Genomic DNA, 57,131 nt, shown 5'->3' on the forward strand with positions numbered 1-57,131 from the left:
CTCGAGGCGCTGATCGAACGCCGCAACGGCGCGCATGACTTCCTGCTGCGCGGCGGCGACGTGGTCTACGTGCCGGACCGCCTGTCCAGCCGCATCTTCGTGCTCGGCGAGGTGGCGCGCCCGCAGTCGCTGCTGATGAACAAGGGACGGCTGTCGCTGGCCGACGCGCTGGCAGGCGTGAACAGCATCGACGTGAAGGCGGCCGACCCGCGCCAGATCTTCGTGATCCGTGGCATGCGCGACAAGCCGCAGACGCCCGACGTGTACCGGCTGGACATGACCCAGGTGGACGCGATGCTGCTGTCCACGCAGTTCCGGCTCGAGCCACTTGATGTGGTCTACGTCGGCACCTCGGACGCCGTGCGCTTCAACCGCGTGCTCGACCAGATCACCCCCACCATCCAGACCCTGTTCTTCACAGTGGAACTGGCTCGCTAGCATCGTCAGGACGGAGCCGACATGAATACCCCTTTCCAGCGTCCCTACGGTACGCCACTGCCCCTGGAGGACGACGAGTTCATCCTGCGCGATCTGGTGCGCATGGTGCGCCAGCAGCTTGGCTGGGTGATCGGCATCACGGCCGTGGTGGCCGCGGTGGCCACGCTCTACGCCTACTCGCTGCCGGCGATCTACGCGGCGGATGCGCTGCTCCAGGTGCAGGCGAAGAACTCGGACAGCCCGCTGTCGCGTGCCTCGCAGGTGATGGGCGGCACCTCGCAGCTGGGGACCGAGACCGAGATCGAGATCATCCGCAGCCGCTCGGTGCTTGAGCCGGTGGTGAACGCGTTCCGACTCAACGTCTCGGTGTCGCCGGTGGTGATGCCCTATCTCGGCAACCTGGCGCGGCGCTTCGCCAAGTCGGGCGAGCCGGCGCCGGCCTGGTTCGGCCTGTCGCGCTACGCCTGGGGCGGCGAGCAGATCGACCTGGAACTGCTCGGCGTGCCGGCGGCGCTGGAAGGGGTGCCGCTGACGCTGCGCGCGCTCGGCAACGACAGCTTCGCGCTGTACGACCCCGAAGGGGTGAAGCTGCTGACCGGGCAGGTGGGCGAGATTGCCGACGACGGTCCGCTGCAGATCCGCATCGGCAAGCTCGTGGCGCGGCCCGGCACCGAGTTCACGGTCACGCGCTCGAACCAGCTTGCCGCCATCGGCGGGCTGGCCAAGTCGCTGCTGGTGCTGGAGCAGGGCAAGCAGACCGGCATCGTGCAGATTTCGATGGAGAGCAGCGACCGCGTGCGCGCCATGCAGATCGCCAACGCGGTGGTGCAGTCCTACGTGCGGCAGAACCTGGAGCGGCATCAGGAGGAAACCGCCCGCACGCTCGACTTCCTGAACGCCGAGGTGCCGCGCGTGCGCGCCGACCTGGAGAAGGCCGAAGACGCGCTGGCCGCGCTGCAACAGCGCCAGGGCGCGGTGAAGCCGACGTCGGAAGCCCAGTCCTACCTCGCGGGCGGGCTGGAGCTGGATCGCCAGATCGCCCAGCTGAACCTGCAGCGCACGCAGCTGCTGCAACGCTTCATGCCGGGCCATCCGCAGGTGCAGACCATCGACACGCAGCTCGGGCAGCTGCGCGCGCTGCAACAGAAGCTGGAATCGCGCTTCCACGACATGCCCGCGTCCGAGAAGGCCGGCGTGCGCATGGAGCGCGACGTGAAGATCGCCCAGGAGATCTACATCTCGCTGCAGAACAAGACGCAGGAGCTGATGATCAACCGCGCCGGCATGGTCGGCAATGTGCATGTGCTGGACGAGGCGCTGGTGCCGTCGTCGCCGGTCAAGCCCAAGCGGGCGCTGATCATCGCGGCCGGGCTGATCCTCGGACTGGTGCTGGCCGTGCTGACGGTGTTCATGCGCCGCGCGGTGTTTGGCCGCATGCACGAGATGGAGGAGATCGAACGCCGCCTGGCGCTGCCGATGTTCGGCGAGATTCCGTTCAGCCCGGCGCAGAGCTGGCTGGAGGACTACTCGCGGCTCGAGGCCACGGCCCCGCCCGAGCTGCCGCTGCCGGTGGAACTGGCCGGCGCCGAGCACGTGCCGGTGACGCCCGAGCGCGCCGAGGAATGGCTGCCCGCCGCCACCCGTCCGGTGCTGGCGGAGAGCCGGCCGCACGACGAGGCCATCGAGGCGCTGTGCGGCATCTGCACCCAGTTCCAGTTCACGCTGGAGCAGATGGGCCACCGCGTGGTGGCGATGGTCGGGGCCACCTCCGGGGTCGGCAAGAGCTTCGTCACGTCGAACCTCGGCACGCTGCTGGCCAAGTCGAACCGCCGCGTGCTGCTGATCGATGGCGACCTGCGCCGCCAGCGCCTGTCCGGCTACTTCAACCGGGCCGCCGGCATGGGCCTCTCGGAAATGCTGGGCGGCCGCATCGACGCCAACCAGGCCGTGGTGCCCACGGGCGTGTCGAACCTCTGGATCGTGCCCGCCGGCAACTTCGGCGCCACGCCGGCCGAGCTGCTGATGAACACCCGCTTCCGCCAGGCGCTGGACACCTACTCGCGCACCTACGACCTCGTCATCATCGACACCCCGCCGGTGCTGGACCACAACGATGCGATGGCCGTCTCCGCGCTGGCTGGCGCCACCGTGATGGTGCTGCGCACGGGCGCCCATACCGAGGAACAGATCGTCGATGCGGTCAAGCGGCTCAAGCGCGCTGGCGGCAACGTGGTGGGGGGCATCCTCAACACCGTGGTCGGCGAGGCCGTGCCGCAGTCCGACAGCCTGAGCGACACGCTCGCGCGCGCGTCCGGGCAGCCCGCCTGATGCGCCGCCCCGCACGTCACGCACACCACGCACCCCTCCCGGGAGCCCGCCCGTGATGACCCTCGCCCTCGACGGCCCCCGCCGCGCCAACCGCCAGCTCCACCCGGCGCTGGTGCCGGGGCTGTTCTTCGCCTTCGTGCTGGTGCTGATCCTGCTCAGGCTGGGCCGCGTGGTGGAGCTGGCGTACCCGGTGGGCGCCGTGCTGGTGGGGCTGATGTGCTACCGGCGCAACCCGGCCGAGTACGTGTCCTTCATGTGCTGGCTCTACTTCCTCTCGCCCGAGGTGCGCCGCATCGCCGATTTCTTCAACGGCGCCTACAACCCGATCAGCCCGATCCAGATGGCGCCGGTGCTGGTGGCCATCCTCAGCGGCCTGACCGTGCTCACCCACTACCGCGTGGTGGCGACCAAGCGCGCCTTCCCGTCGCTGCTGATCGTGCTGGCGATGACGTACGCGCTGGTGGTGGGATGCATCCGCAACTCGGTGCCGTCCGCGCTGTTCTCGTTCGGCTACGCCATCATCCCGGTCTTCGTCGGCTTCCATGTGCTGGCCACCTGGAAGCACTTCCCGGTCTATTCGCGCGTGCTGGTCTCCACGTTCAGCTGGGGCATGTTCGTGATCGGCATCTACGGGGTGATCCAGTACGTGCTGATGCCGCCGTGGGACGCCATGTGGATGCTGAAGTCCGGCATTGGCTCGGTGGGCGAGCCGCTGCCGTTCAGCTTCCGCGTGTTCAGCACGCTCAACTCGCCGGGGCCGCTCGCCACGGTGCTGATGGGTGGCCTGCTGTTCATGCTGGCCGGGCGCGGCAAGGTGGTCTGGGTGGGCGCGGTGTCCGGGCTGGTGGTGCTGATGCTCACCGCCGTGCGTTCGGCCTGGGGCGGGCTGATCATCGGCGGGATCTACGCGCTGGCCTGCATCGACGCCCGCACGCGTGCCCGGGTGATCCTCGCCATCCTGATCGTGTCCGCGCTGTCCGTGCCGATGTTCGCCGTCGAGGAGTTCGCCAAGCCGGTGCTGGACCGCATGGAGAGCGTCACCTCGATCAAGGACGACCGCAGCTTCCAGATCCGCATGCGCTTCTACGAGTCCTTCCTGGCCGCGGCGACCAGCGACATCGCCGGGGCGGGCATGGGTTCGGTCGGCATCGGCACCAAGCTCGATTCCGCCACCAGCCAGCTCGGCAAGTTCGGCGTGTTCGACAGCGGGCTGATGGAGATTCCGTTCGTGATGGGCTGGCCCGGCACGCTGCTCTACCTCACCGGGCTGCTGTGGATGATTGGCCGGGCGATGAAGCGCGGGCTGGCGATGAAGTCCAACCGGCTGCTTGCCGCCGCCGTGGGGACGTCGATCGCGCTGGTGTCGATGCTGGTGTTCAGCAACACGCTGAACGCGTTCGACGGCATCCTGTTCCAGCTCGGCGTGACGCTGCCCGTGATCGGCCATCGCTACGCGCGCATGCTGGCCGCATCGGGCGGGGCCACGCCATGATGCCGGCATCCGCCACAGGGGCCTCGGCAGTGTCGGCCGTGCCGCCGCTGCGTGTCGCCATCGTCACGCACGTGGTGGACCGCAACGACGGGCAGGGCCGCGTGAACCACGAGATCGTGGCGGCGGCGCTGGCGGCGGGCTGCGAGGTGACGCTCGTGGCCAGCCAGGTGGCGGCGATGTGGCGCGAGCATCCGCGCGTGCGCTGGCACGCCGTGCCCGAGGCGCGGCTGCCCACGGCGCTGCTGCGCTACCAGGCCTTCGCCGTGGCGAGTGGCTGGTGGCTGGCGCGGCACCGCCGGCAGTTCGACATCGTCCACGTGAACGGCTTCATCACCTGGGCCCATGCCGATGTGAACACGGCGCACTTCGTGCACCACGGCTGGCTCCATTCCGGCTACTACCCCTACCGCCTGCGCGACGGCGCGCGCGCCGCCTACCAATGGGCCTACACGCGGCTCAACGCCCGGCTGGAGCGCATGGCGTTCCGCCGCGCGCGGGCGGTGGTGGCGGTGTCGCCGCGCATCGTGGCGGAACTGCGGGCGACCGGCGTGCCGGTGGATGGCATCGAGGTCATCCCGAACGGCGTGGATACCGCCGAGTTCGCCCCGGGCAAGGTCTGCCGCGCGCGCTTCCGGCTGCCGGTGGGCGTGCCGCTGCTGCTGTTCGCGGGCGACCTGCGCACGCCGCGCAAGAACCTGGATACCGTGCTGGCGGCGCTCGCCCAAGTGCCGGAGCCCGTGGCGCTGGCCGTGGCCGGCAACGCCGAAGGCAGCCCCTATCCGCAGCGCGCCCGCGAACTCGGGCTGGCTGACCGCGTGCACTTCCTCGGCCATGTGGCCGACATGCCCACGCTGATGCGCAGCTGCGACGCGCTGGTGTTTCCGTCGCGCTACGAGCCGATGGGGCTTGTGGTGCTCGAGGCCATGGCCAGCGGCATGGCGGTGCTGACCGCGCGCTCCACGGGCGCGGCCGGACTGGTGCCGGACGGCGCCGGCATCGTGATCGACGACCCCGACGACGCCGTGGCGCTGGCCGCCGCGATCCGCCACTTCACGGCCGACCCCGGTGCGCTGCGGCGCATGGGGCAGGTCGGCCGCGCCGCGATGCTGGCGCAGGGCTGGGACGCGATGGGCCAGCACTACCTGCAGCTCTACCGCCGCCTGGCCGTGCGGCCCGTACCCATCCGATCGCAGGAATCCGACATGACGCTGAAGGGAGAGACCCGATGACCGCACGACTGGCGATTGGCGACCTGACTGCACCGCATCATCCCCCTGGCGCGCTGCGCGTGCAGCCGGGCGCGAACGACGCCGGCCCCGAGACGCTGGCGGCACAACTCGCGCAAGCCGCGCGCCCGCCGCTGTCCGCGTTCCAGATCGGCATGCACTGGTTTCCCGAGCGCGCGGGCGGGCTGGACCGCATGTACCACGCGCTGACCGGCGCGCTGCCGGCAGCCGGGGTGGAGGTGCGCGGCATGCTGGCCGGCTCCGGCGCGGCGGCGGCCGACACCCACGGCGCCATCAAGGCGTTCGCGCCGGCCGACGCGAGCGTGCCGATGCGGCTGCTGCGTGCGCGCCGGACGCTGCGCGCGATGCTGGCGCAGGAGAAGCCCGATGTCATCGCCTCGCATTTCGCCCTCTACACCTTGCCCGGGCTGGACCTGATCCGCGATTACCCGACCGTGATGCATTTCCACGGCCCCTGGGCCGCCGAGAACCAGGCCGAGGGCGTGGCGGACGCGGCCAGCCGCATCCAGCATCGCGTGGAGGCCGCCGTCTATGCGCGCTGCCGGCTCCATATCGTGCTGTCGATGGCCTTCGGCCGCGTGCTGCAAACGCGCTACGGCGTGGACCCGGCGCGGATCCGCATCGTGCCGGGCTGTGTCGATGCGGCGCGCTTCAACGTGCCGATGGACCGCCGCGCCGCGCGCCAGGCGCTGAACCTGCCGACCGATCGCCCGATTGTGCTGACGCTGCGCCGGCTGGTGCGGCGCATGGGGCTGGAGGATCTGATCGATGCGATGGCGAGCGTGCGCCGGAGCGTGCCGGATGCGCTGCTGCTGATCGTCGGGCGCGGCACGCTCGATACCGAACTGCGCGAGCGCGTCGCCGCCATCGGCCTGCAGGATCACGTGCGGCTGCTTGGCGCGCTGCCGGATGCCCAGTTGCCGCTGATCTACCGCGCGGCGGACGTGAGCGTGGTGCCCACGCTCTCGCTGGAGGGATTCGGGCTGACCACGGTGGAATCGCTGGCGGCCGGCACGCCGGTGCTGGTAACGCCCGTGGGCGGGCTGCCCGAGGCCGTGCGCGACCTGTCCGAGGCGCTGGTGCTGCCGTCCAGCGGCATGAGCGCGCTGGCGGCCGGCCTGACCGATGCGCTGCGCGGCAACCTGCGGCTGCCGGACGCCTACGCGTGCCGCCGCTACGTGCGCGAGCGCTTCGACGTGCCGGTCATCGCGGCGAAGGTGGCCCAGGTGTACCGCGAGGCGGTCAATCAATGCGAATGAACAGGCCAGCAGGATCGAGGGAGTAAAGATGAAAGTTGCAGTGGTCCATGACTGGCTGGTGGCCTACGCCGGCGCCGAACGGGTGCTCGAGCAGATCCTGCGCTGCTATCCCGAGGCGGACGTGTTCAGCCTGATCGACTTCGCCGAGGAACGCGCCTTCCTGCAGGGGCGGCCCGTCACCACCTCGTTCATCCAGCGGCTGCCGTTCGCGCGCACGCGCTATCGCGGCTATCTGCCGCTGATGCCACTCGCCATCGAGCAGCTCGACGTGTCCGGCTACGACCTGGTGATCTCCAGCTCGCACGCGGTGGCCAAGGGCGTGCTGACCGGCCCCGACCAGCTCCATATCAGCTACGTCCACACGCCGATCCGCTATGCGTGGGACCTCCAGCATCAGTACCTGCGCGAGAGCAACCTCCAATACGGGCTGCGCTCGGTGCTGGCGCGGCTGCTGCTGCACTACATCCGCAACTGGGACGCCCGCACGCGCGATGGCGTGGACCACTACATCGCCAACTCCGCGTTCGTGGCGCGGCGCATCCGCAAGATCTACGGCCGCCATGCCAGCGTGATCCATCCGCCCGTGGACGTGGAAGCCTTCGTTCCCGGCGGCCCGCGCGAGGACTACTACGTCACGGTGTCGCGGCTGGTGCCGTACAAGCGCGTGCCGCTGATCGCCGAGGCCTTCGCGAAGATGCCGGACCGCAAGCTGATCATCGTCGGCACCGGCCCGGAGCTGGACAAGGTGCGCCAGGCGGCTGGGCCCAATGTGCAGGTGATGGGCCACCTGCCGTTCGAGGCCATGCGCCGCACCATGCAGCACGCCCGGGCCTTCCTGTTCGCGGCCGAGGAGGACTTCGGCATCTCGGTGGTGGAGGCGCAGGCCTGCGGCACGCCGGTCATCGCCTATGGCCGGGGCGGCGCGCTGGAGACGGTGCGCGACGAGAAAAGCGCCATGCCCACCGGGCTGTTCTTTGCCGAACAGACCGTGCCGGCGATTATCGACGCCGTGGAGCGCTTCGAGCGCCAGCCCGAACTGTTCCGCCCCGAGTACTGCCGGCTCAACGCCGAGCAGTTCTCGGCCGACCAGTTCCGCGAGGCGCTGCTGGGCTTCGTGGCGCGGGCGCGGGCCATCGCCGCCGGGGGGAAGTCGTCCGGCGGGGGCGACGATGCCTCCCAGCCCGTGCGCGATGACCAGCTCGACGGCTTTGCGGGGTGGCGCGATGGCTGATGCGCACCGGGTGCCGCCCGCGTGCGTGCCCCGGCCAGGCCAGACGCGTTTCGGTCCCTGTCTCGGTTCCTTCCTCGCCACGCTGGGGCTGATCGTCCTGCTGCTGCTGTGCACACCAGTGGGCGCGGCGGGGCTCGACTACCGCACGTCCTGGGTCGGCAATACGCTGGGGTTCGGCAATGGCCGCTGGGTGCCCAACGCCGTGGAGGACATCGCCGTCACGCCGGAGGGTGTGGTGGTGACCAACACCGAGTGGGACGAGGCCGGCGGCGAGATCACGCTCATCCGCGACGGCAAGGTCGATGGCGTGGGCGACCACACCCACGGCTGGGGCAACTTCGGCGGCGACGCGATCGCCGTGGGCGACGGCTACGCCTTTACGGCGGCGCGCATCGAGAATGCCGGCGGCAAGCTGGCCAACCGGCCCGGCTATCCCGAGAAGAACACGGTCTGGTTCGGCCTGATGCGGCGCGAACTCGACCACCTGTCGCGCGGCGCGCCGTTCGAGGGCGGGGTGGGCAATGCCGACGACGTGAACCCGAGCCCGGTGCTGAACAGCTTCCTGCGTATCACCGCCGTGCGCGAGGGCGAGGACGCCGCCGTGCGCGGGCTGGCGGTGCAGAACAACGTGCTCTACGCGGCCACGCCGCTGCGCAACCGCATCGACCGCTTCGACACGCGCACCATGCGCCGGCTGGGCACCTGGGAGGCCGAGCAGCCGGGCAAGATGGCGCCGGACGGCGCCGGCAACCTGTGGGTGATCCTGCGCACGGCGGGCACGCAGGGCCGGCAGGTGGTGCGTTTCGACGCCGACGGCAAGCGCACCGCGCAGGTGCCGCTGCCGGCCGGCACCCTGCCGGTGGACATCGCCGTGGGCGTGGACGGCCGCCTGCTGATCGCCGACAACGGCCCGAACCAGAACCTGCTCTGGTTCCAGGTGGAGGGCAACACCGTGACCCCGGCGGGCGAGCTGGGCGAGCGCGGCGGCGCCTACAGCACCCGCAACGGCGCGCGCGCGGGCAGCGTGGGACCGCTGCGCTTCCAGGGCCTGACCAGCGTGGGCCTGGATCGCAAGGGCAATATCTACGTGGCGATGAGCGGCATGGGCCCGCGCCCGGTGGGCCATCGCCCCTACCATTTCGGCGCCGTGCTCGAAAGCTACACGCCGGACGCCAAGCCGCGCTGGCGGTTGGAGGGCCTGCTGTTCCTCGACACCGTGCATGTCGATCCGGGCGACCCCGGCTGGGCCTACACCGGCACCCGGCGCTTCCGGCTCGACTTCGACCACATGGACCCCGGCAGCGAGTGGCGCTACACCGGCATCACGCAGGACCCGTTCCGCTACCCGCAGGACGCCGCCTTCGCGGCGGGCCCCGAGGGGCGCGGCTTTCCGCTGATGCGGCGCATCCAGGGCCGGCTGTTCGGCTTCTTCACGGACCGCCACGCCAAGTACCTCAAGATCTATCGCTTCGATCCGGCCCGCTCGGAACTGGCCGTGCCGGCGGGGTTCATCTCGACCCGGCGCATCGAAGGCAACTGGCCGCCGTTCCAGCCGCCATCGGGCGAATGGATCTGGCACGACGACAACGGCGATTCCCGCTTCCAGGCCAACGAGTTCGAGCGCAACAGCGGCCGCGACGCCCCCGCCATGCAGGCCTGGTGGGTGGACGACCGGGGCGACGTCTGGGCCGGCTCCTACGACCAGGGCATCCGCCGCTTCCGCCTGCGCGGGCTGGACCGCCAGGGCAATCCCGACTACAGCTTCGACACCGTGGAGCGCGAGCCGATGCCGGCGCCGTTCACCAAGGTGCAGCGCCTGCAATATTTCCCGGAGACCGACACCATGTACCTGACCGGCGCCACGGCCGCCAAGCCCTATGACCCCGGCCAGTGGGACTCGATCGGGCGCGTGGTGGCGCGCTACGACAACTGGCGCGGCACCAGCCGCAACACCGTGCGCAAGCCGCGCTATGTGGTGGAGCTGGACAGCCTGCCGGGCCGCCGCCCGACGCAGGGCATCGAGGGCATCGCCGTGGCCGGCGACTACATGTTCCTGGTCGAGGCCGAAAAGGCCCATGTGCGGGTGCTGGAGAACCGCACCGGCCGGCATATCGGCGTGATGACGCCGGGCGGCGAGGTCGGCAACGAGAGCGGCTGGGTCGATGTGCCGATGGGCATCACCGCGCTGCGTCGCCCCAATGGCGAGTATGTGGTCTTCGTCGAGGAAGACGCGCGCGGCAAGAACCTGATGTACCGGTGGCGCCCGGCGGCGGTGGCGGCGGCATCGGCCGGGGAGGCGAAACGGCCATGATGGACGTCACCCTGCGGCGCAACCTGCTGATCAACCTGACCGGGCTCGCCCTGCCGACGCTGGTGTCGCTGGTCACCGTGCCGCTCTATATCAAGGTGCTGGGCGTGGACCGCTTCGGCGTGATGACGCTGGTCTGGGTGCTGGTGGGCTATTTCACGCTGTGCGACTTCGGCATCAGCCTGGCCGGCGAGAAGCGCATCGCCCGCGCGCTGGCCGTCGCCGACCGCACCGACATCGCCCTGACGTTCTGGAGCGCGCTCTGGACCAGCCTGGTCACCGGGCTGATCGGCGCGGTGATCCTGTGGGGCGTGGCCGGCGCCTATTTCCACTGGGCCACGCACGCGCCCGAGGCGCTGCTGAACGAGGTGACGCGGGCGCTGCCGTGGATCGCGCTGTCGATCCCGGTCGGCAACGTGGCGCTGGTGTTCGCCGGGGCCATCAGCGCAGCAGAGCGCTTCTCGGTCTTCAACATCAACCAGACCATCGGCACGGTGATGTTCCAGGTGCTGCCGGTGACGGCGGCCTTCGTGTTCGCGCCAACCCTGCAGGTGGCGCTGTGCACGGCGGTGATCGCCCGGGCCATCAGTGCGCTGATGCTGGGCGTGGCGGCGGTGCGGGTGCTGGAGATCGACACCGTCCAGCGGGCCCAGCGCGCCTGCGTGCGCGCGCTGTTCGGCTACGGCCGCTGGCTGCAGCTGACCGTGGCGGCCAACATGATCGGCGAGTCGCTGGACCGCGTGGTGGTCGGCGCGCTCCAGCCGCCGCGCTTCGTCACGTACTACGCGGTGCCGCAGAACCTGGTGTCCCGGCTGAACCTGCTCTCGGGTGCGCTCTCGCGCACGCTGTTCCCGCGCCTGGCCGCCGCCCCGCGCGAGGAGGCGGTGGAGATCGCCCATCACGCGCTCGGCTTTCTCCAGACGTTGCTCACGCCGGTGACGATTGGCGCGCTGTTCGTGCTGGAGCCGTTCCTGCGCTCGTGGGTGGGGCAGGAGCTGTCGTCCAGCTCGGGCGAGATCGGCCGGATCATGATCCTGGGTGTGTGGCTTGGCGGACAGACGACCGTGGCGCGCAACCTCATGCTGGCCCAAGGCAAGGAGGCGGGTGTGGCGCACGTGTCGCTGCTGCTGCTGCCGGCGTTTGCGCTGCTGCTGTGGGGCGGGGTCTACGTGTTCGGCATCCAGGGTGCGGTGATGGCGGTGCTGGTGCGCGGGGTGGCCGAGTATGCGGCGCTGCTGCGGCTCTGCGGCATGCGCGCAAGGCCGCTGGTGCATGAGATGGCGCCGCACCTGGTGTTCGTGGCGCTGGCGCTGCTGCTGGCATCGCACGTGGACGGCTGGCTCCCTTGCCTGGCGGCGGGCACGGCGCTCGCCCTTTGCAACATGGGATGGTCGCTGCACAGCTCGGCTACGTTCCGGGATGTGGCGAAGTCGGCCTGGCGGCGCGTGTCGCCGCGCCCCACGCCCGATGGCGCGGCACCGGATGTCGCCGCGCCCGCTAACCACGAAGGGAAGACATGAGGATCCTTCACCTGGCCAACCACGCCCGCGATGTCGGCAACGGCATCGTGAACGTCATGGTGGACCTGGCGGTGGCGCAGGCCGCGGCCGGGCACGCGGTCACCATCGCCTCCGCTGAATGCGGGTTTGGCGAACTGCTGGCCGGCTCGGGCGTGCGGCACGTGACGCTGGCGCAGCGCAAGCCGCTCGCGCTGCCGCTGGCGGTGCGCGAACTGCGCCGTCTGACGCGGGAGACCACGCCGGACATCGTCCACGCGCATATGGTGTCCGGGGCGCTGGTCGGCGCGCTGGCGCGCCGCGCGGGCGGCGGGCGCTACGCGCTGGTGACCACGGTCCATAACGAATTCCAGCGCAGCTCGGACCTGATGCGCCTGGGCGACCGCGTGGTGGCCGTCAGCGGCGCCGTGGCGGCGTCGATGATCGGGCGCGGCATTCCGGCGGACAAGATTCGCGTGGTGCGCAACGGCACCATCGGCTCGGCCCGGCTGGCGCGCCTGCCGGCGGCACGAAAGACGCTGGCGGGGCCGTCGATCGTCACGGTATCCGGCCTCTACGCGCGCAAGGGCGTGCTCGATCTGATCGATGCCTTCGCCGATGTGCACCGCGCCGTGCCGGGCGCGCAGCTCTATCTGGTCGGCAACGGCCCGGACCGCGCCGCCTGCGTGCAGCTGGCGGAGGATCTGGGCGTCAGCGACGCCGTGCACCTGCCCGGCTTCGCGCGCGACCCCCGGCCGTGGATGCGGGCCGCCGACGTATTCGTGCTGGCCTCGCACTCGGAGTCGTTCCCGCTGGTGCTGAGCGAAGCCCGCGAGGCGGGCTGCGCCATCGTCGCCACGGCGGTGGGTGGCGTGCCCGAGGCGCTCGGCTACGGCGCGGCGGGCCTGATCGTGCCGGCCCAGCGGCCCCGCCTGCTGGGCGAGGCGCTGTCGAGCCTGCTGCGCGACCGCGACACGCTCGACGGCTGGCGCGCGCGCGCCGCACAGGACATCGACTGGCTGCGCGTGGACCGCGTGGAGCGCGACTACGGCGCCATCTACACCGAATTGCTGGCCGAGCAGTTGGCGGGGGCGCGACCGCCCCAGCACGTCCCCCATGCCCCCCTTCCCGTCGCCGGCGTGACCGAGCCCGCCAAGGAGCTTGCGCGCCATGGCTGAACAGGACCCCCCACGTATGCTGCACGTAGACCTGCTGGCCCATGGCGCCAGGACGGGCAACCATCAGCCGTCGCCTGCACGGCGCGTGCTGTTCGTCGACCAGAGCGGCGAGATCGGCGGTGCGCAGCTCAGCCTGCTCGACATCGCGCGGCATCGCCGGCATGACAGCGAGGTGGTGCTGCTCGCCGACGGCCCGTTCCGCGAGCGCCTGGCCGCGCAGGGCGTGGTGGTGCGCGTGGAGGCGAGCGACGCCGTGGCGGCGCTGCGCCAGCGCGGATTCGGCGCGAGCGCGCTGCGCGGCCTGCTGGCGCTGCCCTCGCTGGTGCGGCGCGTGGCCCGGCGTGCGGCTGGCGCGGACGTGGTCTACGCCAACACGCAGCGCGCCATGGCGGTCTGCGTGCTCGGCAAGTGGCTGCACCGCCGCCCGGTGGTCTGGCACCTGCGCGATATCGTCGATGACAGCTTTTTCGGCGGCACGCAGTTACTGGCGATCCGCTGGCTGTCGCGCGGGCTCTCGCGCGTGGTGGCCAACTCGCAGGCCAGCGCGGACGCGTTCCGCAGGCTGGCCGGCGAAGGCGTGCCGGTGGACGTGGTGCATAACGGCATCGATCCCGCGCCGTTCGACGCCGCGCTGCAGCGCGACCGCATGGCGCTGCGCGTGGCGAACGGCCTGCCCGCCCGGGGCCTGGTGGTCGGCCTGTTCGGCCGGCTGACGTCCTGGAAGGGCCATCGCGTGCTGATGGATGCGGTGTCGCGCATGCCCGACACCACCATGGTCGTGGTGGGCGGGGCGCTGTTCGGCGAGCACGCCTACGAGGCGTCGCTGCGCGAGCGCGCGGCGCAGCCGGACCTGGCGGGGCGCGTCCATTTCACCGGCTTCCGGGCCGATGTGGCCGAACTCATGCACTGCATGGACGTGGTGGTGCATGCCTCGACCCGCGCCGAGCCATTCGGCCGTGTGGTGGTGGAGGGCATGCTGGCGGCGCGCCCGGTGGTGGCGACGGCGGCCGGCGGTGTCACCGAGATCGTCGACGATGGCGAGACCGGCATCCTGATCCCCTGCGACGATGCCCCGGCGCTCGCGGCGGCCCTGACCCGGCTGGCTGACGCCGCCGAGCGCGACCGGATGGGCGTCCGCGCCCGCGCGGCAGCGGTGGCGCGCTTCTCCCCCCAGGCCATGCTCACGGCCGTGGACCGCATCGTGGCCGACGTGGCACGCCGAGACGGCGTGGCGCAGGACGCGCCCGCCGTCTGACTTCCTTCCTGACTAATTAGATAGATCAGCGTGGCGTGATGGTTGCCGAACCGGTTGCCGAACCGGTCACCGAGTCGGCGGTTATCGGCGTCACGCCGCCGGTGGTGCCCGCGCCGCGCGCGTGCCGGTGGATGTAGCCGCAGGCCAGCCGCGTGGTGCGCCACGCCTCAGCCACGCCGCGCAGCCCCTGCTGGCGCACGTTGTGGGCCAGGTTGTGGGACACGGCCGCCATCAGGAACACCGCGGCCTTGGCCGGGCGGCGTTCGCTCCAGCCATAGCGCTTGAACGTGGTGTAGATGCGCGAGGCGTGCAGGAACGGCCGGTAGTAGTCGCGGTTGGCTGGCGACGGGAAATGATGATTGGCCGCGCTGGCCAGCCATTCGATGCGGAAGTTGTGCTTGAACACCGCCCGGCTGGCCAGGTCGATCTCGTCGTAGCCATAGACCAGCTGCTCGTCGAAGGCCACGTGTTCGAACAGCTCGCGCGGAAACACGGTGCTGTTGATCACGATCGAGTACATGCGCTCGCCGCAGCGGTAGTTGTGCTGCTGGAAGCCGAGGAAGGCGCCCTTGTGCGGCCGGACGCGCTCGCCGTGGCAGACCTCGGTGCCGGTCAGGATCAGCCGGTTGGCGGGCCCGCCGGCGGCCACGTGGTGCACGTGGTCGTCGAGCAGCCGTTCGGCCATCTGCTGGAGGAAGGTCTCGCCCAGCGTGGCGTCATCGTCGATAAACAGCACGTGCGTGCCCGTGGCGGCAGCCAGGGCGCGGTTGCGGTTGGCGCAGAGGCCGCGGCGCGGCCCTTCGACGTAGGTGATGGCCGGGAACTCGCCCAGCATCATGTCGCGCGTGCGGTAATCCGTGCTGTCGTCGGAGACGATCAGCTGGTGCACGGGCGTCGTGGAGGTCTGGACCGATTGCAACGCGCGGCGCAGGTCGTCGGGCCGGTTTCGCGTGCAGATGCACAGCGAGAACGTCGGCAGGAAGCTGGCTGACATGGCGATTTCTCCCGTCGGGCTGGTGCCCGTATCGTCGTTTGCAGCCTGTGCGGCTGTCTTCGTCAGTCTGGGAGGCGCGGCCACCGGGGTCTGTACGCTCGCTCACTCACTCCCCGGCTCCCGCGCCTGCGCGCGGGGAGCCCCGGGGAGGGGGGAGCAAACGCGGCTCAGATGCCGGGCTGCGTGGGGAAGGACGCCTCGCGCCGTACCGCCGGCGCCGCGCGCGTGGCGCGCTCGTCGCCGCTGACCCAGTCCAGCGTGGCGCCGCGTTGCAGCGCGGCGTAGACCGCTTCGCCCTTGTTCTTGACCTTCAGGCGCTGGTACAGCGTGCAGGCGTGGCTCTTCACCGTGGCCACCGAGATATTGAGCATGCGGCTGACCGTCTTGATCGGATAGCCGCGTGCCAGCAGCACCAATACCTCGTACTGGCGCGGCGTGATCTTGAGCATCTCGGCTTCGTCGTAGCTCGGTTCGTCCTCGGTCAGCGGCTGGGCCGTGGCACGCAGGGCGCCCATTGCGGCGCGGGGCGTGGCGGCGCAGGCGGCCAGCGCGTGCGGATCGGTCTGCACCGTGGCGGTCAGCGGCAGCGGCGCAGCCGAAGCCAGCGACAGCGTGGCCGGCAGCGCCGAACGCGAGGCGGCCGGGGCGGTCGCCACGGCGGCCGGCAGGGCATCGCCCGCGAACATCAGGCCCTGCACGCTGGAGATGGCGAGCCGGATGGCGGCTTCGATCACGGCCAGCGAGGCCGATTTCGGCAGGCAGCCGCAGATACCCCGCGCGGCGTCAGCCGTGGGCGCATGCAGCGGCAGCTGGTCGGACAGCACCAGGATGCGTTGCGGCGCAAGCCGTTCGCGCGCCAGTTCCAGTTGTGTCCAGCCGGCGAACTCGTCGGCGGGCATACCGAAGACCAGCAGGTCGGCATTGCGGTGTGGGGTGTCCAGTTTGCCGATGTCGGCTGGCGCAAGCGCCAGTACATGTCCGGATTCCTGGATGGTTTCGAGCATCTGCAACAGCCCGAGGCGGAGCAGTGGATGCTCCTCGATCAGCAAGGCGTTCATTATTCTTCACTCCCCGTTGGCGGGTGAGCTGCGGGCGCTTTGCGTAAGGGAATATCACCGGCAGGGCGGCCACCCATGACAGATGCCGCGAAGACCGCTTGAACCCCGTGCTTCCGTGTCAGTCGATGTCCAGTTGTGAGATTGGACTTTGCCGCGCGACCGGAAGGTTGACCCGAACCCTAACCCGAAAAAATCTCGCTCCTAAATTCGGCTTAAATTCATCTTATGGGCTGGTTCATCCGAAAGCAAGCGGGTGGAATTCAGCGTCTGCTGAGGTGGAATGAAAACGAACTCATAATCCGTTGCTAAACCGAGCCACCCCTCATGCGTTTGGGCGGCGATGTTCGCCAAACGCCATCTGGCACAGGCTGGCCGCCCGGTTGCAGGCCTGATACAGGCGGTCCCGAATATGTTTCACCACTGCAACCATATTGAATAAAAGACACACGATAAATGGAAAAAGCTCACCCGACTGGGGGGTATGGCATTAACGAAAGTCTGCTTTATGCGCCAGTTTTGCAACCATTACAAAATGACTGGCGGATGGCGGCAGGAGCAGTTCTCCTTTCGTGGGGAGTCTCGTGGCCTAGTGCAAAAGGATGAGAGTGAAATCCCACCTCCGGAGGAAAGTAATCGAGGGTGTTAAGGGGGCGGCGCCCGGCTTGCCACCCACCTTCGTGGGGATACACCCCACCTCCCGGGGGAGGGCTGAAAGCCCAATGGACCGATTGCCGGAATAGGAAAAGGAAGGGAAACGAAAAGGAAACGGGCCGGACCACATGCCCATGGTCCGGCCCGTTTCCTTATTCAATGGCTACGCTTAGCGCGCCCAATACCCTGGACGCCTCACCCAGCCGCGGGGGCTCTGCACCCAGCGGTCCGGCACATAGCGGTAGCCGGGGCGCGCCGCCTGGTAATAGCCGCCGCGCCAGGCGTAGTTGCCCTGCACGCGGTCGTAGTGGCCAGGCACCCAGACCTTGCCGGGCCGCGGCGCCGGGCGCACTTCATGGCGCGGCGGCGGCGGGCGGTCGTCGTAGCCATTGCCATGGGCCTGGGCGGGCGACATCAGCCCGAAGGCACTCCCGGCGGCAAGGACAGCGGCGGCAAGCATCAGTTGGCGTTTCATGGTGGTTCTCCTTCTACCGGGTCATCCGGTCGGGCAAAGCAAGCTGCGGGATTGGGTTTGTTCGATGAAGTCCGACGCCGTGGCCGATCAATAGCGGCCGCGGTCGTGGTAGTGGTAATGGCCGCCGCGCGGCGGCACGACGATGCAGGCCGAAAGCAGGGCGCTCGTGGTGGCCAGCAAAAGGGTCAGGGCGATGGCGCGTTTCATGTGGGACTCCGTATGCGATTCGCTCGGTGGCGGTTCGCGTTGAACACGGCTTCACTGTAGCGACGCACCCCCGCCCCGCGCGGTTGCACTTGTAAGGCAGTCTTCGCGCCGGATGCGGCGAAAACGCCTCCCAATCGGCTTGGCCCATCGCCCGCCAGCCCTTGTCGGATAAGGCTTTGCGGCGAAGTGACGCCTACGCCCGCGGCGGGGCTGGCCGCAAGGCCCAGGGTAATGTGGCGTTACATCGGAAATGTCTGCTGCAAAGATTTGCCACGGGGGCAGCGCTGTCCTGATCCATTGACGTCGCCACGCTTCGCGCAGAAACGGGTACGCTTCAGCCTGTGCGCCCCGCACGGCGGGCTTCCCCGCAACGGTGCGCACCCCGCGCCGACGCCCTCGCCGGTCTCCGAAAACGCCCCACGGTGCGTCATCGGCAGCCGATTCCGGGGCCGCGCGCGTGGCACGAAGCTTGCGCCAGTCTGTTCGCCGTATTCCCGAGGGAGGACGTCATGCCGGTCATGTTCATCGTGCTGATCCTGCAGGCGCTCGAAGGCCTGAGCCCGCTGTCGGTGCCGCGTTTCGCGCGGATGCAGTTCGAAGACAGGGGCGATGCCGTCGCGGTCATGGAGCGCTCCAGCGTGCCGTGACCCCATCCGCCGTTCTCTCCCGGGCCAATGCCAAATACCAACGGAGGGAACATGAATCGCAGTGACGTGACCGATCTGATCATCGAAGCCAAGGTCAGGCGCGGGATTTCCTGGGCGCAGGTGGCCGAGCGCGTGGGCAAGAGCAAGGAATGGACGACGGCCGCGTGCCTGGGCCAGATGGTGTTCGACGAAGCCGGCGCGCGCGCCGTGATGGAGATCTTCGACCTCCCCGCCGAAGCCGAACCGTGGCTGCGCACCGTGCCCTACAAGGGCTCCCTGCCCACCCAGGTCCCCACCGACCCGCTGATCTACCGCTTCTACGAGCTGGTCAGCGTCTACGGCACCACTTTCAAGGCGCTGATCCATGAGGAATTTGGCGACGGCATCATGAGTGCCATCGACTTCCGCATGGACCTCCAGCGCGAAGCGGACCCCAACGGGGACCGCGTCCGGATCGAGATGTCCGGCAAGTTCCTGCCCTACAAGACGTATTGAAGGGCGCCGGGGCGGGCAGGCCGCCCCGGCATTTCCGTGTGTCGGATCGCACAGAGGCCGCGCGCCTCCCCTCGCCAGAATGCAGGAAACTGCCATGCGGCAACCCAGGGGGAGACACGGGCCATGCAGATCACTTACGACAAGCAGACCATCAACGCGTCCAACCCGCTGGCACGTTTTGCGCACCGGAGCCGGATCGCGCTGGGCCTCGGCATGGTGTCCGCCCGCTGCCCGCACGGCGGCACGGTGGTGGACTTCGGCGCGGGGCCGGGGTTGTTCCTGCACCGGCTTGGCCAGGCGCGGCCTGACCTGTCGCTGGCCGGACTCGACCCCTACAAGACCCCGGACTACCCCGAGATCCGCTATCTGGCCGAAATGGACGCCCAGCCCGCCGACTCGGTGGACATGCTGACCGCGTTCGAAGTCTGCGAGCACCTCTATGCGGACGAGGTCGACACCTTCCTCGACGACGCCCTGCGCATCCTGCGCCCCAGCGGCACGCTGATCATCTCGGTGCCGGTGATGTATGGCGTCGCCATCGTGCCGAAGCTGCTCAACGGCATGGTCAGCGAGCGCACGTTACGCATGGATCACACGCCGGGCGAGGCACTGCGGGCGCTGATGGGGTTGCCGGTCACGCGGCCGGACAATCCCCGCCATACCCACAAGGGTTTCGACTTCCGCAAGCTGCGCGCGCAGGTGAGCATGCGCTTCGACGTGGAAGCCGAATCCACCAGCCCCCTGCGTCAGCTGCCGTGGTGGCTCAGTTCGCAAGTCTTCATGATCTGCCGGCCACGCGAGGCCTAGGGCCCCGGAGGCTGGCTTCAGCCGAAGAACTCGTTGTAGTAGCGCGTGCAATGGCCCGATTGGCGGAAGGTGTAGGGCAGTTCCGCCATGGCGGCTGCGTCGAGCGAGCCGAAGGGGATGTCGAGGTCCAGGTCGTGCTGGGCGGTCTGGTCGTCGGTGCGGGAAGTCTGTTGCGGATTCACGGTAACGCTCGCTCAAGTCAATGGCGCGTTCTGGGCGCCGGGGTCTGGAAGTTCGACGGGCGGGATCGCCGCCACGGGTTGAATCCTACGCAAGCAATGCGTATCGATCATCGGGGCGCGCCTCAAAACACTATTTCACGATCGCCATCAATCGTCGGGACCTATCGGGCCGATAGGGTCCACCCTTCCCCCATCACTCGCCCCAGAAAGCGCCGCCGCCTTCCCGTGACGGGTCTATAGTGGGCTGGGGAGCCGCTCCCTCGCGGCGCCTGTCCCCCTGTCCTTCCAGTCACCGCCAACGCCTGCGGGAGCACGCCATGACACTACCGCCGTGCTATGCCGACCGCCGCGAGGCGGGCACCTATCTGGGCCGGGATCTCGCCGAACGCGGGATGGGCCATACCGATGATGGCCAGCCGGCGCTCGTGCTGGCGCTGCCGCGCGGTGGCGTACCCGTGGCTTTCGAGGTGGCGCGCGCGCTGGACGGCGCGCTGGACGTGCTGCTGGTGCGCAAGATCGGCGCCGCCGGCTACCCGGAACTGGCGCTGGGCGCGGTGGTGGAGGGCGATGCCAGCGGCGGCGAGCCGCATACCGTGGTCAATGACGATCCGTGGGCGCAGCGTTCGGTGGAGTCCGGCGCCTTCGATGCCGAGCGCGGCCGCCAGCTCAACGAGATCTGCCGGCGCCAGCAGCGTTATCGCGGCGGGCACGCCGTGACGGCGATGCAGGGGCGGCAGGTGATCGTCGTCGATGACGGCGTGGCCACCGGCGCCACCATGCGCGCGGCCCTGCACGCGGTGCGGGCCGCCGGCGCGGCGCGGGTCGTGGCGGCCACCCCGGTCGGGGCGGCGGACGGGCTCGATTCGCTGCGCGAAGTGGCCGACGAAGTGGTGTGCCTGAAGACCCCGGACAGTTTCGGCGCCGTGGGCGCCTTCTACCTCGACTTCACGCAGACCAGTGACGAAGAGGCGCTGACCCTGCTGCGTGAGGCGCAGTTGTCAGCGATCACCGCCGCGGGCAGCCAGCCGGGCCTTCAGGTGCGGCACCAGCCCACCCGCCCGTAGCAGCGCGCGCAGGAAGTCCGGCATCGGCTCGCACGCCAGGTGCGTGCCGTCTTCGAGCCGGATACGCGCGCCGTCCAGATCCAGCGTGGCGCGCGCGCCATCGGCCAGTAGCGCCGCCTCGGCGCACACCATCACCGGCAGGCCAAGATTGAGCGCGTTGCGATAGAACAGTCCCGCGAAGGATGGCGCGATGACGGCCGCCACGCCGAGGTGGCGCAGCGCCTGCGGGGCCTGCTCGCGCGACGACCCCATGCCGAAGTTGCTGCCGGCCACGACAAGGTCGCCGGGGCGCACCGAGGCCGGAAACTCCGGCCGCAGCGAGGCCAGGCAATGCTGGGCGAGCACGTCGATGCCGGCCTTCATATAGGTGCCGGGCGCCATGGCGTCAGTATCGACATCATCGCCAAAGCGCCAGATCCGGCCGGCTTGCGGCAGGGGGAATTCGGGGGCGGGGGGCATGTAACGCGTTGTCTGTCTCTTTCTGGTTTTTATGGGGATGCTACGGATGATGCGGGTGCAGCGAGTCAGGCGAGCAGCGTGCGGGGATCGGTAATGCGCCCGGTCACCGCGCTGGCAGCTACGGTCATCGGGGAGCCCAGCCAGACTTCGCTGCCGGCATCGCCCATGCGTCCCGCGAAGTTGCGCGCGGTGGAGGCGATGGCGTGGCTGCCGGCCGGGAAGCGGCTCGCGCCATAGCCGGCACAGGCGTTGCAGGCGTTGGGCAGCAGCGCGGCGCCGGCATCGGTCAACACTTGCAGCGTGCCTTCGCGCGCGGCCTGTTCCTGGTCACGCAGGGAGGCCGGGGCCACGCGCAGCGACACGCCGGGCGCCACCTTGCGCCCGCGCAGCACGCTGGCCGCCATGCGCAGGTCCTCGAGCTTGGCGCCGGTGCAAGCGCCCAGGTAGGCAATCTCCACCGGCTGGCCGGCGCTGACTTCCACCGGCGCGCTGTTGGCCGGCGAATGCGGCGCGGCCACCTGCGGCGCGAGCGTACTGGCATCGAAACAATGGGTGGTCAGGACCGGCGCACCGGCGTCGCTGCGCCAGTGGCGGGTGTCGATGGCGGCCAGCGCGGCGGCATCCACGCCGGCTTCGGCCAGCCATGCGAGCGTGGTGGCGTCCGGCGCAACCAGCCCGGTCTGCGCGCCCAGTTCGGTACTCATATTGCACAGCGTCATGCGTTCCTGCATCGGCAGGGCGGTGACGGCGGCGCCGGTGTACTCGATGGCCTCGTAGTGGCCGCCGGCCATGCCGAGCTGCGCGCACAGGAACAGCATCATGTCCTTGGCGCAGACGCCGGTGCCCAGCGCGCCGCGCCAGTCGATGCGGATGGTCTGCGGCACGCGCAGCCAGATCTCGCCGGTGGCCAGCACGCCGGCCATCTCGGTGGCGCCGATGCCGAACATATAGGCGCCGAACGCGCCGCCGGTGGGCGTGTGGCTGTCGCCGCCGACGATGAAGCGGCCCGGCAGCACGTGGCCCTGCTCGGGCAGCACCACGTGGCAGATGCCCTGGCCATCGATAAAGTTCGAAATGCCGGCCTCGCGGACCCAGTCGCGCGTAAATTGGACGATGGCCTCGGCGTCGGGGTCGGCGGCCGGCACGTAGTGGTCGGTCACCACCACGAAGCGCGTGGGATCCCACACCTTGACGCCCAGCTCGCGCAGCAACGGTGCCACGCGGCGCGGGCCGCTGGAGTCGTGCGCCATCGCCAGATCGACCTTGCACATCACCACCGTGCCGGGCGTGACGTGCGCCACGCCGGCGGCCCGGGCGACCAGCTTCTGCGCCAGCGTGGCCGGCGGGGCGGCGGGGGGCTCGGCGGCGTGGCCGCTCGGCAGCGTCATTCCGGCTGGGCTCCCGAGTACTTGACCACGGTGGCCCAGCGCTTCACGTCCTGCTTGACGAAGGTGGCGAAGGCGTCCGGCGCCATCGCGCTCGGCTGGGCGCCGTCGTTCTCGAGCCGCTTGCGCACCGCTGGCGATTCCAGCCCGTGGCGCGCGGCCTGATACAGCGCCTGGGTCACCTCCGGCGGCAGGTTGGCCGGCCCGAACAGGCCGAACCACGCGCTGGACTCGAAACCCTTCACCGTCGCGCCAATCGGCTGCGCGCCCGGGAACTGGGGCAGCGGCGCGGGGCTGGTCACGCCCAGCACCTTGAGCTTGCCCGCCTTCACGTGCTGGGCGACGTTGAGCGTGCTGGCGAACATCAGGTCCACCTGCCCGGCGAGCAGGTCCGTGATGGCCGGCGTGGTGCCCTTGTAGGGGATGTTGACGATATAGGTGCCGGTCATCATCTTGAACATGTCACCGGCCAGATGCACCGACGAGCCAACCGAGCCGATGCCGAAATTGAGCTTGCCCGGCTCGGACTTGGCCAGCCGGATCAGTTCGGGGATGTTGTTGGCCGGCAGTTTCGGCGTGGCCACCAGCACGCTCGGCACCGTGGCCACCAGCGTGATCGGCGTGAAATCCTGGATCGGATCGAACGGCAGCTTCTTGTAGAGCGTGGCGTTGATGGTATGGCTGGTGAAGCTCATCAGCAGCGTGCTGCCATCGGCCGCGCTCTTGGCCACCATGTCCGCCGCGATGTTGCCGCCGGCGCCGGGACGGTTCTCCACCACCACCGGCTGGTCCAGCGACTGCGACATTTCCTGGGCGATGGTGCGCGCGAGGGTGTCCGTGGTGCCGCCGGCCGGCGCACCCACGAGGATGCGGATCGGCTTGCCGCCGGCTACCGCGGCGTGCGCGCCGGCGGGCAGCACGAGTGCCACGCACAGCGCCGCCGAGGCCGAAGCCATCAGCGCGGCGGGAAGGTGTTGGAACAGACGGTGGAAGGGGCGAAGAACAGCAGCGCGGGCGGGCGGACAGGCAGGCGGACAAGCGAGCTGGTGCGCGCGCGGGCGGACGACTGGCATGACGGTAGCTCCTCGACAGTGTGATCAGGAGTGCGCAGTATCGCCCGGAATCCGCCGCGCGCGGCAGTGGACAGGAGGGGGGTCAGTCGCGCAGGCCGGTGCGGGTCTCGTTTTCCACCCACACGTTGGCGCTGTCTCCGCCCATCGGCGACAGGTCCATGCGGTACTCATAGCGGTCGGGCCGGTACTGGCCCAGCAGCAGCTGCACCGGGCGGCCCGCCTTGTCGAGCACCACGCGGCGCACGGCCAGCAGCGCGCCGCCCACGGGGACGTCGAGCAGCGGGGCCACCACCACGTCGGCCAGGCGCGCGGTCAGCACCTGGCTGGCGCGGCCCAGTTCCACCCCGGCGGCCTCCAGCAGGCGCAGGATCGGCGTGCCTTCCAGATCCTTGCGTTGCAGCGGGCGGCCCAGGTCCACGGGCAGGTAGACGGTGATATGCGAGAGCGGACGGTCGCGGTAGTGGCGCACGCGCACGACCTTCACCACGGGGTCGCCCGGTTCGATCTTGAGCGCCTCGGCCACATCGGGGGTGGCGTGCACTTCGTCGATCGAGATCACCTTGACGGCGGTCTTCTCGCCCATGTCGATGATGTTGCCGAGCAGGCTGGTGGTGCGCTCTTCGGTGGCGGCCGGCTTCACCGGATGCGGGTTCACGAAGGTCCCCAGGCCACGATGACGCCGCACGAGACCTTCCTGCACCAGGCGGTCGAACACGCGGCGCATGGTCACGCGGGAGGCGTGAAACTGCTTGGCGAGGTCGATCTCGCCCGGCAGCGGGCCCTGCCCGAAACGGCCTTCCACGATCTGCTGGCGGAGGACTACGTAAATCTGGTGATACAGGGGAACGACGGCTTCACTCATGGTTTCCCTTGCGGATGCGCTGACAAGTCCTAGACGAGACTAATGTACGTTAAATCAGACATAGAGCCTAGCATGAAACAGGCTGGCGGCGCTCTGAGCACTCCGTACGCCCGCATTTGTTGCGGTCCCGCATCGCCGGCGCGGCGCGCGCAAGAAAGGCCCGCCGCCGGGCGGGATTCCCTCTGAAAGCCGGTGCTCACGTCGCACTGGCGCCGGGGCGCGGGGTAGGGTGCCTATCAGGGATTGCAATTCTTGACATATCAGGCACTTCGCACAGGCCATGTGATTGCGTAGCGGTCACCTCGGCCCGGCTGTTTCACCGCCGTAACGGGCCGCAGCGTTGCGGGGTTCCCCTAGGCGCCGCGCCAAGCCACTGAAAAATCACGGTTTTTTCGCAATTGCACGGGGCCCCCACGCAGCCATGCGGCTGGCGGTGTCTCAACGGTGTGACATGTCTACTGCGGTTCACAGCATCGCAGCATCGCCGGAGATGGGTGGCCGCTAGAAAAGTTCCCGCTCACCGGTTGGTAGCCCTTGTATTTCAACGGATTACACGGCGCGGGGCGCCCGCTGGCACTGTTTGTGCGCAAGGGGAGGCTGGTCTGGTCCCGTGCCGGACCTGAACCTCCAGCCGATGTTCTCGAGAGCGCCGGCCGGAGGCTGAGCCGCAGCACAAACTTCCTGGGAGCATCGTATGAAAAAGACATTACTGGCGTCGGCGATCACATTGGCCTTCTTTGGTAGCCAGGCCTATGCGAACCCGACAACCAACAACGACTCGGGCGAGGGCGACAACACGCAGACCGCCACCGCAACTTCCACCCAAGGCGATGGCGCCAACGCCAACGAAAATTCCACTGCGACTCAGGACAACAGCACCACTACCACCAACAGGACTTCGAACAGGACTGCCACGCTGACGCTCAACAAGACGTCCACCCGCGTCAGCACCCGCGTTCGCCAGAGCGTGGATGGCTACGGTAATGCCGCGGCGGCCAATGGCGGCACGGCCACGTCGTCGATCGCCAACTCCTTCAACTCGACCAAGGCCATCGCCGTCAGCCGACTCAGCGGCACGGTGTCCGGCAATACCATCAGCAACATCGGCAACTATGCCACCAACAGCGGCAATGCCAATGGCGCTACGGGTGGTGCAGGCGGCCGTGGGGTTGGCGGGACCGGCGAAGGCGGCAGCGGCGGCAATGGCGGCAACGGCGGCAATAGCGGCAATGGCGGCTCGGGCGGTTCGGGCGGCAGCGCCACCAACGGCAGCGCTACCAACGGCGCGGCTACCAATGGCAGCGCCACGGCAGGCAATGGCGGTCGTGGCGGCAACGCCAGCGGCAGCGCCGGTGATGGCGGCAACGCCCGCGCGAGCGGCGGCAGCTCCCTCAGCGCCAGCCTTGGCGTGGGTGGCCGTGGCGGCTCGGCCCTTGCGGGTGCTGGCGGCGGCTACAGCGGCGCGATTGGCGGCGACGGTGGCCGTGGCGGTGGCGCACTGGGCGCCGGCGGCAGCGCACTGGGCGCTGGCGGCGGGGCACTGGGCGCAGCCGCGGCACTGGGCGGCAGCAGCGGTGCCGGCAGCGCGGCCAGAGAGCGCGGCGATGGCGCTGGTGGCTCCAGCACGGCCACGGCCGGCGCAGGCGGCACGGGCACGACCGGTGCGGTATCGGCGAGCGGTGGTGCCGGTAGCGGCACGGGCGGCTCGGGTTCGGGCACGGGCGGCGCAGGCGCGGCCGGCGGCACGGGCACCTCGACGGCAGTGGGCGGCACGGCCACGGGCTCGGGCGGCGCCGGCGGCGCAGGCACGGGCGGTGCGGCAACGGCCACGGCTGGCGCGGCAACGGCCTCGGGCGGCGCAGGCGGCGCGCAAACCAGCACTGCCGGCAACGGCGGCACGGGCGGCGCGGCGGCCAATGGCAGCGCCACATCGTCGGCCTCGAACGGTAGCGCCACGGCCGGCAACGGCGCTGTGGGTGCCGCATCGGGCACGGGCGGTGCAGGCGGCGCCGGTGGCGTGGGCAATGGCGGCGCGGGCGGTACCGGCAACGGTGCAGTGGGCGGCGCTGGCGGCAACGGCGGCTACAACGTCGTCGATGCTGGCGCCTTCAACATGTCCAACACCATGACCAGCGTCGGGCAATCCGCCGCAGGCGTCATGATCGCCAGCCAGAACAGCGGCATGGCGTCGCTGGTGCAGCAAAGCGTCAACGTCCAGGCGAACGTGAATGCCGGTCGCTAAGTCCGAGTGAGTCCTCCGGCTTCGGCCGGAGGCTTGCACGGTTGGCATTCGAGATGACGGGTATCCCGGCGCCTGCAAGGGCCGGGATGCTTGTCTGTCGAGGTGCCTGGGAGGTCCGATACCGTGGCCCGGATGGGAGCCGCGAGGTCGGAACAAGAGGGAGACGCACCATGTGTTCGCATCGCTCCGCTGTCATGGCAGTCACGACAGCTCTCCTGGCCTGGCCGTTCGCCCAGGCTGTAGCAGGACCACCGACCGCCGAGGCATCGGCCGTGGCGGTGGCCAGCAGTGAATCGGGCGCAGCCACCGCGGTGGCCGGCGCAGCGGCAAGCGTCACGGCGGTCAAGCCGGACGCGGCACCCAGGAACAATCTGTTCGGCACCACGGCACGCGCGGTTGGCAGCGACAAGCTGGACGGCGTACGCGGCGGCTCCGAACTCGTCGTCAACGACATGCGCCTGCACGGCACCGTGGCGGACAACGCCGCCATCAACACGCTGTCTGGCAGCAACATCGTTTCCGATGGCGCGTTCTCGAACGCGGCGGGCTTGCCCACCGTGATCCAGAATTCGGGCAATAACGTGCTGATCCAGAACGCGACCATCCTCAACGTCCAGTTCAAATGATCATGCGCCGCCTGTTGCTGGCCGCCGCTACCGTGGCGGCGACGCTGGGGAGCTTCTCCGCTGCCCGCGCCGACTACATCAACGTGCCCGCCGACGGCGGCAAGAACTACTACGTGCCGGTCACCAGCCTCCGCGAGGCCCGGTATCGCACCACCATCCGCCAGCAGTTCGACTTCAGTTGCGGCTCGGCCGCCATCGCGACGCTGCTGACCTACCAATACGGCTACCCGGTCACGGAGCAGGTGGTCTTTGCCAACATGTACGTCAACGGCGACCAGGCCAAGATTCGGGCCGAAGGGTTCTCGCTGCTCGACATGAAGCGCTTTCTGGAGTCGCGCGGGTTCCTGGCCGATGGCTACGAACTGCCGCTCTCCAAGCTGGAGGAAACGCAGGTACCGGCGATCGTGCTGATCGTCGAGAACGGCTATCACCACTTCGTCGTGGTGAAGGGCGTGAAGGGCAACCGCGTGCTGATCGGTGATCCGGCACGTGGCACGCGCGCGCTGGAGCGGGAGCATTTCGAGCGGATCTGGGACAGCCAGCTGCTGTTCGTGATCCACAACCGCACAGAAAACGCGCGCTTCAATCTGGTGTCCGACTGGCGCGTCGCGCCCTCGGGCCCCTACTCTTCGGGGATCAACCGCGACAGCCTGTATTTCACCGTCATGCCCAAGCATGGCGTGAACGATTTCTGAGTCGAGGAGCAGTCATGGTCCTGACAACCGCTTCACCCGCACTCCGGCGCAGAGCCGGCAGTGCGGCGGCGATGGCCCTGCTGGGCGCGGGTCTGGCCTGCGCCGGCAATGCCTACGCCGACATGGGTGCGCCCATGCCCGATACGGCAATCGACATCGCGCTGAGCGCGACCGCCGACGTCCCTACCGTGCCCGCAGCGCCGGAACTCCCGGCCGTGGCCGTGTCCCATGCCATCGATCTGCCAGCGATGCCCACGCAAGTGGAGCTGGCCGCCGATATCCCCGTGCCGCCGCCCGTTGAACGCGTGGCGGCACCTTCCGCTAACCCTGTTGTCCCTGTTGCCCAAGCGCCTGCGTCCGAGGGACCGGTGGCCAGGGCCCCCACGGCGAAGCACCGCGCAGCCGAGGATCCGCTGGCAAAGGCCATGACCGTTGCCACGCGCGACCCCGACGCGCCGGTGACCGATGCACGCGGCGGCATGGCCAAATGGAAACCGGTGGCGCAGGCGCGGCTCGACAAACAGCGTGGCGGGTTTGACGTGGCCGGCCTGCAGGTCAGCTTCGGCATCGACCGCGCGGTCTTCGTCAACGGCGCGCTGGCCGTGGCCACCAGCATCAACATTCCCGATGTAAGCCGCATCACGGCGGCGCAGGCGCAGCAGCTGCAAGCCACGCTGGGCGGCGTGGCGGCTGCCGTAGCCAACGCCAACAACGCCGCCACCGGCGCCGTGGCAGCCGCCAATGCCGCGGCCGCCAATGCACAGGGTGCGGCGGGCGCGGCGGGGCAGTCGGCCACCGCCACGGCCAATGGCGCGGCCGCCAGCGCCCAGGGCGCGGCAGGCACGGCCCAGGCAGCGGCCAACGCAGCCGCGCAGGGTGCCAATGCCACGGCGCAGGGCGCGGCGGGCATGGCCTCGCAGGCCGTGGCCACGGCCACCGGCACGGTGACCACCAATGGCCTGTCGAACGTCGTGCAGAACGGCGCAGGCAATACGGCCAACGTTGGTGCGATGGCGAACATGCCGAGCACGGTGATCCAGAATACGCTTAACAACCAGAGCATCCAGAGCCTGATGACAATCAACGCCAGCGTGAACACGCTGGCGGCGTTCCGCACGCAGATGGCAAATACTGCGCTGAACAGTGTCATCCAAAGGACAGCCAGCATGAGGTAAGTCGCGAATACGCGGACAAGCGGTACAGGTTGCGGGCTCCTGCGAGACAGCCCGCCGTCCCCGGGGGAGGAAGACGTCATGAAGAAGCGTTCGCTGCAGGGCATCCGTTTTGCCGGCTGCTCGACGATGCTGTTGCTGGGCGGCATGAGCCACGCCCAGACACCGCCGGACGCGGGGCCACCGGCCGCCGCCCGGCTGGAGACGCTGCAGAAGGAACTGACCGAACAGTCCCGGCAGCTCGAAGCCATGAAGCGCGCGCTGGCGGAGCAGGAAGCCACCATCCGCGAGCTGCGCAATACCATCAGCCCCGACTCCCTCGCGCGCAAGCGCGGCGGCCAGCGTACCGGCGCCGATGTGTCCACCAACTCGGCTGCTGCGGCCGCCGGCAGCAGCGCCACCCAGATCAACAACACGGTGCAGCAGGGCATGCAGCAGCAGGCCCAGCAGCAGCCTGCCGGTCCGGGCGATCCGCAGAACCAGGCCCCGCCAGACAACGTGGCGCAGGGCGCCCAGCAGGGCGAGTCCCTCGCCGGCGCCGAGGAGCCGGTGGGCCGCGCGCCGGTGTCGGACGGCCGTCCGCCCGAGATCGCCCCGATCTTCGACCAGCCTGGCGTGCTGACGGCCCAGGGCAGCCTGGTGGTGGAACCGAGCTTCCAGTACGGCTATTCGTCGAACAACCGCGTGGCGCTGGTCGGCTACACGGTGATCCCGGCCGTGCTGATCGGCCTGATCGATGTGCGCGAGGTGAAGACCACCACCTACCTCAGCGCGGTGGCGTTCCGCTACGGCCTGACCAAGCGGCTCGAGATCGAAGCCAAGGTCCCCTACGTCAGCGCGAAGTCGCAGACCGTGAGCCGGGAAGTCTTCACCGGCAGCGCGTTCGACAACGTGTTCAACTCCAGCGGCAACGGCCTGGGCGACGTGGAGGCGACGCTGCGCTACCAGCTCAACTACGGCAACGAGAAGATGCCGTACTTCATCGGCTGGCTCCGCTACAAGTCGAATACCGGGAAAGATCCGTTCGAAGTGGTGACCGATTGCGTGACGCGCTGCGTCAGCAATACCACCGGCACCGGCCTGCCGCTGGGCATGCCGACGGGTACCGGCTTCCAGGCGATCCAGCCGGGCGTGACCTGGCTGCTGCCGACCGATCCGGCGGTGTTCTTCGGCACCTTCAGCTACCTGCACAACTTCGCGCGGGACAACGTCAGCCGCACCGTGCTGAACGGCCAGACCGAGTCGCTGGGCAAGATCGCCCCGGGGGACATCTTCCAGTTCAACTTCGGCATGGGCCTTTCGCTGAACGAGCATGCCTCGTTCAGTATCGGCTATGACCAGAGCATCATCTGGCCGACCAAGCAGAACGGGCAGACCATTCCGGGCTCGGTGCGCATCACGCAGGGCACGCTGCTGGTGGGCTACTCGTACCGCTTCAGCCCACGCTACACGCTGAACCTGTCGGTGGGTGCCGGCCTGACCCGCGACACGCCGGACCTGACTGTCACGCTGCGCCTGCCGATCACATTCTGACGCAGGCAGATAGCGCGAGGTGACGCGCGGCGCGCATGCGCGATGTTTCAAGCGCGCGTCACCACGGAGCGTGCCGCAGCGCGCCTTGCAACCGGTCTGCGAACGGAGTAGAACGAACCTATCCCGTCCCGCACCGACGGATACCCAAGCCGGGGCGGCCTGAGCCTGAAGAGGAGACTAGCCATGCGCAAACGCATCTTCTGGTTGTTGCCCGACCTGCCAAGCGCCCGCCGCACCATGGACGACTTGCTGCTGGCCCGCATCGAGAATAGCCACATCCATTTCGTGGCGCGCGATGGGTCAGACATGACCGGATTGCATGAGGCGAACCTGTTCCAGACCTCCGACATCGTCCACGCCGCCGAGATGGGGCTGATGGTGGGCGGTGGCGTGGGGATCGTGGCCGGTGTGGTGGTGGCGATGTTCCCTATCGTCAGCGACACGCCGCAGTGGGGCCTGGTCGGCGTGCTGGCCGTGCTGGGCGCGGTGTTCGGGGCCTGGGCCTCGAGCATGATCGGCAGTTCGGCCCCCAACAGCCGGCTGCGCGCCTTCGAGAAGGACATCGAGGCCGGCAAGCTGCTGCTGATGGTGGACGTGCCGCGCGGCCGCATCGAGGAAATCGAGATGCTGCTCCAGCGCGCCCATCCGGAAGCCCGCTTCGCCGGGATGGACCCCGCAGTGCCGGCGTTCCCCTGAGCCCTTCCTGGGCCCTTCGCGGAACGCTTCGCTGCATTGCAACGCTTAGCCTGCGCGCCCCCGTGGCGCGCCCCGGCGCACGGCTTGTCGTGCGCCACGCTGCGGCCACACCCGCGCCGCCACCCGGAGCTTTACAGGCAAACGGTGTGCTGCCGCAGCAACACCCCTCCCGACCCTCCCCATCTGGATGTTTGAACATTTACCCCCGTTGAGGTAAGTTGCGGGCATCGCACGGCCGTCCTCACGGGGCGCGCCGCGCGCCGCAGCGGCAAAAAATTACTAGTCAGCCAGCAGCTTTTGGAGGGGTCACAATGAACGCAAGGAGCTTTGCGTGCGGCATGCTTGCCGCCACGCTGGGGTTTGTCGCGCCCGTGGCGGTGCACACCGCGCACGCGGAACCGGGGATCAGCAAGGGCACCATCCGCATCGGCCAGTCGGCCGGCGTGACCGGCCCGGTAGCCGGCTCGGTCAAGGAGCAGATCGCCGGGGCGCAGGTCTACCTGAAGACCGTCAACGCCAACGGCGGCGTGGCCGGGCGCCGCATCGAGCTGGTGACCTACGACGATGGCTTCGACGCCAAGCGCACCCCCGACAACGTCCGCAAGCTGATTGCCGAGGACAAGGTCTTCGCGCTGTTCATGGTGCGCGGTACGCCGCAGAACGAGAGCATCCTGCCGATCATCGGCGCGGAGAAGGTGCCGCTGGTGGCCCCGCTGACCGGCGCCATCACGCTGCATCGCCCGGTCAACCGCTATGTGTTCAACGTGCGCGCCAAGTACCAGGACGAAGTGGCCCGCGCCATCAACCACCTCGCCACCTCCGGCATGAGCCGGATCGCCATCTTCTACGCCAACGACGGCTTCGGGCAGGACGTGTTCGAAGGCTTCACCACCGCGCTGCAGGCGCGCGGCGTGCAGCCGGCGGCGGCGGCCTCGTTCAACCGGCCGATGGGCGATATCGGCCAGGGCGTGGCCAACGTCCACAAGGCCAATCCGCAGGCCGTGATGGTGATCGGCTCGGGCTCGGAAGCCGCGCGCATCATCAAGGAACTGAAGCGGGCCGGCAGCGAGGCGCAGTTCGTCACGCTCTCCAACAACGCCGCCGACTCCTTCATCAAGGAACTGGGCGATGACGGGCGCGGGCTCATCATCACGCAGGTGGTGCCGGGCATGAACTCCAGCCAGATGAGCATCGCCAGCGAGTACCGCAGCATGGCCAAGGCCCAGAACGTGGAGCCGAGCAACGCGGGCATGGAAGGCTTCATGTCGGCCAAGGTGCTTGTGGAAGGGCTGCGCCGTGCGGGGCCGGAGCCCACGCGGGAGAAGCTGGTGACCGCGCTGGAAGGCCTGCGCGACTACGACCTCGGCGGCATCCTGATCAGCTACAGCCCCACGCGCCACACCGGCTCGTCGTTCGTCGAGATGTCGATCGTCTCGTCCACGGGCAAGCTGATTCGCTGACGCGTCAGGGAACCCCCGGCGCCATGCCGGGGTGTTTTTCCGGCTGCTGCGCTGCGGTATAGTCGCCGCATGCCGATTTCCACCGCAGTCTCCCCATCCCCCTTTTCGCTCGATGGCCGCGTCGCGCTGGTCACCGGCGGCGCGCAGGGCCTTGGCCGCGCGATTGCCGCCGGCCTGGCCGCCGCCGGCGCCCACGTGCTGGTCTGCGCCCGCAGCGCCGACCGCGTGGCAGACACCGTGGCGCAGTTGCAGGCCAGTGGCGGCAGCGCCGAAGCCCTGCCGCTCGACATCACCGACGAAGCCGCCGTCGCCGCCACCTTCGCGGCGCTCGCCACCCGGCCGGGCCGGCTCGACATCCTGGTCAACAACGCCGGCACCCGCAACCGCGCTTCCATGGTCGATCTCGACGCTGGTGACCTGCGCGCCATGCTCGAGACCAATCTCGTCGCGCCCTACACGCTGTGTCGCCACGCTGCGCAACTGATGCAGCGCGGGCAGTACGGGCGCATCGTCAATGTCTCGTCGATCGCCGGGCAGGTGGCGCGCGCCAACGACGTGCTCTATCCGGCCACCAAGGGCGGGCTGGACGCCCTCACGCGCGCCATGGCGGCCGATCTGGGCCGCCACGGCATCACCGTCAACGCCATCGCGCCCGGCTACTTCGCCACCGAGCCGAACCAGTCGATGGTGGCGGACGGCACGGTCGCCGAATGGCTGCGCAACCGGACCTCGCTGGGCCGCTGGGGCCAGCCGGACGAAGTGGCCGGCGCGGCGGTCTTCCTCGCCTCACCGGCGGCATCGTACGTCAGCGGGCAGGTGCTGGCCGTCGATGGCGGCTACCTCGGCCACTTCTGACGCAGGCAGTCGATCATCGCCGCCGCGGCGGCCGAATCGCCCCGCTCCTTGAGCCGCACCAGGCAGATGTCGCGCACCAGCGACGGCATCTGCAACGGCCGCACCGCCAGCCCCTCGCGCCGGAACTGGAACAGCGCCAGCGCCGGCACCACCGAGACCCCCAGCCCCGCCTCCACCAGCGCCGCCACGGTGGCCAGGTGCTCCACCTCCATCACGCCATTGACCCGCAGCGGATGCAGCGCCGCATCCAGGTGCTGGCGCACGCTGCTTGTGCGGGAGAGCTGGATGAAGGGCAGCCCGGCCAGCGCCTGCGGCGCGATGCGTCGCTTTGCCGCGAGCGGATGGTCTGCCGGGCAGACCAGATGGAAGTTGTCGTGGACCAGCGGCTCGATGCGCAGGTCGGCATCCTGGGCCGGCGCCGGGGCCAGCGCGAAGTCCGCCTGCCCGCGCCGCACGAGATCGATGCAGCCATCGGCCAGTTGATCGTGCAACTCCAGCGAGATGCCGGGGTAGCGGCGATGGAAGTCCGCGAGCAGCGGCGGCAGGTCGCCGCCCGCCAGCGAGGGCAGCGCGGCGATGGCCACGCGGCCCTTGCGGCGCTCGGCGTGGTCGCGCAGGTCCTCGAATGCCGTCTCGAAGTCGGCCAGCAGCCGGCGCGCCACTTCCTCGAAGCGGCGGCCGTCCGCGCTCAGCTCCACATGGCGCGTGGTGCGCTCGAACAGCCGGCTGCCGGCCTGCTCCTCCAGCGTCTGCACCAGCGTGCTGAAGGCCGACTGGGAGAGGTGGCACGCCTGCGCCGCGCGCGTGAAATTGCGGTGCGTGGCCAGCGCCACGAAGGCGCGCAGGTGCTTGACCGACAGGTTCGGGATCATGGCGGGCGGGATTTATCCACAGAACCGATAGATTAATCCAAATGATCTGTTTGATGGTGGGAGCGGCGAAGCCTAGAATCGGATCGCCTTCCCCCCTCTTCCGCGAACGCCCATGACTGCTCCCCTGCTGATCGGCTCCGGCGCCGGCTTCTCCGGTGACCGTACCGATGCCGCCTTGCCCGTGGTGCGCACGCTGATCGCCGCCGGCGGCCCGGCGGCCCTGATTTTCGAGACGCTGGCCGAGCGCACGCTGGCGCTGGCGCAACTTGCGCGGCGCAGCGATCCCGAGCATGGCTACGAGCCGCTGCTCGACCAACTCCTGACGCCCGTGCTCGGCCTGTGCCTGGCCAACGGCATCCCCATCGTCGGCAACTTCGGCGCGGCCAACCCGCGCGCGGCGGCGCGCCGTATCGGCACCCTGGCGGCGCAGCTTGGCCTCGCGGCACCGCGCGTGGCCGTGGTGGAGGGCGACGACCTCTCGCACGACGCCGGCCGCGCCGTGCTGCGCGGCATCGTGGGCCCGTCCTTCCCGGAAGCGCGCTTCGTCTGCGCCAACGCCTATATCGGCGCGCGCGGCATTGCCGATGCCCTGCGCGACGGCGCGCAGGTCGTGGTCTGCGGCCGCGTGGCCGACCCCGCCCTGGCCGTGGGGCCGGCCATGGCGCACTTCGGCTGGGCCTGGGACGACTGGGACCGCCTGGCCGCCGCCACCATGGCCGGCCACCTGCTCGAATGCGGCGCCCAGGTCAGCGGTGGCTACTTTGCCGATCCGGGCATGAAGGACGTGCCGGACGTGCACGCGGTGGGCTTCCCCATCGCCCAGCTCGACGCCGACGGCGGCATCGAGATCTTCAAGGCGGCCAACACTGGCGGCTGCGTGGACCTCCGCACGGTGAAGGAGCAGTTGCTGTACGAAGTCCACGATCCGAGCGCCTACCTGACCCCGGACGTTGTGGCGGACATCGGCGCCGTGACCGTGTCCCAGATCGGCCCGGACCGCGTGGCGGTGCGCAACATCCACGGCCACCCCCGGCCCGAGCAACTCAAGGCCAACCTGTTCTATCAGGGCGGATGGTTCGCGGAGGGCGAGATTTCCTATGCGGGGCCCAACGCGGCGGCGCGCGCCCGGCTGGCGGCCGACATCCTGCGCAAGCGGATGCAGGGCCTCGGCCACGATGTGCCGATCCGCTTCGACCTGATTGGCGTGCTGAGCGTGTTTGCCGACGATGGCGGCGCCATGCTGGCGGCGCCCCAGCCGGGCGAGGCCGCCGCGCAGGATGTGCGCCTGCGCGCCGCGCTCGCCCACGAGGACAAGGCGGTGGCCCAGACGCTGCTGCGCGAGGTCAACGCGCTCTACACCTGCGGCCCGGCCGGCGGCGGCGGCGTGCGCACCGCGCTGCGCGCGCGGCTCAATGCGATGTCGTGCCTGGTGCCGCGCGATGCGGTGTCGCCCACCCACGTCCTCGTTGCCTGACCGGAGACCGCCATGACTGCCACCACCGCCGCCACCGCCCCGCTCTACCAGTTTGCCCACGGCCGCACCGGCGACAAGGGCGACCGCTCCAATATCAGCGTCATCGCCTACGACGCGCGCGACTTCGATCACCTCGTGACCCATGTGACCGAAGACGCCGTGCGGGCCCTGTTCGCCCACCGCCAGCCCACGGCGGTGAAGCGCTACGTCGTGCCGTCCATCCAGGCGATGAATTTCGTCATCGATGGCGTGCTCGACGGCGGCGTCAACGACGCCCTCAATCTCGACACGCACGGCAAGGCGCTCGCGTTCCTGCTGCTGGGCCTGCCGATTCCCGTGCCGCCGCGCCTTGCCGCCGGCACTTCCTGATCGATTCTTCGCTTTTTTCTGATCCAGCGACCTCTTACAACAAATCGAGGAGACAACGATGTACGGATTCCGCAGCCCGCTTACCCTGGTCGCGCTCGCCTGCCTGGCCCTGCCGGCCGGCAGCGCCTGGGCCGAATACCCCGACAAGCCGATCCGCTTCGTCGTGCCGTTCGCGGCCGGCAGCGCCACGGACCAGCTCGCGCGCGCCGTGGGCCAGGCCATTACCGTGGACAGCAAGGTCACCGTGGTGGTGGACAACAAGCCCGGCGCCAACGGCTTCATCGCCGCCAGCGACGTCGCCAAGGCCAGCCCGGACGGCTACACGGTGCTGATCACCACCAACACCACCCACGCGGCCAACGAGCACCTGTTCAAGAAGCTGCCCTACGACCCCGTGAAGGACTACGCGCCTGTGACGGCGCTGGGCCGGGGCGGCCAGATCATGGTGGTGAACCCGCAGGTGCCGGCCAAGACCGTGGGCGAGTTCATCGCGCTGGCCAAGAAGGAGCCGGGCAAGCTGAGCTTCGGCAGCGGCAGTTCGTCGTCGCGCATCGCGGGCGAGCTGTTCCAGCAGATGGCCAACGTGCAGCTGCTGCATGTGCCGTACAAGAGCAATCCGCTGGCGATTACCGACCTGCTCGGCAACCAGATCCAGATGATGATCACGGACACCGCTACCGGCCTGCCGCAGGTGAAGTCGGGCAAGCTGCGCGCGCTGGGCGTGTCGGGCAAGGCGCGCTCGCCGCTGGCGCCGGACGTGCCGACCATCGACGAGGCAGGGGTGAAGGGCTACGAGATGAGCTACTGGTTCGCGGCCTACGCACCGGCCGGCACGCCACCGGCGGTGGTGACCAAGCTCAACCAGCTGCTGGTGAAGGCGGCGAAGAGCGACACCGCGTCCACGTTCTATCAGTCAACCGGGACCGAGGTGTTCACGAGCACGCCGGCCGAGCTGGCCAAGTTCCAGGGTCAGGAATCGGCCAAATGGGGCCGGATCATCAAGTCGGCGAACATCCAGCCGGAGTAATCCGCCCACGCAGAAACGGGTACGCCCGCTGCTATGAAAAGACGCCCGCTATTGCAGCGGGCGTCTTTTTTTGCCTTACGGCTTCAGCCCGAGGCGGTAGGCCACTGCGTACGGCAGCTTGCCGGGCTTGGTCGAACCCACCGGCTGCGAGAGCGCCGTGAACTCGGTTTCGTTCAGCGTGGTCAGGCCGCCCAGTTGCGCGGCGGTCTTGCCGTTGCTGACCACGGCGTCCGGCGCCAGCGCCACCATGGCGGCCGAGGCGCGGTGCACGGCGTCGAGGTAGCTCGCGGTGTCGTCCAGGTTGACCGTCTTCAGGTCCACCACGCCGCGCAGCCAATCGCCCCAATAGAACTCCGTGAACTCGGTGGCATCGGTCGGCTGGCTGTAGCCGATGTCGCGCGTGAAGTAGACCAGCGCGCGGTACGGGTCGTTGCCGAGGCCGTTCTTCAGGCCCAGCGCGCGCGGCAGGTCAGCCGGGTAGGTCGGCTGGTTGGCGCCGTCCTTCGACCAGATCAGCTTGCGCTCGCGCAGCGTGCGGAAGAACGTGGCGCGGTTCAGCGTGGACAGGTTGTCCTGCACGCGGATCCACATCTTCGACTGCGCGCCGCCGGTGTCGGCGTCCCAGATCGACGTGAACGAGTGGTGTCCATCGGTCAGGAACGGCTCGCCGTAAGGCCCCACCACCAGCGTCTTCATGTCGGCCGGCTTGTTGCCGACCGCCTTGGTGCAGCTGAAGGAGGCGAGGTCGCTGAGGCGGGACGTGGCTGCATCCCAGGTGCTGGTCTTGTTCTGGCCGTTGGTCTCGCAGGCGTCGTCGAACTTCTTGATCGGGTCCGCGGCGTAGCGGCCGAGCTTGTAGTAGATCTGGTCGCGGCCGATGGCCGGCTGGGTGGGGCGCAGATCGGCCAGCGTGACGAGGATGTTCTGCCCTGCAGTGGCCGTCAGGTAGGTCGAGACCGGCGTCGGCGCGGCCATCGGGGCGCACACGGCGGGAAGCTGTCGCGTGCTGCCCGGCACCTGCCGGAGCTGGTACGCGAGGTTCTTGCTCACCGGCAGCCAGGTCAGGCCGAGCGATTGCGCCTGGCCGGCCACGGTGGCCTGCCACGTGCCCGAGACCAGCCCGTTGGCGGCGGCCCCGCCGGCGCGGTTGTAGGCCAGCGTCACGTCCACGGGGATGTTGTCCGCGGCGAGCGTGGTGCCCGCCACCGAGACGATGTTGCGGCGCGTACGGCCCGTGGCGGCGTTCTTGTCGTCGAGTTCCGGCTCGGCGCAGACCCAGTCGCCATCGATGCCATTGGCGGCGACGGCCGTGGCCGTGCGCACGACCCAGCTACCGGTGGGCGCCGTGGCGCTGGCGCCGGTTTCGTCGACGAAGAGCGCCACCTGGCCCTGCTGGCGGCCTACGAACAGGCGGCCGACCGTGCTGCCGCCCAGCGTCAGCGCGAAGGCGCCCGGATAGCGCGACTGGTCGGCATCGGCCGCCAGCTTGCCCGACTGGCCGCCGGCGCAGTCGGCGCTGTAGCCCAGCCCGGCGCAGACGCGCACGTTGCCATCCGCGCCGATATTGAGCTGGCCCGCGCTGGCGGCGTCGCCGGCCTGGCGCAGGTAGCTGTAGGTGCCGGCGATGTCGGCCAGCTGCGCGCCACGGTTGCCGGCCGAGATATAGCCCTGGAGCAGGGCGCCGTTGCCGGCCTTGACGTTGGGCACCTGGCCCAGCGCGCCGGAGAGCACGCCGTCATCGAGCGTGAAGCGGAAGGTGATGGCGGCGGCGGCGGCAGCCAGTGCTGCCGGTACGTCGGTGCCGCTGGCGGCGAGGCCGGTCACGCGGTAGGTGCCGTCTTCCAGCACGTACTGGCCCACCAGTGCCCCGGCCAGGCCGAAGCGGGAATCGAGGAAGCGCAGGGTGAGCTGGCCGGCGGCGGGTTTGTCGAGTTCGACGGATACCGTGTCGCCAAAGCTGACCGCGCCGACGTACAGCGATCCGCCCGACAGCGGCTGCACCGATGCCGGCTGCGTGGTGCCGCCATTGCCGCCGTTGCCACCATTGCCACCGGTACCGCCATTCGCGGCGCTGCCGTTGTCATCGTCGCCGCCGCAGGCGCCGAGCGCGAGCGTGGCCGAGATCAGCGCGGCAAAGGCTGCCTGCCTGGTCCTCTTTCCCATGATTTCCCCTGTTCGTTGTTGTAATCGATAAGTGCCGAAGACGGCACGTGGTCGCGCGTCAGTCTAGGCAGCGGCGATGACACTCCCATGACAGCGCCGGTGGCGTGGATTTCGCCTAGAGTGGCTAGATCGGAACTGCTGGAGCGAGGCCATGGGGCACGAATCGACACACATGCACCGGGGCCGGCGCAGGGTGCTGGGGGCGATGGGGCTTGTGGTCGTGGCGGGCGCGCTGCCGGCCATGGCGCAGACGCCAGCCAAATCGAAGATCGGCGTGATCGGCTCGGGGCGCATCGGCGGCACCGTGGGCGGCCTGTTCGTGAAGGCTGGGCACCCCGTGATGTTCTCCTCGCGTCACCCGGAGTCCCTGAAGAGCCTGACCGATTCGCTCGGCCCGCTGGCACAGGCCGGCACGGTGGCGCAGGCGCTGGCCTTTGCCGATGTGCTGCTACTGGCCGTGCCCTACGGCGCCGTGCCCGAGGTGGGCCAGCAGAACAAATGGCAGGGCAAGATCGTGCTCGATGCCACCAATGCGGTCTCGCCGCGCGACGGGGCGATCGTGGAGGAGGTGAAAGCCAACGGCATCGGCGCCACCACGGCCAAGTACCTGGCCGGCGCGCGGATCGTGCGCGTGTTCAACTTCACGGGCGCGGCGGAGTTTGCCCGCGAGAGCCATCGCCAGGGCGCGCTGATGGCGGTGCCGATGGCTGGCGACGACGCGGCTGCGCTAGCCGTGGCCGCGCAACTGGTGCGTGAGGTGGGGTTCGAACCGGTGGTGGTAGGCGGCCTGTCGACGGCGGACCGCTTCGCGCCGGGTGGCAAGCTGTTCCGCCAGATGGGCTCGGCGGACGCTTTCCGGCGCGCGATGGCGGAGTAACAGTGGTGGAGTAACAGCGGCGGAGTAACAGCGCCGGAAAATCAGCGCCGCCGCCACTCCATGGCGACCATCGACGGCGCAAAGCCGAGTTGGCCGAAGAAGGCGGCTTCCGAGGAGCGTGCCGCGCGCAACACCCAGACGATGTCGGGATCGTTGCCCATGACCTGGCGCACCAGCGCCCGGCCGATGCCGCGCCGGCGATGCTGCGGCGCCACGGCCACCATCGAGATGTAGCCGTTGGCGATGTCGTCGCAGAGGGCGCGGGCGAAGCCGATCACCTCGCCCTTCTCCACGGCCACGGCTACGCGTTGGGAATTGGCGATCAGTTGCGCGAAGCGTTCCGCATTGCCGACCTGTTGCTCCCAACCGTTGGCGGCCAACAGACGCCTGGCCGCCTCGATCTCTGCGGGCAACGGGTTACGGATTTCCATCGACGGCTCCTCCTGCCAGATACCATGTCGCGTGCCACACCCCCAACCAAAGTGGGGAGCGCAGCGGCGTTTGCGCCACGAAGCTGCGATGTGCGGCGCGAATGGCGACAGAGTGTAGCGAAGCGGATATGGATGCGTCAAACAATGCACGGTGCAAAGCGCACAAGCGTTCGTATTCCCACGCAACGCCATCGATTGCCGCCACGGCGCGATGCCGCGCGGTATGATGGTCGCCATGAACGCCTCGATCTTCTCTTCCGCCCATCCGGCCGATCAGTTGGCCGAGTTCTCTGACGCGGACAGCGCGCTGGCGCGCATTCGCGAGATCTACGACGGCTCGGTCGCCGCCGTGCGCGCGCGCTTCGACGCCTTCGCGCAGGGCAAGCCCCTCCCATCGGCGGCGCACGCGTGCTACCCGTACCTCGGCATCTCGGTCAACCTCGAAACCATGGTGACCGACAGCCGCCCTTCGTGGGGTACGGTCGCCTACCCCGGCGTGTACGGCACCACGGTCACGCGACCGGACCTGCTGTGCGACTACTACCGCGACCAGATCGAGCGCCTGATGCGCTATCACCGCGTGCCGGTGGTCGTCGGCCTGTCGCGCCGGCCGATCCCGCTGCCGTTCGTCATCGAAGCTTCGACCACCGACATCAGCTACACCCAGGCGCGCGAGCTGGAGGCGTCGTTCGTGCTGCCCGAGCTGAGCCGCATCGACGACTCCATCGCCAATGGCACCTACGAGCCCACGCCCGGCGAAGCCTGGCCGCTCTCGCTGTTCTCGGCGGAGCGCGTGGACCTGGCCCTGCAGCGGCTCTACCACTACACCGGCACGGCGCCGCACCACTTCCAGCGTTTTGTCCTGTTCACGAACTATCAGCGTTATGTCGATGAGTTCGTCGCGCTGGGCCGCTCGCTGATGTCTGGGGATGGCGGCGACGGCTACGTGCGCTTCATCGAACCGGGGGACGTGACCCAGAACCTCGGCGAAAGCGAACCCGACGACGCCACCCGCCCGCGCGCGCTGCCGCAGATGCCGGCCTACCACCTTGTGCGCGAGGACAAGCTCGGCGTCACGCTGGTCAATATCGGCGTCGGGCCGTCGAACGCGAAGACGATGACCGATCACCTCGCCGTGCTGCGTCCGCATTGCTGGCTGATGGTGGGTCACTGCGGCGGCCTGCGCCGCTCGCAGCAGCTTGGCGACTACGTGCTGGCGCACGCCTATGTGCGGGACGACCACGTGCTCGATCACGACCTGCCGCCATGGGTGCCGGTGCCGCCGATCGCCGAGATCCAGGTGGCGCTGCAGGAGGCCGTCGCCCGCATCACCGGCCTGTCCGGCAACGAGATGAAGACGCGCATGCGGACCGGGACGGTGGTGTCCACCGATGACCGCAACTGGGAGTTGAAGTCGAAATCGCTCTATGCGCGCTTTAACCAGTCCCGCGCGATTGCCATCGACATGGAAAGTGCGACGGTCGCCGCCAATGGCTTCCGGCTGCGCGTGCCCTACGGCACGCTGCTATGCGTGTCCGACAAGCCCTTGCATGGGGAGTTGAAGCTGCGCGGCATGGCCAATACCTTCTATCGGCAGCGCGTGAGCCAGCATATGACGATCGGCCTCGAGGCGATCCGTATCCTGCGGGAGAACGGCGTGGAAGAACTCCACTCGCGGAAGTTGCGCAGCTTCGACGAGCCGGCCTTCCGCTGAGCATTGCCCCCCGCTCCGGGCGGAGCGGGGCGTCCGACATCAACACATCAGAACCGGTAACCCACGCCGGCGCTGAACAGCCACGGGTCGAGCTTGACCGTGGAAACCTTCACACCGCCCGCATACACGTTGCTGGAGATCCAGACCTTCTTGGCGTCCACGTTCAGGAACCAGTTCTTGGTGAGCTTGTAGTCCATGCCGATCTGCAGGGCAGGCCCCACGCTCCAGCGGTCCAGGTTCAGCGTGTTGCCCGCGATGTCCGCGCCGTAGACGCGCGTCGCGTTCACGCCCGCGCCGATGTACGGCCGGAACGTGCCGTTCGGGATGAAGTGGTACTGGAGCAGCAGGCTGGGCGGCAGGTGCTTGAACGTGCCGATCTTCTGGCCATCGAGCGAGACGTCCTGCTTCTGCGGAATCGTCAGCACCAGTTCGGCAGCGATGTGCGGCACGATGAAATACGTGATGTCGACTTCCGGAATCCACTTGTTGTTGACGTGGATGCGGTCCGACGCGCCCACGCCGCCCACCGGATCGGACTTGTTGGACATGTCGAGGAAGGTGCCGCGCATGCGCACCATCCAGTTGCCCTGGGCTTCCTCGGCAGCCATGGCCGGGGCCGCGAACGCGGCGGAGGCCGCCAGCGCGGCCAGGGTGGAGCAGAGTGTCTTGCGAGTGAGAGAGATGTTGGTCATGTTGGTATGCACAGGCGAGGAATAACTGTGCGACCAGTGTGGCCTTTGCCTCTCATCCCCACCTTGACCCAGCGCAAGCCGCGCGGCCTCGCGTGGCGGCCGCGCGACAGCCGATGATTCCGGGCGTGCGCCCGCTCCCTTCTATTTACATGCGGATTTATTCGTGGCGCCCGCGCGATGCGGCCCGTACGCTGTGCGCACGTGGTGAATGCATCGCGCATGTCGTGGGCGTCCGCAAGGACGTCTTTCCGGGTGTGCCCCGTGGGGGCGGGGCACACCGGTTTTCTCCACGGCGGCGGGACTCAATCCGCCGTAATCCGCCTCAGGCCGCCTGTGCTTCCTGGGTGGCGCGCCCGATGTGCCGGTTCACGCCGCACACCACCGCGCGCAGGGACGCCGTGACGATGTTCGCATCCACGCCCGCGCCGAAGCCCGTCGGCGAATCGCCGACGCGCACTTCCACATAGCAGGCCGCACGCGCATCGGCGCCGGCGGTCAGCGCATGTTCGTGATAGTCCATCACCCGCACCGGCAGGCCCAGGCCGCGCACGAAGGCGTCGACCACGGCGTCGATCGGGCCATTGCCCGCGCCGCGCGCCCGCACCGGCTGGCCATCGCGTACCAGTTCCACCTCGATCTCCACGCTGGCGTCGCTGGCCTCGCTCGTCGACACCATGCGATGCGAGACATAGCGCAGCGGCGCGTCCACGTCGAGGTACTCACGGCGGAACAGCGCGTAGAGGTCGTCGGCGCTCGCTTCCAGGCCCGTTTCGTCGGTCATCGCCTGCACCGCGCGGCTGAATTCGATCTGCAGGCGGCGCGGCATGAAGATGCCATGCGCCTGTTCGAGCAGGTAGGCCATGCCGCCCTTGCCGGACTGGCTGTTCACGCGGATCACGGCGTCGTAGCTGCGGCCGAGGTCGGCCGGGTCGATCGGCAGGTAGGGCACTTCCCAGATCGCGTCCGGCTTCTGCTGGGCGAAGCCCTTGCGGATGGCGTCCTGGTGCGAGCCGGAAAACGCCGTGAAGACGAGATCGCCGACGTATGGATGGCGCGGATGCACGGGCAGCTGGTTGCAGTGCTCCACGCACTGGCGTACCTCGTCGATATCCGAGAAATCGAGTTCCGGGGCCACGCCCTGGGTGTAGAGGTTCAGCGCCAGCGTGACGAGATCGACGTTGCCGGTACGCTCGCCGTTGCCGAACAGGCAGCCTTCCACGCGGTCCGCGCCGGCCATCACGGCCAGCTCGGCGGCGGCCACGGCGGTGCCGCGGTCATTGTGCGGATGGACGGACAGCGCGATATGCTCGCGCCGCGCCAGATGGCGATGCATCCATTCCACCTGGTCCGCGAACACGTTAGGCGTGCTGCATTCCACGGTGGTCGGCAGGTTCAGCACCATCGGGCGGGTGGCGGACGGCTCCCATACAGCCGATACCGCATCGGAAACCTCAAGCGAGAAATCGAGTTCGGCCAGGCTGAAGGTCTCGGGCGAATACTCGTAGGTCCAGGCCGTTTCCGGCATCGCATCGGTCAGTTCGCGGATCAGGCGCGTGCCACTCACGGCCACCTCGCGGATTTCCTCGCGCGAGGCATTGAAGACGATGCGGCGCCACGCCGGCGCGATCGGGTTGTACAGGTGGATGGTGGCCTGGCGCGCGCCACGTACCGACTCCACGGTGCGCCGGATCAGGTCCTCGCGCGACTGGGTCAGCACCACGATGTTCACGTCGGCGGGAATCCGGTCTTCTTCGATCAGCATGCGGACGAAGTCGAAATCGGTCTGCGAGGCCGACGGGAAGGCCACCTCGATCTCCTTCAGCCCCACCTTCACCAACTGCTCGAAGAAGCGCAGCTTGCGCGCGGGGTTCATCGGCTCGATCAGGGCCTGGTTGCCGTCGCGCAGGTCGGTGCTCATCCAGCGCGGGGCGCGCGTGATCTGGCGCGACGGCCAGGTGCGGTCAGGCAGGTTGACGGTGGTGGCGGGGCGGTACTTGGCGGCGGGATTGCGCAACATGGGTGTTCTCCTTCCTCGCGGGAAGATGCGACAGGCAAAAATCAAAAATTCGGGGAAAAAACGGGAAAACGGTGGCGATAGACGGCTGCCGAACTGCCACGGGGCGCTAGGCCCGGCAACCGGTCGTTAGGTCTAGTAGTAGCGAGGAGGGGGATGCGGCCAGGCCGCCGCGCGACAGCCGGCCAGCCCGCGCCACGCACGCGCGCACGGCGGCATCGATGCGCGGGGCATCAACGGCGTGGCGGAGGAGGAGGGCGGAGGCGTGCATCGTGCGCGAAAGGGTTAAGCCGCCAGCGTAGTCGAAATCCGCACTTGGCGTCAACCGCTTGCCGTAGACCGGGGATGACCTCATCCCGATATGTGGGGTGGCGCTCAGTCCTCTGGCCAGTACATCGCCTGGCGGATCGCGCCTAGTCTCGTAGCACGGGAACGGGACATTACAACAGAAGGGGACAAACCATGACGACACGTCGATGGATATCCTGGCTCGCCTGCGCGGCGACCGTGGCGCTGATGGCAGCCTGCGGCGGCGGCGGCGGGTCCAGCGGGGGAGGTACCTCGCCGACGGGCAGCGCCGGCAATGGCGGGAGCGGTGGCAACGGCGGCAACGGCGGCAACGGCGGCAATGGCGCGACGGCTGCCAAGTCGTACACCGTGGTGATGAGCCAGACCTCCGGCCAGGTCTCCGTCGGCAGCTCGATTTCGCTGACTGCGTCAGTGGTGGACAACAACGGCAACGACGTCACCGGCAACACCAGCTTCGTCTGGACCTCTTCGAACAGTTCCGTAGCGGCCGTGGGCAATGGCACGGTGCCGGGCAGCGGCGTGGTGACCGGCGTCGGTACCGGCACCGCCACGATCAGCCTGCTGGCCACCGTCACCGGCGCCAGCAACGCCACCACGGCGTTGCCGCAGGTCTCGGCCGTCATCACGGTGGTGGCGCCCGGCACGCGTACCTACAGCCTTGCGCTGCCTTATCCGGTGTTGTCGATGACTGACGGCCAGGTGCTGCCCGTCACGGCGTCCCTGATCGACAGTGATGGCGCGGACCGCTCCACGGCCGGCAGCGGCTGGAACTGGAGCAGCAGCACGGCGGCCGTGCAGGTCACCGGCGCGATCAACTTAGGCATGCTGCGCGGCGTGAATGCGTCCGACACGGTGGCCCAGTCGGTGGTCTCGGTCTCGGTCACGGCGCCAGACAACTCCGTGCTGACAGGCGCGTTCCTGGTGTCGGTGGTCAAGACGGGCGTGGCGAGCTTCCGGCTGGTGCTGTCGCAGAACGGCGCCCAGATCAATGCGCTGAACGTGCTGAACGGCTATCCGCAGGTCTATGCGTCGAAGGTGGTGCGTAATGACGAGAGCGATGTCACACCGGACTTCAACGGCCTTTGGACCTTCACCACGACCTCGCCGTCGCTAGCCGTGCTGCCGGATGGCGCCACGCGCCTGACCACGGTCAGTACAAGCCGGCCGAATGGCGCGTCACCGCTGCAAAGCGTGCTCGCCGAGTTCGCCAGCAGCCTGTCGCTAACCGCGACGCCGCGCGCCAACCTGCTCGTCACCGAGCAGCCGACCTGGGCGCTGGTCTACAACGGTCCGCAGCCGCTGGTGGTGCCGCCGGGTATCGGGGCGACGATCGCGGTGCATCTGCTCCATCGCGGCATCGACGAAGGCATCTCGCCGTGCTTTGGCAGCTGGGCGTGGTCTACTGCCAGCAGCAACATCATCCTGAACCAGGTGGTGATCGCGCCGAACTCGGCATCGATCACGCCGCTCGCCAACGGGCCGTTCACGGTGACCGCGCGCTGCACGGCCGGACCCGAGGCAATGCCTGTGTCGATCACGCTGGCCGGCGTGGTGCAGTAAATCGGCTGGACGATGGAACCCGCCGCGCTTCCCGCGCGGCGGGTTTTTTCTTTGCCCGTTGCGGATGCAGGACGGCGGCGGGCGTACCCGTTTCTGCGGGCGTCGGACGGGTCTGGCGGGACGAGCGTACCCGTTTCTGCGTGCAGCGATCCGGGGTCAGAATGCAAAAACGGCGGTCGCAAGGACCGCCGTTCTTTGTCGGGATGGGCTCTGCGCCGTCAGGATTTGCGCACGAACCGGATGATCTGCTCGTTCTCCGGCGGGGCCGAGGCCGAGGCCGCAGGGGACGTATTCGACCCGCACGTGCCGCAGCCGCTATTCGTCTCGCACCCGGAGGCGCAACCGGCGGCGGCCTGCGGCGCCAGACGCCGCGCCAGCCATGCGCGCCAGCCGGTGGCGCCGGCGCCACCCAGGCGCACGGCCAGGGACGCCTTCACGCGTTCCCGCGTGCGCGGCATGTAGCGGCCCGTCACGTGGACCGCGCAAGCCGCCACGATCAGCGCGACCACCAGGATTTCGAAGGCGTGATAGAGCGTCATGGCCGTTGGACCCAAGTCGGTGTCGCCAGTTTCAACCTCGTCTCAACCAAATGCCAGCGCCGCACGATACGTGATGAACGACGCGAGGTAGGCCAGCCCCGTCAGGTAGGCCGCCGAAGCCGCCATCACCGCCCAGGAGTTGGTCTCGCGCCGGATCACCGCCAGCGTGGAAATGCACTGCGGCGCAAACACGTACCACGCCAGCAGGGACAGCGCCGTGGCCAGCGACCACTGCGCGGCAATCATCGGCGCCAGTTGCACGGCCACCGCGTCGTCGCTGCCCGAGAGCGCATAGACCGTGGCGAGTGCGCCAACCGCCACTTCGCGTGCGGCCAGACCCGGCACCAGTGCGATACAGATCTGCCAGTTGAAGCCGATCGGCGCGAATACATGTTGCAGCGCCCGGCCGAGCATGCCGGCGAAGCTGTAGTCGATGGCCGGCAGCGTGGCGCCTTCCGGCGGCGACGGGAACGTGGCCAGGAACCACAGCAGCACGGTCAGCGTCAGGATCACCTTGCCCACGCGCGACAGGAAGATCCGGGCACGCTCCCACAGGCCGATGGCGATGTCGCGCGGATTCGGAATCCGGTACGACGGCAGTTCCATCAGCAGCGGATGGTCGGTACGGTCACGGCGGAAGAACTTGAGCACATAGGCCACCACCAGGGCGCTGACGATGCCGGCCACGTACAGCGCGAACAGCACCAGGCCCTGCAGGTTGAACAGGCCGGCCACGGTGCGTTCGGGGATGAACGCGCCGATCAGCAGCGCATACACCGGCAGCCGCGCCGAGCAGGTCATCAGCGGCGCCACCAGAATGGTGGTCAGCCGGTCGCGCGGGTCCTGGATGGTCCGCGTGGCCATGATCCCTGGAATCGCGCAGGCGAAGCTCGACAGCAGCGGGATGAACGAGCGCCCCGAGAGCCCCGCGCCCATCATCAGGCGGTCCAGCAGGAAGGCGGCGCGCGGCAGGTAGCCCGACTCCTCCAGCGTGAGAATGAAGAGGAACAGGATCAGGATCTGCGGCAGGAACACGATCACGCTGCCCAGGCCGGCGATCAGCCCATCGACGATCAGGCTGTGCAACAGGCCAGCGGGCAGCCAGCCGCCCACGACCTCGCCGGCCAGGTGCACGGCGCCTTCGATGCCGTCCATGAGCGGCTCGGCCCACGAGAACACGGCCTGGAACATGAAGAACAGCAGCACGGCCAGGATGACCAGGCCGAACACCGGGTGCAGGATCACGCGGTCGAGCGCGTCATCGAGCCTTGCGGTGCGCGTCGGCATGGTCACGGCGGTGTCCAGCAGGCGCTTGACCTCGGCGTGCGTGTCCAGCTCGGACATCGCCTCAACGGACTGCGGCGGCACCGGCGGGGCTGGCGGCAGCACGCCGTCGAGCAGGTCGATCAGCGCCGCGGCGCCATCGCGCTTGACCGCCACGGTCTGCACCACGGGTACGCCGAGCGCCTGCGACAGCGCGTCGCGGTCGATCAGGATGCCGCGTTTTGCCGCGGCATCGCTCATATTGAGCACCACCACCATCGGCACGCCCAGCCGGCGCAGTTCCAGCACGAAGCGCAGGTGCAGGCGCAGGTTGGTGGCATCGACCACCGAGACGATGAGGTCCGGACGCGGCTCGCCGGGGCGCTGGCCCATGCAGACCTCGCGCGTGATCGCCTCGTCCAGGCTGGCCGCGTGCAGGCTGTACGCGCCCGGCAGGTCCAGGATGCGCACGCTGCGGCCGGCTGGCGAGACGAACTGGCCTTCCTTGCGCTCGACGGTCACGCCGGCGTAGTTGGCCACCTTCTGGCGGCTGCCGGTCAGGCGGTTGAACAGTGCGGTCTTGCCGCAATTGGGATTGCCCACCAGCGCAATGCGCAGGGCGGATGGAGGTTGTGCGACGGACATGTTGGCAGGGGGTCCTGATCGGCCTGTGGCAACGCCCTCAGGCGATGCGCTGGGCGGCGGAGGCGTCGGGCTGGGTAGCCGGGGCGATGCTGGAAACGGTGGCGCTTACCACTTCCACGGTGATGCGGGCCGCTTCGGCGCGGCGCAGCGCAAAGCGCGTGAAGCCGACCTGCGCCACCAGCGGGTCTTTGCCGAAGGGGCCGAACGCGATGATCTGCACCGCTTCGCCCGGCACAAAACCGAGATCGCGCAGGCGGCGCGAGATGGGATCGTTCGCGGTGGCATCGTCCACCGATTTCACAACGGCGGCCGTGCGCCGGGGCAGTTCAGACAACCGCATAGGTTTCCAGTGCGCAGGCAGGATCGCCGCCCCGCGAAGGTAAATAAAAATCGTTCTCGATTGTATAGCATTCGTGCGGCTTCGGCGCCGAAGCCATACCGGATCGCGGCAGAAGCCGTCCGTTTTCGTACGCGGGGGCGTTTTCTCCACGTCCGCGCGCGGGCTAGGGATTACGCCAGTATCCGCACTAATCTGGGGCCCGGGCGCCGGCATTCCATCGAATACCGCATTTGTGGTATTGGTCCGCCGGGAGGGGGGCGCTATGCTCCAGACACGCTGAACACCCCGTTCCACGCGTACTTCAGAGCCACTGGTCCTTGGACCGGTGGCTTTTTCTTTGGCGCACATTGCGCACCGGATTCTAAACGCCGGCCTGCGCGGCGGCCAGCCGGATGGTGTCGACGAAGTGGTCGCGCGCCGGATGATCAGGCGCCCGCTTCCACACGCAATAGACCTCGGACGGCACCGTGGCATCGGCCAGCGGCCGGAAGGTCGCCCCCGCCATGCCCGAGCGTGCAAGTGCCGCCGGCACCACAGCCACGCCCATCCCCTGCGACACCAGCGACACCACGGACAGCCAGTGCCGCATCTCGTGCCGCACCTGCGGATAGAAGCCCTGCGCGGCGCACATCTCGAAGATCCGGTTGTAATAGTCGGGCGACGCCTTGCGCGAAAACAGCACGAAGGGCTCGCCGCGCAGGTCGGTCAGCGCCACCTCGGCCCGTGGGGCCAGCGGGTGGCCTGCCGGCATGCAGCAGACAAAGGGCTCGCGATGGGCCAGCTCGGTGGCCAGTTCATCGGGCACCCGGCTGGTGTGGATGAAGCCCGCGTCGAGTTCGCCGTGTAGCAGGGCGTCGATCTGCTCCTGCGAGTTGAGTTCCGTCAACGCCACCTGGATGCCGGGGTAGCGGTGCTGGAACTCGTGCAGGCGCTGGGGCAGGCCCCGGTACAGCATCGAGCCGACAAAGCCGACGCGCAGCCGGCCCACCGCGCCCGCCTCGATCTCCCGGGCCAGCTGGCGCGCCGACTCGGCCTGCGCCAGCAGCGCCGTGGCCGACTCCTTGAACGCGCGCCCCGCCGCCGTCAGCCGCACGCCGCGGCTGTCGCGCTCGAACAGCCGCGCCCCCACCGATGCCTCCAGTTGCTGGATGTTGAGCGAAAGCGGAGGCTGGGAGATCGACAGCCGCCGCGCGGCGCGGCCGAAGTGCAGTTCCTCGGCCAGCACGAGGAAATAGCGCAGATGACGGAATTCCATGGCGATATAAATTTTGTATGGATCAAGCCAATTTTAGAATTAGACACGAATCGTTGGCGTTCGAATAATGGATCCCAAACAAGGAGACAGCCATGCCGACCAGCGCCGCCCGGATTCCGTCCGCTTCTTTGACCGATTCGCGAGATTCGTCTCAAGATATCGCCCATCCGGTACCGGACCGGCACGGCACGAGCCTGTTCACGGCCGACCCGGACCTGCGCGCGCTGCTGCCGCTCTACCTGCCGGCCGACCTGTTCAATCACCTGCTGCCGCATCTTGAGCGCATGGGCGCGCTGGCGGGTGGCGTGCTCGATACCCTCGCCAATGTGGCGGATCATGCACCACCCACGCTCTCCCATCGCACTCGCACCGGCCTCGACGCGCAGGCCATCCACAAGGATCCTGCCTATATAGAACTGGAGAAAGTGGCGTTCGCCGAATTCGGCCTCGCCGCGGCCTCCCATCGCGGCGGCGTGCTCGGCTGGGACAAGCCCATGCCGCCTGCGGCGAAGTACGCACTGACTTATCTGTTCGTCCAGGCCGAGTTCGGGCTGTGCTGCCCGCTGTCGATGACGGACTCGCTGACCCGCACGCTGCGCAAGTTCGGCGACCCGGCGCTGGTGGAACGCTATCTGCCCAACCTGACCACGCAGGTCTTCGACGACCTGTACCAGGGCGCGATGTTCATGACCGAGCAGGGCGCCGGCTCCGACGTGGCGGCCACCGCCACGCGCGCGATTCGGGACGACAGCGTGGAAGGCGGCTGGCGGCTGGTAGGCGACAAGTGGTTCTGCTCCAACCCGGACGCCGCCCTGGCCATGGTGCTGGCCCGCATGGAGGAGCCGGACGGCACGGCCACGCCGGGCATCAAGGGTGTCTCGCTGTTCCTGCTGCCGCGCACGCTGGCCGATGGCAGCGCCAACCACTATCGGATCATCCGTCTCAAGGACAAGCTCGGCACGCGCTCGATGGCCAGCGGCGAGATCCGGCTCGAAGGCGCGCACGCGTGGCTGGTGGGCGAGCCGGGCCGGGGCTTCGTGCAGATGGCGGACATGATCAACAACTCGCGGCTCTCCAACGGCGTGCGGGCGGCCGGGCTGATGCGCCGCGCGCTGACCGAGGGGCAGTTCATCGCCCGGGAACGGCGCGCGTTCGGCAAGCGGCTGGTGGACATGCCGCTGATGCGTCGGCAGCTGCTCAAGCTCACGCTGCCCACCGAGCAGGCCCGCACGATGGTGTTCCAGACCGCCGAGGCGCTGCGCCGCGCCGACGCGGGCGAGGCCGATGCCTACCCGCTGATGCGCGTGCTGACGCCGCTGATCAAGTTCCGCGCCTGCCGTGACGCACGCAAGGTCACCGGCGACGCCATGGAGATCCGCGGCGGCTGCGGCTATATCGAGGAATGGAGCGACCCGCGCCTCGTGCGCGATGCGCACCTGGGGTCGATCTGGGAGGGTACGAGCAATATCGTCGCGCTGGATGTGCTGCGCGCCATCCGCCGCGAGGGCTCGCTGCCCGTGCTCCAGACGTATCTGGCTGGCCTGCTGGCCGATACGCCGATGCATGCCACGGCTCGGGCCACCTTCGCGCAGGCCATCGCCAACGCCGCCGCGCTGGCTGCACGCGCCGCCGAGGCCGGTGCCGAAGGCGATGAGCTGGCCCGCCAGGCCGCCTCCGCGCTGTACCACGTGACCAGCGCCGTGGCGATGGCGTGGGAAGCGGGCCGCATCGGCTCGGTCCGTCGCATGCGGCTGGCGCAACTGGTGCTGGTGTACCGCGTGCTGCCGCAGGACCCGCTGGCCGGCGGCGCCGAGCCGGCATGGCTGGCCGAGACTGTCGCGCCGCCCGAGGACGGCGCGCTGCGCCCCGCCGGCCAACTCGACGAGATCAACGTGTTTTGACCTGTTTTGACGTGTTCCTGCGTTCCAAATAGACAAAAAAGCCTCACCCGGAGACAAACCATGCCCCCCAAGCTTCATTGGCACCGCCGCGCGGCCCTGGCGGCCTTCACCGCGCTCGCCGCCGCCACGCTCGGCCTTGCCGCCGCGCCCGCCTTCGCCCAGAAGGACTTTCCGACCAAGCCGATCATGATGGTGGTGACCTACCCGCCGGGCGGCCCCACCGATGCGATGGCCCGCACACTGGCCGCCGCGCTCAAGAGCAGCCTGGGCCAGCCCGTGGTGGTGGAGAACCGCGCCGGCGCCGGCGGCAATATCGGCGCGGAGGCGGTGGCGCGCGCCGAGCCGGACGGCTACACGCTGATGTTCGGCACCTCGGCGCCGCTGGCCATCAACGTGAGCCTGTATCGGAAGATCAACTACGACCCGGTGAAGAGCTTCGCGCCGGTGATCCAGATCGGCCATCTGCCGAACGTGCTGGTGGTGAACGCCAACGTGCCGGCGAAGAACGTACAGGAGCTGATTGCCTACGGCAAGGCGCATCCGGGCAAGCTGACCTATGCGTCGTCGGGCAACGGCGCGTCGTCGCATCTGGCCGGCGTGCTGTTCAACAACCTCGCCGGCACCGACTTCCAGCACATTCCGTACAAGGGCACCGGCCCGGCGCTCAATGACCTGCTCGGCGGGCAGGTCAGCATGACGTTCACCGACGTGCTGACCGCGCTGCCATTCATCAAGAGCGGCAAGGTGCGCGCGCTGGGCGTGACCACGCGCGGCCGCTCGCAAGCGCTGCCTGACGTGCCGACCGTGGCCGAGCAGGGCGTGCCCGGCTTCGACGTGTCCGTGTTCTTCGGCGTGGTGGCGCCCGCCGGCACGCCGCCGGAGGTGATCCGCAAGCTCAACGGCGCCTTCGCCGAGGCGCTCAAGCAGCCCGAAGTCCGTCAGACGCTGGTGGCGCAGGGGCTGGAGTTCGCGCCGTCCACCTCGCCCGAGCAGCTCGGCGGCTTTGTGAAGTCGGAAGTCACCAAGTGGCGCGCCGTGGTACAAAAGTCGGGTGCGCAGCTCGACTGACGCGCGCAAGCCATCCAAAAAAACGATAGCGAGGTAGACACCATCATGACGACGCCCCCCACTCCCGGCGCGCTGGCCGGCATCCGCGTGGTTGATTTGTCGCGCATCCTGGGCGGGCCGTTCTGCGGCCAGATCCTGGGCGACCACGGCGCCGACGTGCTCAAGATCGAGCCACCGCAGGGCGACGACACGCGCACCTGGGGCCCGCCGTTCCGCGACGGCGTGGCGTCGTACTACTTCGGCCTGAACCGCAACAAGCGGGTGATGCGGCTGGACCTCACCGCCGATGCGGACCGCGAGGTGCTGCTGTCGCTGCTGGCCGAGGCCGATGTGATGGTCGAGAACTTCAAGACCGGCACGCTCGAGAAATGGGGGCTGGGCTACGACGTGCTGTCGCAGCGCTTTCCGCGCCTGGTGCACTGCCGGGTGTCCGGGTTTGGCGCCGATGGCCCGCTGGGCGGCCTGCCCGGCTACGACGCGGCGATCCAGGCCATGGCCGGCATCATGAGCATCAATGGCGAGGCCGATGGTGACCCGCTGCGCGCCGGCCTGCCCGTGGTGGACATGGTCACCGGCCTGAACGCGGCGCTGGGCGTGCTGCTGGCGCTGCAGGAGCGCGCGCGCAGCGGGCGCGGCCAGTTCGTCGAGGCGGCGCTGTACGACTCGGGGCTCTCGCTGCTGCATCCGCACGCGGCCAACTGGTTCATGAGTGGCAAGACACCGACACGCACCGGTAACGCCCATCCCAATATCTATCCGTACGACACGGTGGCCACGGCCACGGACCCGATCTTCCTGGCCGTGGGCAACGATCGCCAGTTCCGTATCCTGTGCGAGCACCTCGGCGTGCCCGCGCTGGCCGATGACGAACGCTACGCCACCGCCGGCGCGCGCTCGGTCAATCGCGATTCGCTGAAAGTGGAACTCGAAGCGCGCATGGGCACGCATGATGGCAAGGCGCTGGCCGATGCCCTGGCGGCGGCCGGGGTGCCGTGCGCGCCGGTGCTGTCGGTGCCGGACGCCCTCCAGCATCCGCACACCGCGCACCGCGAGATGGTGGTGGAGATGCCCGGCGGCTACAAGGGCCTCGGCGCGCCGGTCAAGCTGAGCCGCACGCCGGCCACGTACCGCTACGCGCCCTTGGCGGAGGGCAACCAGTTCCTGCCGCGCGAGGCCGCGAACGAGGGCTGATCCGTCGCAATCTCATCGCGCGGCAACGGGAGCGTACCCGTTGCTGCGCATTGAATGCCAATGCATTCAACGAGTTAACAATCGCCTACACCAGCGCCGCCGTGGACAGCTCGCGCTTCACGTAGGCATAGAAGATCGGTCCCGCAATCACGCCGGGTATACCGTAGAGCGTCTCCATCACCAGCATCACCGTCAGCAGCTCCCACGCGGCCGCCTGTATACGCGCGCCGATGATGCGCGCGTTCAGGAAGTACTCGAGCTTGTGGATCACCACGAGGTATACCAGCGACACCACGGCAATCGGCAGGGACACCGACAGCGACGCCACGAAGATCGCCGTGTTCGAGATCAGGTTGCCGAGCACCGGCAGCAGCCCCGCGATGAACGTGATGGCCACCAGCGTCTTCGAGAGCGGCAGGTGCTGGCCGAACAACGGCATCACCACCAGCAGGTAGATCGCCGTCAGGATGGTGTTGATCAGCGAGATCTGCACCTGCGCGAAGATGAACTGCGAGAAGGCCACTTGCAGCGTGCTCGCACGGGCGATCAGTGCGCTGGCCAACGGACGGCGATTGGGGCGCGAGATGGCGCGGTACAGCGCTACCATCGCCCCGATCACGAAGCCGATCAGGATATGCAGCAGCGTGCGCAGGATGTCCGCGCCGAGCCGCTGCGCCATCTGGGCGTGCTCGCGCAGGGTGGTGATCAGCGTGGTGGCGAGTTCTTCCACGCCGCGCGGCAGGGAGTCGCTCACCCAGGGCGGCATCTGGTTGCGGGAGCGGTCGATGATGTCGGCGGCGTGGTCCATCAGCCGTTCGAGCGTGTTGCCGTCGCCGCTGATAAAGCGCACGAGCGCCCAGATGCCGCCGCTCAGGGCGAAGAGGATGATCGCGGACAGGATCAGCACGGCCAGCGCGTCCCGCCGGGAATGCCGTGTGAGGCGCGGGGCCAGCACTTCGACCAGCGAATACAGCAGCAGCCCGGACAGCAGGGCCGCCACGAGGTTGGCCTGCATCACCAGCAGGAGCGCGCCGGCGGTCAGCGCATATGACGCCGCCGTGACACTGAACCAGCTGCCCGGCGTCAGGCGCCGGACGGGGTGGAGCGGATCGGGGTTGGGCGTGCCGTCTCCGGTCTGGGGGCGGCCTGGCGTGCGGTCTTGTTCCACCTGCGGCATGTCTCGGCTGTCGCGTTCGCGTTGGGTTGAAGGGTTGGGCGCATCGATTGTCGGCGCGCGGCGCGCCAATAGCAAGTCACATCGGGCGTGAAACTTGCGTGCCAGCTCGCGTATATTGAAGTCACGCAGCGCACGCTTTCCTCCCGGAGATCTGACGCCATGCCCTTCACCCATACCGTCGGCACGCGCCGGCATGTCTTTGCCGACTTGCGCACGCTGCTGGCCCGGGCCAGCCCGGCGCGCTCGGGCGACGCGCTGGCCGGCATCGCCGCCGGGGACGAGGAGGAGCGCATGGCCGCGCGCATGGCGCTGGCGGATGTGCCGCTCGGACACTTCCTCTCCGAAGCGCTGATTCCCTATGAGGACGACGAGGTCACGCG

General features: G+C 68.9%; 49 protein-coding genes and 1 pseudogene (2 of these 50 running past the window's edge). 32 read left to right on the forward strand and 18 right to left on the reverse strand.

Annotated elements, in window-relative coordinates; translation table 11 throughout:
- The 10 genes and pseudogenes from BM115_RS12745 to BM115_RS12790 all read left to right on the forward strand — a co-directional run.
- Window positions 1–438, forward strand: partial view of a polysaccharide biosynthesis/export family protein gene (locus BM115_RS12745; RefSeq protein ID WP_092294234.1) — the final stretch only. 744 nt of this gene lie to the left of the window's left edge; only the last 438 of its 1,182 coding nucleotides appear in the window; its start codon lies off the left edge, out of view; its stop codon occupies window positions 436–438.
- 21 nt (window positions 439–459) lie between these two features.
- Entirely contained in the window at window positions 460–2,766 is a 2,307-nt protein-coding gene (locus BM115_RS12750; RefSeq protein WP_092294236.1) for a polysaccharide biosynthesis tyrosine autokinase, read from the forward strand.
- Between the two features lie 52 nt (window positions 2,767–2,818).
- Window positions 2,819–4,258, forward strand: a complete 1,440-nt coding sequence (locus tag BM115_RS12755; RefSeq protein ID WP_143093884.1) for an O-antigen ligase family protein — start codon at window positions 2,819–2,821, stop codon at window positions 4,256–4,258.
- A gap of 47 nt (window positions 4,259–4,305) precedes the next feature.
- Entirely contained in the window at window positions 4,306–5,487 is a 1,182-nt protein-coding gene (locus tag BM115_RS12760; RefSeq protein ID WP_092294394.1) for a glycosyltransferase family 4 protein, read from the forward strand.
- Between the two features lie 152 nt (window positions 5,488–5,639).
- Window positions 5,640–6,764 (forward strand): glycosyltransferase family 4 protein, encoded by a 1,125-nt coding sequence (locus BM115_RS12765; RefSeq protein ID WP_255370805.1) that lies wholly within the window; start codon window positions 5,640–5,642, stop codon window positions 6,762–6,764.
- 28 nt (window positions 6,765–6,792) lie between these two features.
- A pseudogene (locus BM115_RS12770) lies at window positions 6,793–7,890 on the forward strand (glycosyltransferase family 4 protein); the annotation flags it as partial.
- A gap of 97 nt (window positions 7,891–7,987) precedes the next feature.
- A complete protein-coding gene (locus BM115_RS12775) occupies window positions 7,988–10,306 on the forward strand; it encodes an NHL repeat-containing protein (RefSeq protein WP_092294244.1) in 2,319 nt (772 codons plus the stop codon).
- A complete protein-coding gene (locus tag BM115_RS12780) occupies window positions 10,303–11,823 on the forward strand; it encodes an oligosaccharide flippase family protein (RefSeq protein WP_143093885.1) in 1,521 nt (506 codons plus the stop codon). Before BM115_RS12775 ends, BM115_RS12780 begins: the two co-directional genes overlap by 4 nt.
- Window positions 11,820–12,977, forward strand: coding sequence for a glycosyltransferase (locus tag BM115_RS12785; protein WP_092294248.1), 1,158 nt, complete (start codon window positions 11,820–11,822; stop codon window positions 12,975–12,977). Before BM115_RS12780 ends, BM115_RS12785 begins: the two co-directional genes overlap by 4 nt.
- The gene (locus tag BM115_RS12790) at window positions 12,970–14,232 is read left to right on the forward strand and encodes a glycosyltransferase family 4 protein (RefSeq protein WP_092294250.1); all 1,263 of its coding nucleotides are present in this window, start codon (window positions 12,970–12,972) and stop codon (window positions 14,230–14,232) included. The genes BM115_RS12785 and BM115_RS12790 overlap by 8 nt, the downstream gene beginning before the upstream one ends.
- Window positions 14,233–14,257: 25 nt before the next feature.
- Here the strand turns inward: BM115_RS12790 and BM115_RS12795 are convergent, their stop codons facing one another.
- From BM115_RS12795 to BM115_RS12805, 3 genes are all read right to left on the reverse strand, one after another.
- Entirely contained in the window at window positions 14,258–15,226 is a 969-nt protein-coding gene (locus BM115_RS12795; RefSeq protein WP_092294252.1) for a glycosyltransferase family 2 protein, read from the reverse strand.
- Window positions 15,227–15,393: 167 nt separating this feature from the next.
- The gene (locus BM115_RS12800) at window positions 15,394–16,284 is read right to left on the reverse strand and encodes a helix-turn-helix transcriptional regulator (RefSeq protein ID WP_092294254.1); all 891 of its coding nucleotides are present in this window, start codon (window positions 16,282–16,284) and stop codon (window positions 15,394–15,396) included.
- Between the two features lie 820 nt (window positions 16,285–17,104).
- Window positions 17,105–17,410: a YXWGXW repeat-containing protein gene (locus tag BM115_RS12805; protein ID WP_092294256.1), complete on the reverse strand. Its 306-nt coding sequence runs from the start codon at window positions 17,408–17,410 to the stop codon at window positions 17,105–17,107.
- Window positions 17,411–18,126: 716 nt separating this feature from the next.
- Here BM115_RS12805 and BM115_RS27280 point away from each other — a divergent pair.
- The 3 genes from BM115_RS27280 (at window position 18,127) to BM115_RS12815 (ending at window position 19,566) form a co-directional block, all read left to right on the forward strand.
- On the forward strand, window positions 18,127–18,264 hold the full coding sequence (locus tag BM115_RS27280; protein ID WP_177219904.1) for a hypothetical protein: 138 nt from the start codon (window positions 18,127–18,129) through the stop codon (window positions 18,262–18,264).
- Window positions 18,265–18,315: 51 nt separating this feature from the next.
- A complete protein-coding gene (gene cynS, locus BM115_RS12810) occupies window positions 18,316–18,759 on the forward strand; it encodes a cyanase (RefSeq protein WP_092294258.1) in 444 nt (147 codons plus the stop codon).
- A 123-nt stretch (window positions 18,760–18,882) separates the two neighbouring features.
- Window positions 18,883–19,566, forward strand: a complete 684-nt coding sequence (locus BM115_RS12815; protein ID WP_255370797.1) for a class I SAM-dependent methyltransferase — start codon at window positions 18,883–18,885, stop codon at window positions 19,564–19,566.
- A 17-nt stretch (window positions 19,567–19,583) separates the two neighbouring features.
- Here the strand turns inward: BM115_RS12815 and BM115_RS27285 are convergent, their stop codons facing one another.
- On the reverse strand, window positions 19,584–19,748 hold the full coding sequence (locus tag BM115_RS27285; protein ID WP_177219905.1) for a hypothetical protein: 165 nt from the start codon (window positions 19,746–19,748) through the stop codon (window positions 19,584–19,586).
- A 317-nt stretch (window positions 19,749–20,065) separates the two neighbouring features.
- On the opposite strand from BM115_RS27285, the gene BM115_RS12820 reads away from it, so the two are divergent.
- A complete protein-coding gene (locus BM115_RS12820) occupies window positions 20,066–20,812 on the forward strand; it encodes a phosphoribosyltransferase (protein ID WP_092294259.1) in 747 nt (248 codons plus the stop codon).
- Here the strand turns inward: BM115_RS12820 and BM115_RS12825 are convergent.
- From BM115_RS12825 to BM115_RS12840, 4 genes are all read right to left on the reverse strand, one after another.
- Window positions 20,747–21,271, reverse strand: a complete 525-nt coding sequence (locus BM115_RS12825; protein ID WP_092294261.1) for a LeuD/DmdB family oxidoreductase small subunit — start codon at window positions 21,269–21,271, stop codon at window positions 20,747–20,749. The genes BM115_RS12820 and BM115_RS12825 overlap by 66 nt on opposite strands.
- Window positions 21,272–21,336: 65 nt before the next feature.
- Window positions 21,337–22,659, reverse strand: coding sequence for a 3-isopropylmalate dehydratase large subunit (locus tag BM115_RS12830; protein WP_092294263.1), 1,323 nt, complete (start codon window positions 22,657–22,659; stop codon window positions 21,337–21,339).
- Entirely contained in the window at window positions 22,656–23,729 is a 1,074-nt protein-coding gene (locus BM115_RS12835; protein ID WP_369823416.1) for a tripartite tricarboxylate transporter substrate binding protein, read from the reverse strand. Before BM115_RS12835 ends, BM115_RS12830 begins: the two co-directional genes overlap by 4 nt.
- A gap of 82 nt (window positions 23,730–23,811) precedes the next feature.
- Window positions 23,812–24,591, reverse strand: coding sequence for a GntR family transcriptional regulator (locus tag BM115_RS12840; RefSeq protein WP_092294266.1), 780 nt, complete (start codon window positions 24,589–24,591; stop codon window positions 23,812–23,814).
- Window positions 24,592–25,285: 694 nt separating this feature from the next.
- On the opposite strand from BM115_RS12840, the gene BM115_RS12845 reads away from it, so the two are divergent.
- The 8 genes from BM115_RS12845 to BM115_RS12880 all read left to right on the forward strand — a co-directional run bounded on the left by BM115_RS12845 (window position 25,286) and on the right by BM115_RS12880 (window position 33,870).
- Window positions 25,286–26,833, forward strand: coding sequence for a hypothetical protein (locus BM115_RS12845; RefSeq protein ID WP_092294267.1), 1,548 nt, complete (start codon window positions 25,286–25,288; stop codon window positions 26,831–26,833).
- Between the two features lie 170 nt (window positions 26,834–27,003).
- Window positions 27,004–27,459 (forward strand): hypothetical protein, encoded by a 456-nt coding sequence (locus BM115_RS12850; protein WP_092294269.1) that lies wholly within the window; start codon window positions 27,004–27,006, stop codon window positions 27,457–27,459.
- Window positions 27,456–28,154 (forward strand): C39 family peptidase, encoded by a 699-nt coding sequence (locus BM115_RS12855; RefSeq protein WP_092294271.1) that lies wholly within the window; start codon window positions 27,456–27,458, stop codon window positions 28,152–28,154. Before BM115_RS12850 ends, BM115_RS12855 begins: the two co-directional genes overlap by 4 nt.
- A gap of 14 nt (window positions 28,155–28,168) precedes the next feature.
- Complete coding sequence (locus BM115_RS12860; RefSeq protein WP_092294273.1) at window positions 28,169–29,329, forward strand: hypothetical protein; 1,161 nt, start codon at window positions 28,169–28,171, stop codon at window positions 29,327–29,329.
- A 78-nt stretch (window positions 29,330–29,407) separates the two neighbouring features.
- Entirely contained in the window at window positions 29,408–30,859 is a 1,452-nt protein-coding gene (locus tag BM115_RS12865; protein ID WP_092294275.1) for an acetate kinase, read from the forward strand.
- 183 nt (window positions 30,860–31,042) lie between these two features.
- Window positions 31,043–31,555 carry a DUF1269 domain-containing protein gene (locus BM115_RS12870; protein ID WP_092294277.1) on the forward strand — a complete coding sequence of 171 codons (513 nt, stop codon included), beginning with the start codon at window positions 31,043–31,045 and terminating at the stop codon, window positions 31,553–31,555.
- Window positions 31,556–31,866: 311 nt separating this feature from the next.
- On the forward strand, window positions 31,867–33,015 hold the full coding sequence (locus BM115_RS12875) for an ABC transporter substrate-binding protein (RefSeq protein ID WP_092294279.1): 1,149 nt from the start codon (window positions 31,867–31,869) through the stop codon (window positions 33,013–33,015).
- A 69-nt stretch (window positions 33,016–33,084) separates the two neighbouring features.
- Window positions 33,085–33,870 (forward strand): SDR family oxidoreductase, encoded by a 786-nt coding sequence (locus BM115_RS12880; protein WP_092294281.1) that lies wholly within the window; start codon window positions 33,085–33,087, stop codon window positions 33,868–33,870.
- Here the strand turns inward: BM115_RS12880 and BM115_RS12885 are convergent.
- Window positions 33,852–34,742 (reverse strand): LysR family transcriptional regulator, encoded by an 891-nt coding sequence (locus BM115_RS12885; RefSeq protein WP_092294283.1) that lies wholly within the window; start codon window positions 34,740–34,742, stop codon window positions 33,852–33,854. The two genes, BM115_RS12880 and BM115_RS12885, sit on opposite strands and share 19 nt — an antisense overlap.
- A 112-nt stretch (window positions 34,743–34,854) precedes the next feature.
- Between BM115_RS12885 and BM115_RS12890 the strand changes: the two genes are divergently transcribed.
- From BM115_RS12890 to BM115_RS12900, 3 genes are read left to right on the forward strand one after another with little or no spacing between them, the layout of a single operon-like run.
- Window positions 34,855–36,216: an acyclic terpene utilization AtuA family protein gene (locus BM115_RS12890; RefSeq protein WP_092294285.1), complete on the forward strand. Its 1,362-nt coding sequence runs from the start codon at window positions 34,855–34,857 to the stop codon at window positions 36,214–36,216.
- Between the two features lie 12 nt (window positions 36,217–36,228).
- Window positions 36,229–36,585: an AtuA-related protein gene (locus tag BM115_RS12895; RefSeq protein WP_092294287.1), complete on the forward strand. Its 357-nt coding sequence runs from the start codon at window positions 36,229–36,231 to the stop codon at window positions 36,583–36,585.
- Window positions 36,586–36,643: 58 nt separating this feature from the next.
- Window positions 36,644–37,612 carry a Bug family tripartite tricarboxylate transporter substrate binding protein gene (locus BM115_RS12900; RefSeq protein WP_092294289.1) on the forward strand — a complete coding sequence of 323 codons (969 nt, stop codon included), beginning with the start codon at window positions 36,644–36,646 and terminating at the stop codon, window positions 37,610–37,612.
- Between the two features lie 75 nt (window positions 37,613–37,687).
- On the opposite strand, the gene BM115_RS12905 is transcribed toward BM115_RS12900, so the two are convergent.
- Window positions 37,688–39,775, reverse strand: coding sequence for a ParB/Srx family N-terminal domain-containing protein (locus tag BM115_RS12905; protein ID WP_092294291.1), 2,088 nt, complete (start codon window positions 39,773–39,775; stop codon window positions 37,688–37,690).
- A 151-nt stretch (window positions 39,776–39,926) separates the two neighbouring features.
- Between BM115_RS12905 and BM115_RS12910 the strand changes: the two genes are divergently transcribed.
- Complete coding sequence (locus tag BM115_RS12910; RefSeq protein ID WP_092294293.1) at window positions 39,927–40,652, forward strand: NADPH-dependent F420 reductase; 726 nt, start codon at window positions 39,927–39,929, stop codon at window positions 40,650–40,652.
- Between the two features lie 41 nt (window positions 40,653–40,693).
- Here BM115_RS12910 and BM115_RS12915 read toward each other — a convergent pair whose 3' ends face one another.
- Window positions 40,694–41,083, reverse strand: coding sequence for a GNAT family N-acetyltransferase (locus tag BM115_RS12915; protein ID WP_092294295.1), 390 nt, complete (start codon window positions 41,081–41,083; stop codon window positions 40,694–40,696).
- A 223-nt stretch (window positions 41,084–41,306) separates the two neighbouring features.
- Between BM115_RS12915 and BM115_RS12920 the strand changes: the two genes are divergently transcribed.
- A complete protein-coding gene (locus BM115_RS12920; RefSeq protein ID WP_092294397.1) occupies window positions 41,307–42,797 on the forward strand; it encodes an AMP nucleosidase in 1,491 nt (496 codons plus the stop codon).
- Window positions 42,798–42,844: 47 nt separating this feature from the next.
- Here the strand turns inward: BM115_RS12920 and BM115_RS12925 are convergent, their stop codons facing one another.
- On the reverse strand, window positions 42,845–43,489 hold the full coding sequence (locus BM115_RS12925; RefSeq protein WP_092294399.1) for an OmpW/AlkL family protein: 645 nt from the start codon (window positions 43,487–43,489) through the stop codon (window positions 42,845–42,847).
- 322 nt (window positions 43,490–43,811) lie between these two features.
- A complete protein-coding gene (gene leuA, locus BM115_RS12930) occupies window positions 43,812–45,506 on the reverse strand; it encodes a 2-isopropylmalate synthase (RefSeq protein WP_092294297.1) in 1,695 nt (564 codons plus the stop codon).
- Between the two features lie 459 nt (window positions 45,507–45,965).
- On the opposite strand from leuA, the gene BM115_RS12940 reads away from it, so the two are divergent.
- Window positions 45,966–47,372 carry a hypothetical protein gene (locus BM115_RS12940; RefSeq protein ID WP_092294301.1) on the forward strand — a complete coding sequence of 469 codons (1,407 nt, stop codon included), beginning with the start codon at window positions 45,966–45,968 and terminating at the stop codon, window positions 47,370–47,372.
- Between the two features lie 218 nt (window positions 47,373–47,590).
- Here the strand turns inward: BM115_RS12940 and BM115_RS12945 are convergent, their stop codons facing one another.
- From BM115_RS12945 to BM115_RS12960, 4 genes are all read right to left on the reverse strand, one after another.
- On the reverse strand, window positions 47,591–47,911 hold the full coding sequence (locus BM115_RS12945) for a DUF6587 family protein (RefSeq protein WP_092294303.1): 321 nt from the start codon (window positions 47,909–47,911) through the stop codon (window positions 47,591–47,593).
- Window positions 47,912–47,953: 42 nt separating this feature from the next.
- Window positions 47,954–49,819 (reverse strand): ferrous iron transport protein B, encoded by a 1,866-nt coding sequence (gene feoB, locus BM115_RS12950; RefSeq protein ID WP_092294305.1) that lies wholly within the window; start codon window positions 49,817–49,819, stop codon window positions 47,954–47,956.
- A 37-nt stretch (window positions 49,820–49,856) separates the two neighbouring features.
- The gene (locus BM115_RS12955) at window positions 49,857–50,159 is read right to left on the reverse strand and encodes a FeoA family protein (RefSeq protein ID WP_092294307.1); all 303 of its coding nucleotides are present in this window, start codon (window positions 50,157–50,159) and stop codon (window positions 49,857–49,859) included.
- A gap of 361 nt (window positions 50,160–50,520) precedes the next feature.
- Complete coding sequence (locus BM115_RS12960) at window positions 50,521–51,414, reverse strand: LysR family transcriptional regulator (protein ID WP_092294309.1); 894 nt, start codon at window positions 51,412–51,414, stop codon at window positions 50,521–50,523.
- 92 nt (window positions 51,415–51,506) lie between these two features.
- Here BM115_RS12960 and BM115_RS12965 point away from each other — a divergent pair, with 92 nt between their 5' ends.
- From BM115_RS12965 to BM115_RS12975, 3 genes are read left to right on the forward strand one after another with little or no spacing between them, the layout of a single operon-like run.
- Window positions 51,507–53,315 (forward strand): acyl-CoA dehydrogenase family protein, encoded by a 1,809-nt coding sequence (locus BM115_RS12965; protein ID WP_092294311.1) that lies wholly within the window; start codon window positions 51,507–51,509, stop codon window positions 53,313–53,315.
- 60 nt (window positions 53,316–53,375) lie between these two features.
- Complete coding sequence (locus BM115_RS12970) at window positions 53,376–54,383, forward strand: Bug family tripartite tricarboxylate transporter substrate binding protein (RefSeq protein ID WP_092294313.1); 1,008 nt, start codon at window positions 53,376–53,378, stop codon at window positions 54,381–54,383.
- A gap of 45 nt (window positions 54,384–54,428) precedes the next feature.
- Window positions 54,429–55,574 carry a CaiB/BaiF CoA transferase family protein gene (locus tag BM115_RS12975; RefSeq protein WP_092294315.1) on the forward strand — a complete coding sequence of 382 codons (1,146 nt, stop codon included), beginning with the start codon at window positions 54,429–54,431 and terminating at the stop codon, window positions 55,572–55,574.
- An 85-nt stretch (window positions 55,575–55,659) separates the two neighbouring features.
- Here BM115_RS12975 and BM115_RS12980 read toward each other — a convergent pair whose 3' ends face one another.
- Window positions 55,660–56,751 carry an AI-2E family transporter gene (locus tag BM115_RS12980; protein ID WP_092294317.1) on the reverse strand — a complete coding sequence of 364 codons (1,092 nt, stop codon included), beginning with the start codon at window positions 56,749–56,751 and terminating at the stop codon, window positions 55,660–55,662.
- Between the two features lie 159 nt (window positions 56,752–56,910).
- On the opposite strand from BM115_RS12980, the gene BM115_RS12985 reads away from it, so the two are divergent.
- Window positions 56,911–57,131 carry the beginning of an ethanolamine ammonia-lyase subunit EutB gene (locus BM115_RS12985; RefSeq protein ID WP_092294319.1) on the forward strand. The gene runs 1,162 nt beyond the window's last position, so only the first 221 of its 1,383 coding nucleotides appear in the window; the start codon lies at window positions 56,911–56,913; its stop codon lies off the right edge, out of view.

The sequence above is a fragment of the Cupriavidus sp. OV096 genome, assembly GCF_900115455.1.
Lineage (GTDB): Bacteria > Pseudomonadota > Gammaproteobacteria > Burkholderiales > Burkholderiaceae > Cupriavidus.

Bases quoted from the DNA above. Each gene is read 5' to 3' on its own strand.
- BM115_RS12750 (WP_092294236.1), top strand. From the start codon at position 460: ATGAATACCCCTTTCCAGCGTCCCTACGGTACGCCACTGCCCCTGGAG.
- BM115_RS12765 (WP_255370805.1), top strand. From the start codon at position 5,640: ATGCACTGGTTTCCCGAGCGCGCGGGCGGGCTGGACCGCATGTACCAC.
- BM115_RS12775 (WP_092294244.1), top strand. From the start codon at position 7,988: ATGGCTGATGCGCACCGGGTGCCGCCCGCGTGCGTGCCCCGGCCAGGC.
- BM115_RS12780 (WP_143093885.1), top strand. From the start codon at position 10,303: ATGATGGACGTCACCCTGCGGCGCAACCTGCTGATCAACCTGACCGGG.
- BM115_RS12785 (WP_092294248.1), top strand. From the start codon at position 11,820: ATGAGGATCCTTCACCTGGCCAACCACGCCCGCGATGTCGGCAACGGC.
- BM115_RS12790 (WP_092294250.1), top strand. From the start codon at position 12,970: ATGGCTGAACAGGACCCCCCACGTATGCTGCACGTAGACCTGCTGGCC.
- BM115_RS12795 (WP_092294252.1), bottom strand. From the start codon at position 15,226: ATGTCAGCCAGCTTCCTGCCGACGTTCTCGCTGTGCATCTGCACGCGA.
- BM115_RS12800 (WP_092294254.1), bottom strand. From the start codon at position 16,284: ATGAACGCCTTGCTGATCGAGGAGCATCCACTGCTCCGCCTCGGGCTG.
- BM115_RS12805 (WP_092294256.1), bottom strand. From the start codon at position 17,410: ATGAAACGCCAACTGATGCTTGCCGCCGCTGTCCTTGCCGCCGGGAGT.
- BM115_RS27280 (WP_177219904.1), top strand. From the start codon at position 18,127: ATGCCGGTCATGTTCATCGTGCTGATCCTGCAGGCGCTCGAAGGCCTG.
- cynS (WP_092294258.1), top strand. From the start codon at position 18,316: ATGAATCGCAGTGACGTGACCGATCTGATCATCGAAGCCAAGGTCAGG.
- BM115_RS12815 (WP_255370797.1), top strand. From the start codon at position 18,883: ATGCAGATCACTTACGACAAGCAGACCATCAACGCGTCCAACCCGCTG.
- BM115_RS12820 (WP_092294259.1), top strand. From the start codon at position 20,066: ATGACACTACCGCCGTGCTATGCCGACCGCCGCGAGGCGGGCACCTAT.
- BM115_RS12825 (WP_092294261.1), bottom strand. From the start codon at position 21,271: ATGCCCCCCGCCCCCGAATTCCCCCTGCCGCAAGCCGGCCGGATCTGG.
- BM115_RS12830 (WP_092294263.1), bottom strand. From the start codon at position 22,659: ATGACGCTGCCGAGCGGCCACGCCGCCGAGCCCCCCGCCGCCCCGCCG.
- BM115_RS12835 (WP_369823416.1), bottom strand. From the start codon at position 23,729: ATGCCAGTCGTCCGCCCGCGCGCGCACCAGCTCGCTTGTCCGCCTGCC.
- BM115_RS12840 (WP_092294266.1), bottom strand. From the start codon at position 24,591: ATGAGTGAAGCCGTCGTTCCCCTGTATCACCAGATTTACGTAGTCCTC.
- BM115_RS12845 (WP_092294267.1), top strand. From the start codon at position 25,286: ATGAAAAAGACATTACTGGCGTCGGCGATCACATTGGCCTTCTTTGGT.
- BM115_RS12850 (WP_092294269.1), top strand. From the start codon at position 27,004: ATGTGTTCGCATCGCTCCGCTGTCATGGCAGTCACGACAGCTCTCCTG.
- BM115_RS12855 (WP_092294271.1), top strand. From the start codon at position 27,456: ATGATCATGCGCCGCCTGTTGCTGGCCGCCGCTACCGTGGCGGCGACG.
- BM115_RS12860 (WP_092294273.1), top strand. From the start codon at position 28,169: ATGGTCCTGACAACCGCTTCACCCGCACTCCGGCGCAGAGCCGGCAGT.
- BM115_RS12865 (WP_092294275.1), top strand. From the start codon at position 29,408: ATGAAGAAGCGTTCGCTGCAGGGCATCCGTTTTGCCGGCTGCTCGACG.
- BM115_RS12870 (WP_092294277.1), top strand. From the start codon at position 31,043: ATGCGCAAACGCATCTTCTGGTTGTTGCCCGACCTGCCAAGCGCCCGC.
- BM115_RS12875 (WP_092294279.1), top strand. From the start codon at position 31,867: ATGAACGCAAGGAGCTTTGCGTGCGGCATGCTTGCCGCCACGCTGGGG.
- BM115_RS12880 (WP_092294281.1), top strand. From the start codon at position 33,085: ATGCCGATTTCCACCGCAGTCTCCCCATCCCCCTTTTCGCTCGATGGC.
- BM115_RS12885 (WP_092294283.1), bottom strand. From the start codon at position 34,742: ATGATCCCGAACCTGTCGGTCAAGCACCTGCGCGCCTTCGTGGCGCTG.
- BM115_RS12890 (WP_092294285.1), top strand. From the start codon at position 34,855: ATGACTGCTCCCCTGCTGATCGGCTCCGGCGCCGGCTTCTCCGGTGAC.
- BM115_RS12895 (WP_092294287.1), top strand. From the start codon at position 36,229: ATGACTGCCACCACCGCCGCCACCGCCCCGCTCTACCAGTTTGCCCAC.
- BM115_RS12900 (WP_092294289.1), top strand. From the start codon at position 36,644: ATGTACGGATTCCGCAGCCCGCTTACCCTGGTCGCGCTCGCCTGCCTG.
- BM115_RS12905 (WP_092294291.1), bottom strand. From the start codon at position 39,775: ATGGGAAAGAGGACCAGGCAGGCAGCCTTTGCCGCGCTGATCTCGGCC.
- BM115_RS12910 (WP_092294293.1), top strand. From the start codon at position 39,927: ATGGGGCACGAATCGACACACATGCACCGGGGCCGGCGCAGGGTGCTG.
- BM115_RS12915 (WP_092294295.1), bottom strand. From the start codon at position 41,083: ATGGAAATCCGTAACCCGTTGCCCGCAGAGATCGAGGCGGCCAGGCGT.
- BM115_RS12920 (WP_092294397.1), top strand. From the start codon at position 41,307: ATGATGGTCGCCATGAACGCCTCGATCTTCTCTTCCGCCCATCCGGCC.
- BM115_RS12925 (WP_092294399.1), bottom strand. From the start codon at position 43,489: ATGACCAACATCTCTCTCACTCGCAAGACACTCTGCTCCACCCTGGCC.
- leuA (WP_092294297.1), bottom strand. From the start codon at position 45,506: ATGTTGCGCAATCCCGCCGCCAAGTACCGCCCCGCCACCACCGTCAAC.
- BM115_RS12940 (WP_092294301.1), top strand. From the start codon at position 45,966: ATGACGACACGTCGATGGATATCCTGGCTCGCCTGCGCGGCGACCGTG.
- BM115_RS12945 (WP_092294303.1), bottom strand. From the start codon at position 47,911: ATGACGCTCTATCACGCCTTCGAAATCCTGGTGGTCGCGCTGATCGTG.
- feoB (WP_092294305.1), bottom strand. From the start codon at position 49,819: ATGTCCGTCGCACAACCTCCATCCGCCCTGCGCATTGCGCTGGTGGGC.
- BM115_RS12955 (WP_092294307.1), bottom strand. From the start codon at position 50,159: ATGCGGTTGTCTGAACTGCCCCGGCGCACGGCCGCCGTTGTGAAATCG.
- BM115_RS12960 (WP_092294309.1), bottom strand. From the start codon at position 51,414: ATGGAATTCCGTCATCTGCGCTATTTCCTCGTGCTGGCCGAGGAACTG.
- BM115_RS12965 (WP_092294311.1), top strand. From the start codon at position 51,507: ATGCCGACCAGCGCCGCCCGGATTCCGTCCGCTTCTTTGACCGATTCG.
- BM115_RS12970 (WP_092294313.1), top strand. From the start codon at position 53,376: ATGCCCCCCAAGCTTCATTGGCACCGCCGCGCGGCCCTGGCGGCCTTC.
- BM115_RS12975 (WP_092294315.1), top strand. From the start codon at position 54,429: ATGACGACGCCCCCCACTCCCGGCGCGCTGGCCGGCATCCGCGTGGTT.
- BM115_RS12980 (WP_092294317.1), bottom strand. From the start codon at position 56,751: ATGCCGCAGGTGGAACAAGACCGCACGCCAGGCCGCCCCCAGACCGGA.